General features: G+C 62.3%; 57 protein-coding genes, 1 tRNA gene and 1 other RNA gene (2 of these 59 cut by a window edge). 26 read left to right on the plus strand and 33 right to left on the minus strand.

The features are described from left to right. The 8 genes from carB to hrcA all read right to left on the minus strand — a co-directional run. A protein-coding gene (carB, locus tag A11A3_RS03405; RefSeq protein WP_008927865.1) for a carbamoyl-phosphate synthase large subunit crosses the window boundary here: on the minus strand, nt 1-396 show its 5' portion. Its footprint begins 2,823 nt before the window's first position; the window shows 396 of its 3,219 coding nt (coding positions 1-396); the start codon lies at nt 394-396; its stop codon lies off the left edge, out of view. 158 nt (nt 397-554) lie between these two features. Beyond that, entirely contained in the window at nt 555-1,679 is a 1,125-nt protein-coding gene (carA, locus tag A11A3_RS03410; protein WP_008927866.1) for a glutamine-hydrolyzing carbamoyl-phosphate synthase small subunit, read from the minus strand. A 297-nt stretch (nt 1,680-1,976) separates the two neighbouring features. Further along, nucleotides 1,977-2,804 carry a 4-hydroxy-tetrahydrodipicolinate reductase gene (gene dapB, locus A11A3_RS03415; RefSeq protein WP_008927867.1) on the minus strand — a complete coding sequence of 276 codons (828 nt, stop codon included), beginning with the start codon at nt 2,802-2,804 and terminating at the stop codon, nt 1,977-1,979. Between the two features lie 57 nt (nt 2,805-2,861). Then, nucleotides 2,862-4,025, minus strand: a complete 1,164-nt coding sequence (locus tag A11A3_RS03420; RefSeq protein ID WP_008927868.1) for a hypothetical protein — start codon at nt 4,023-4,025, stop codon at nt 2,862-2,864. Between the two features lie 187 nt (nt 4,026-4,212). Further along, complete coding sequence (dnaJ, locus tag A11A3_RS03425) at nt 4,213-5,340, minus strand: molecular chaperone DnaJ (protein ID WP_008927869.1); 1,128 nt, start codon at nt 5,338-5,340, stop codon at nt 4,213-4,215. Nucleotides 5,341-5,436: 96 nt separating this feature from the next. After that, a complete protein-coding gene (gene dnaK / locus A11A3_RS03430; RefSeq protein WP_008927870.1) occupies nt 5,437-7,359 on the minus strand; it encodes a molecular chaperone DnaK in 1,923 nt (640 codons plus the stop codon). A 133-nt stretch (nt 7,360-7,492) separates the two neighbouring features. Beyond that, the gene (grpE, locus tag A11A3_RS03435; protein ID WP_008927871.1) at nt 7,493-8,065 is read right to left on the minus strand and encodes a nucleotide exchange factor GrpE; all 573 of its coding nucleotides are present in this window, start codon (nt 8,063-8,065) and stop codon (nt 7,493-7,495) included. A gap of 246 nt (nt 8,066-8,311) precedes the next feature. Continuing rightward, complete coding sequence (gene hrcA, locus A11A3_RS03440; protein WP_008927872.1) at nt 8,312-9,361, minus strand: heat-inducible transcriptional repressor HrcA; 1,050 nt, start codon at nt 9,359-9,361, stop codon at nt 8,312-8,314. 150 nt (nt 9,362-9,511) lie between these two features. Between hrcA and A11A3_RS03445 the strand changes: the two genes are divergently transcribed. Next, nucleotides 9,512-10,042 (plus strand): RDD family protein, encoded by a 531-nt coding sequence (locus tag A11A3_RS03445; RefSeq protein WP_008927873.1) that lies wholly within the window; start codon nt 9,512-9,514, stop codon nt 10,040-10,042. 36 nt (nt 10,043-10,078) lie between these two features. Continuing rightward, on the plus strand, nt 10,079-11,746 hold the full coding sequence (gene recN / locus A11A3_RS03450) for a DNA repair protein RecN (protein ID WP_008927874.1): 1,668 nt from the start codon (nt 10,079-10,081) through the stop codon (nt 11,744-11,746). A 116-nt stretch (nt 11,747-11,862) separates the two neighbouring features. Here recN and fur read toward each other — a convergent pair whose 3' ends face one another. Continuing rightward, on the minus strand, nt 11,863-12,264 hold the full coding sequence (gene fur, locus A11A3_RS03455) for a ferric iron uptake transcriptional regulator (protein WP_008927875.1): 402 nt from the start codon (nt 12,262-12,264) through the stop codon (nt 11,863-11,865). Nucleotides 12,265-12,405: 141 nt separating this feature from the next. Here fur and A11A3_RS03460 point away from each other — a divergent pair, with 141 nt between their 5' ends. Further along, a complete protein-coding gene (locus A11A3_RS03460) occupies nt 12,406-12,816 on the plus strand; it encodes an outer membrane protein assembly factor BamE (RefSeq protein ID WP_008927876.1) in 411 nt (136 codons plus the stop codon). Nucleotides 12,817-12,837: 21 nt separating this feature from the next. On the opposite strand, the gene A11A3_RS03465 is transcribed toward A11A3_RS03460, so the two are convergent. Together A11A3_RS03465 and A11A3_RS03470 are read right to left on the minus strand one after the other, a co-directional pair. Continuing rightward, complete coding sequence (locus tag A11A3_RS03465) at nt 12,838-13,134, minus strand: RnfH family protein (RefSeq protein WP_008927877.1); 297 nt, start codon at nt 13,132-13,134, stop codon at nt 12,838-12,840. Next, complete coding sequence (locus A11A3_RS03470) at nt 13,127-14,653, minus strand: sodium-dependent transporter (RefSeq protein ID WP_008927878.1); 1,527 nt, start codon at nt 14,651-14,653, stop codon at nt 13,127-13,129. Before A11A3_RS03470 ends, A11A3_RS03465 begins: the two co-directional genes overlap by 8 nt. Nucleotides 14,654-14,791: 138 nt before the next feature. On the opposite strand from A11A3_RS03470, the gene smpB reads away from it, so the two are divergent. After that, on the plus strand, nt 14,792-15,271 hold the full coding sequence (smpB, locus tag A11A3_RS03475; RefSeq protein WP_008927879.1) for an SsrA-binding protein SmpB: 480 nt from the start codon (nt 14,792-14,794) through the stop codon (nt 15,269-15,271). A gap of 35 nt (nt 15,272-15,306) precedes the next feature. Here the strand turns inward: smpB and A11A3_RS03480 are convergent, their stop codons facing one another. After that, a complete protein-coding gene (locus A11A3_RS03480; RefSeq protein ID WP_040296694.1) occupies nt 15,307-15,597 on the minus strand; it encodes a hypothetical protein in 291 nt (96 codons plus the stop codon). Nucleotides 15,598-15,984: 387 nt separating this feature from the next. Between A11A3_RS03480 and ssrA the strand changes: the two genes are divergently transcribed. Further along, nucleotides 15,985-16,341, plus strand: a transfer-messenger RNA (tmRNA) gene (ssrA, locus tag A11A3_RS17405). Between the two features lie 285 nt (nt 16,342-16,626). Here the strand turns inward: ssrA and A11A3_RS03485 are convergent. Together A11A3_RS03485 and A11A3_RS03490 are read right to left on the minus strand one after the other, a co-directional pair. Beyond that, the gene (locus tag A11A3_RS03485) at nt 16,627-17,400 is read right to left on the minus strand and encodes an HNH endonuclease (RefSeq protein ID WP_008927881.1); all 774 of its coding nucleotides are present in this window, start codon (nt 17,398-17,400) and stop codon (nt 16,627-16,629) included. 44 nt (nt 17,401-17,444) lie between these two features. Next, on the minus strand, nt 17,445-17,735 hold the full coding sequence (locus A11A3_RS03490; RefSeq protein ID WP_008927882.1) for a hypothetical protein: 291 nt from the start codon (nt 17,733-17,735) through the stop codon (nt 17,445-17,447). A gap of 189 nt (nt 17,736-17,924) precedes the next feature. On the opposite strand from A11A3_RS03490, the gene A11A3_RS17410 reads away from it, so the two are divergent. The 4 genes from A11A3_RS17410 (at nt 17,925) to A11A3_RS03510 (ending at nt 20,914) form a co-directional block, all read left to right on the plus strand. Then, nucleotides 17,925-18,149: a helix-turn-helix domain-containing protein gene (locus A11A3_RS17410; RefSeq protein ID WP_040296677.1), complete on the plus strand. Its 225-nt coding sequence runs from the start codon at nt 17,925-17,927 to the stop codon at nt 18,147-18,149. Next, the gene (locus tag A11A3_RS03500) at nt 18,146-18,487 is read left to right on the plus strand and encodes a hypothetical protein (RefSeq protein WP_008927883.1); all 342 of its coding nucleotides are present in this window, start codon (nt 18,146-18,148) and stop codon (nt 18,485-18,487) included. The genes A11A3_RS17410 and A11A3_RS03500 overlap by 4 nt, the downstream gene beginning before the upstream one ends. A 79-nt stretch (nt 18,488-18,566) precedes the next feature. Then, nucleotides 18,567-18,923, plus strand: a complete 357-nt coding sequence (locus A11A3_RS03505) for a roadblock/LC7 domain-containing protein (RefSeq protein WP_008927884.1) — start codon at nt 18,567-18,569, stop codon at nt 18,921-18,923. A 179-nt stretch (nt 18,924-19,102) separates the two neighbouring features. Beyond that, nucleotides 19,103-20,914: a S8 family serine peptidase gene (locus A11A3_RS03510; protein WP_008927885.1), complete on the plus strand. Its 1,812-nt coding sequence runs from the start codon at nt 19,103-19,105 to the stop codon at nt 20,912-20,914. 43 nt (nt 20,915-20,957) lie between these two features. On the opposite strand, the gene A11A3_RS03515 is transcribed toward A11A3_RS03510, so the two are convergent. From A11A3_RS03515 to A11A3_RS03525, 4 genes are read right to left on the minus strand one after another with little or no spacing between them, the layout of a single operon-like run. Continuing rightward, nucleotides 20,958-22,463, minus strand: coding sequence for an FAD-binding domain-containing protein (locus A11A3_RS03515; protein ID WP_008927886.1), 1,506 nt, complete (start codon nt 22,461-22,463; stop codon nt 20,958-20,960). Continuing rightward, entirely contained in the window at nt 22,460-23,881 is a 1,422-nt protein-coding gene (locus A11A3_RS03520) for a DASH family cryptochrome (protein WP_162136909.1), read from the minus strand. Before A11A3_RS03520 ends, A11A3_RS03515 begins: the two co-directional genes overlap by 4 nt. Next, the gene (locus A11A3_RS17415) at nt 23,878-24,033 is read right to left on the minus strand and encodes a DUF2256 domain-containing protein (protein ID WP_008927888.1); all 156 of its coding nucleotides are present in this window, start codon (nt 24,031-24,033) and stop codon (nt 23,878-23,880) included. The genes A11A3_RS03520 and A11A3_RS17415 overlap by 4 nt, the downstream gene beginning before the upstream one ends. Continuing rightward, a complete protein-coding gene (locus A11A3_RS03525; RefSeq protein ID WP_008927889.1) occupies nt 24,030-25,556 on the minus strand; it encodes a cryptochrome/photolyase family protein in 1,527 nt (508 codons plus the stop codon). Before A11A3_RS03525 ends, A11A3_RS17415 begins: the two co-directional genes overlap by 4 nt. 148 nt (nt 25,557-25,704) lie before the next feature. Here A11A3_RS03525 and A11A3_RS17210 point away from each other — a divergent pair, with 148 nt between their 5' ends. From A11A3_RS17210 to A11A3_RS03545, 4 genes are read left to right on the plus strand one after another with little or no spacing between them, the layout of a single operon-like run. After that, on the plus strand, nt 25,705-26,049 hold the full coding sequence (locus A11A3_RS17210; RefSeq protein ID WP_008927890.1) for a hypothetical protein: 345 nt from the start codon (nt 25,705-25,707) through the stop codon (nt 26,047-26,049). A 53-nt stretch (nt 26,050-26,102) separates the two neighbouring features. Next, on the plus strand, nt 26,103-26,951 hold the full coding sequence (gene mtgA / locus A11A3_RS03535; RefSeq protein ID WP_051011741.1) for a monofunctional biosynthetic peptidoglycan transglycosylase: 849 nt from the start codon (nt 26,103-26,105) through the stop codon (nt 26,949-26,951). Then, the gene (locus A11A3_RS17215) at nt 26,948-28,252 is read left to right on the plus strand and encodes an META domain-containing protein (RefSeq protein WP_008927892.1); all 1,305 of its coding nucleotides are present in this window, start codon (nt 26,948-26,950) and stop codon (nt 28,250-28,252) included. Before mtgA ends, A11A3_RS17215 begins: the two co-directional genes overlap by 4 nt. Nucleotides 28,253-28,272: 20 nt before the next feature. Further along, nucleotides 28,273-28,962 carry a type 1 glutamine amidotransferase gene (locus tag A11A3_RS03545; RefSeq protein WP_008927893.1) on the plus strand — a complete coding sequence of 230 codons (690 nt, stop codon included), beginning with the start codon at nt 28,273-28,275 and terminating at the stop codon, nt 28,960-28,962. A 50-nt stretch (nt 28,963-29,012) separates the two neighbouring features. Here A11A3_RS03545 and A11A3_RS03550 read toward each other — a convergent pair whose 3' ends face one another. Then, on the minus strand, nt 29,013-30,707 hold the full coding sequence (locus tag A11A3_RS03550) for a 2-isopropylmalate synthase (protein ID WP_008927894.1): 1,695 nt from the start codon (nt 30,705-30,707) through the stop codon (nt 29,013-29,015). Between the two features lie 364 nt (nt 30,708-31,071). On the opposite strand from A11A3_RS03550, the gene A11A3_RS03555 reads away from it, so the two are divergent. The 4 genes from A11A3_RS03555 (at nt 31,072) to A11A3_RS03570 (ending at nt 34,436) form a co-directional block, all read left to right on the plus strand. Continuing rightward, a complete protein-coding gene (locus A11A3_RS03555; RefSeq protein WP_008927895.1) occupies nt 31,072-31,566 on the plus strand; it encodes an Lrp/AsnC family transcriptional regulator in 495 nt (164 codons plus the stop codon). Between the two features lie 13 nt (nt 31,567-31,579). Next, on the plus strand, nt 31,580-32,044 hold the full coding sequence (locus A11A3_RS03560) for a flavodoxin family protein (protein WP_008927896.1): 465 nt from the start codon (nt 31,580-31,582) through the stop codon (nt 32,042-32,044). Nucleotides 32,045-32,157: 113 nt separating this feature from the next. Then, nucleotides 32,158-33,291, plus strand: coding sequence for an alpha/beta fold hydrolase (locus A11A3_RS03565; protein ID WP_008927897.1), 1,134 nt, complete (start codon nt 32,158-32,160; stop codon nt 33,289-33,291). A gap of 119 nt (nt 33,292-33,410) precedes the next feature. Beyond that, nucleotides 33,411-34,436: a glycosyltransferase family 9 protein gene (locus A11A3_RS03570; RefSeq protein WP_237738822.1), complete on the plus strand. Its 1,026-nt coding sequence runs from the start codon at nt 33,411-33,413 to the stop codon at nt 34,434-34,436. A 370-nt stretch (nt 34,437-34,806) separates the two neighbouring features. Here A11A3_RS03570 and A11A3_RS03575 read toward each other — a convergent pair whose 3' ends face one another. The 3 genes from A11A3_RS03575 to A11A3_RS03585 all read right to left on the minus strand — a co-directional run bounded on the left by A11A3_RS03575 (nt 34,807) and on the right by A11A3_RS03585 (nt 37,426). Further along, nucleotides 34,807-36,684 carry a choice-of-anchor I family protein gene (locus A11A3_RS03575; RefSeq protein WP_008927899.1) on the minus strand — a complete coding sequence of 626 codons (1,878 nt, stop codon included), beginning with the start codon at nt 36,682-36,684 and terminating at the stop codon, nt 34,807-34,809. Nucleotides 36,685-36,770: 86 nt separating this feature from the next. Then, nucleotides 36,771-37,106, minus strand: a complete 336-nt coding sequence (locus A11A3_RS03580; RefSeq protein ID WP_008927900.1) for a putative signal transducing protein — start codon at nt 37,104-37,106, stop codon at nt 36,771-36,773. Next, a complete protein-coding gene (locus tag A11A3_RS03585) occupies nt 37,103-37,426 on the minus strand; it encodes a DUF4377 domain-containing protein (RefSeq protein ID WP_008927901.1) in 324 nt (107 codons plus the stop codon). Before A11A3_RS03585 ends, A11A3_RS03580 begins: the two co-directional genes overlap by 4 nt. A 134-nt stretch (nt 37,427-37,560) precedes the next feature. On the opposite strand from A11A3_RS03585, the gene trmL reads away from it, so the two are divergent. After that, entirely contained in the window at nt 37,561-38,037 is a 477-nt protein-coding gene (gene trmL / locus A11A3_RS03590) for a tRNA (uridine(34)/cytosine(34)/5-carboxymethylaminomethyluridine(34)-2'-O)-methyltransferase TrmL (RefSeq protein ID WP_008927902.1), read from the plus strand. On the opposite strand, the gene secB is transcribed toward trmL, so the two are convergent. From secB to A11A3_RS03605, 3 genes are read right to left on the minus strand one after another with little or no spacing between them, the layout of a single operon-like run. Continuing rightward, nucleotides 38,031-38,486, minus strand: a complete 456-nt coding sequence (secB, locus tag A11A3_RS03595; protein ID WP_008927903.1) for a protein-export chaperone SecB — start codon at nt 38,484-38,486, stop codon at nt 38,031-38,033. The two genes, trmL and secB, sit on opposite strands and share 7 nt — an antisense overlap. Before the next feature lie 17 nt (nt 38,487-38,503). After that, nucleotides 38,504-38,758: a glutaredoxin 3 gene (gene grxC, locus A11A3_RS03600; RefSeq protein WP_008927904.1), complete on the minus strand. Its 255-nt coding sequence runs from the start codon at nt 38,756-38,758 to the stop codon at nt 38,504-38,506. Then, nucleotides 38,758-39,180 (minus strand): rhodanese-like domain-containing protein, encoded by a 423-nt coding sequence (locus A11A3_RS03605; RefSeq protein WP_008927905.1) that lies wholly within the window; start codon nt 39,178-39,180, stop codon nt 38,758-38,760. The genes grxC and A11A3_RS03605 overlap by 1 nt, the downstream gene beginning before the upstream one ends. A 104-nt stretch (nt 39,181-39,284) precedes the next feature. On the opposite strand from A11A3_RS03605, the gene A11A3_RS03610 reads away from it, so the two are divergent. The 3 genes from A11A3_RS03610 to A11A3_RS03620 are packed head-to-tail and all read left to right on the plus strand — an operon-like array spanning nt 39,285 to nt 42,611. After that, nucleotides 39,285-40,436 carry a murein hydrolase activator EnvC family protein gene (locus A11A3_RS03610; protein ID WP_008927906.1) on the plus strand — a complete coding sequence of 384 codons (1,152 nt, stop codon included), beginning with the start codon at nt 39,285-39,287 and terminating at the stop codon, nt 40,434-40,436. Nucleotides 40,437-40,476: 40 nt separating this feature from the next. After that, nucleotides 40,477-41,844 (plus strand): S41 family peptidase, encoded by a 1,368-nt coding sequence (locus A11A3_RS03615; protein ID WP_008927907.1) that lies wholly within the window; start codon nt 40,477-40,479, stop codon nt 41,842-41,844. Then, nucleotides 41,841-42,611: a divergent polysaccharide deacetylase family protein gene (locus A11A3_RS03620; protein ID WP_008927908.1), complete on the plus strand. Its 771-nt coding sequence runs from the start codon at nt 41,841-41,843 to the stop codon at nt 42,609-42,611. The genes A11A3_RS03615 and A11A3_RS03620 overlap by 4 nt, the downstream gene beginning before the upstream one ends. On the opposite strand, the gene A11A3_RS03625 is transcribed toward A11A3_RS03620, so the two are convergent. The 6 genes from A11A3_RS03625 to hisB all read right to left on the minus strand — a co-directional run bounded on the left by A11A3_RS03625 (nt 42,596) and on the right by hisB (nt 48,148). Beyond that, a complete protein-coding gene (locus A11A3_RS03625; RefSeq protein ID WP_008927909.1) occupies nt 42,596-43,486 on the minus strand; it encodes a bile acid:sodium symporter family protein in 891 nt (296 codons plus the stop codon). The genes A11A3_RS03620 and A11A3_RS03625 overlap by 16 nt on opposite strands. A gap of 106 nt (nt 43,487-43,592) precedes the next feature. Further along, nucleotides 43,593-44,369: an imidazole glycerol phosphate synthase subunit HisF gene (gene hisF / locus A11A3_RS03630; RefSeq protein ID WP_008927910.1), complete on the minus strand. Its 777-nt coding sequence runs from the start codon at nt 44,367-44,369 to the stop codon at nt 43,593-43,595. A 43-nt stretch (nt 44,370-44,412) separates the two neighbouring features. Continuing rightward, a complete protein-coding gene (locus A11A3_RS03635; RefSeq protein ID WP_008927911.1) occupies nt 44,413-46,017 on the minus strand; it encodes an NHL repeat-containing protein in 1,605 nt (534 codons plus the stop codon). Nucleotides 46,018-46,106: 89 nt separating this feature from the next. After that, complete coding sequence (gene hisA, locus A11A3_RS03640; RefSeq protein WP_008927912.1) at nt 46,107-46,844, minus strand: 1-(5-phosphoribosyl)-5-[(5-phosphoribosylamino)methylideneamino]imidazole-4-carboxamide isomerase; 738 nt, start codon at nt 46,842-46,844, stop codon at nt 46,107-46,109. Nucleotides 46,845-46,883: 39 nt separating this feature from the next. Continuing rightward, nucleotides 46,884-47,525: an imidazole glycerol phosphate synthase subunit HisH gene (gene hisH / locus A11A3_RS03645; protein ID WP_008927913.1), complete on the minus strand. Its 642-nt coding sequence runs from the start codon at nt 47,523-47,525 to the stop codon at nt 46,884-46,886. A 17-nt stretch (nt 47,526-47,542) separates the two neighbouring features. Continuing rightward, entirely contained in the window at nt 47,543-48,148 is a 606-nt protein-coding gene (gene hisB, locus A11A3_RS03650; protein WP_008927914.1) for an imidazoleglycerol-phosphate dehydratase HisB, read from the minus strand. A 69-nt stretch (nt 48,149-48,217) separates the two neighbouring features. Here hisB and A11A3_RS03655 point away from each other — a divergent pair, with 69 nt between their 5' ends. Further along, nucleotides 48,218-48,544, plus strand: a complete 327-nt coding sequence (locus A11A3_RS03655; protein ID WP_008927915.1) for a GNAT family N-acetyltransferase — start codon at nt 48,218-48,220, stop codon at nt 48,542-48,544. Here A11A3_RS03655 and A11A3_RS03660 read toward each other — a convergent pair. Further along, nucleotides 48,520-50,433 (minus strand): sensor histidine kinase, encoded by a 1,914-nt coding sequence (locus A11A3_RS03660; protein WP_237738823.1) that lies wholly within the window; start codon nt 50,431-50,433, stop codon nt 48,520-48,522. The two genes, A11A3_RS03655 and A11A3_RS03660, sit on opposite strands and share 25 nt — an antisense overlap. Nucleotides 50,434-50,523: 90 nt before the next feature. On the opposite strand from A11A3_RS03660, the gene A11A3_RS03665 reads away from it, so the two are divergent. The 4 genes from A11A3_RS03665 to A11A3_RS03680 all read left to right on the plus strand — a co-directional run bounded on the left by A11A3_RS03665 (nt 50,524) and on the right by A11A3_RS03680 (nt 54,337). Continuing rightward, nucleotides 50,524-52,731: an AsmA family protein gene (locus A11A3_RS03665; protein WP_008927917.1), complete on the plus strand. Its 2,208-nt coding sequence runs from the start codon at nt 50,524-50,526 to the stop codon at nt 52,729-52,731. A gap of 72 nt (nt 52,732-52,803) precedes the next feature. Continuing rightward, on the plus strand, nt 52,804-53,880 hold the full coding sequence (mutY, locus tag A11A3_RS03670) for an A/G-specific adenine glycosylase (protein ID WP_008927918.1): 1,077 nt from the start codon (nt 52,804-52,806) through the stop codon (nt 53,878-53,880). 43 nt (nt 53,881-53,923) lie between these two features. Further along, nucleotides 53,924-54,208, plus strand: a complete 285-nt coding sequence (locus tag A11A3_RS03675) for an oxidative damage protection protein (protein ID WP_008927919.1) — start codon at nt 53,924-53,926, stop codon at nt 54,206-54,208. 53 nt (nt 54,209-54,261) lie between these two features. Next, nucleotides 54,262-54,337 (plus strand) — tRNA-Phe (locus tag A11A3_RS03680). 183 nt (nt 54,338-54,520) lie between these two features. Here A11A3_RS03680 and A11A3_RS03685 read toward each other — a convergent pair. Next, nucleotides 54,521-55,331, minus strand: partial view of a flavin-containing monooxygenase gene (locus A11A3_RS03685; protein WP_008927920.1) — the 3' portion only. Its footprint extends 713 nt past the window's final position; only the last 811 of its 1,524 coding nucleotides appear in the window; its start codon lies beyond the right edge, outside the window; its stop codon occupies nt 54,521-54,523.

Below are 55,331 nucleotides of genomic sequence, written 5' to 3' on the forward strand. Positions count from 1 at the left end.
GAAACGGGAGCGATCCTCGGCCTTGTCGATGGCATCTTCGGTGGCACCGATCATTTCCACACCGAATTTTTCCAGCACACCGTTGTGATCCAGATCCAGCGCGCAGTTCAGCGCGGTCTGGCCACCCATGGTGGGCAGCAGCGCATCCGGGCGCTCCTTCTCGATGATCTTGGCCACGGTTTCCCAGGTGATCGGCTCGATGTAGGTGGCATCGGCCATGGCCGGGTCGGTCATGATGGTGGCCGGGTTGGAGTTCACCAGGATCACCCGGAACCCCTCTTCGCGCAGGGCCTTGCAGGCCTGGGCACCGGAGTAGTCAAACTCACAGGCCTGGCCGATCACGATCGGGCCAGCACCAATGATGAGAATGCTTTTGATGTCGGTTCTTTTAGGCATGTCTGAGTAACCGTCCAGATTAGCGCTTCGTATCTATGAGTCGGACGTCAGAGGTCTGACGTCGGACGCTGAGTGGCAGCACAGCTGCCCATTTTCCTGTCTGTCTTTTGGCGTCAGACGCCCGACTTCCGACGTCCGACTGACCTGCTGTCAGACGCCTATTTGGCTTCCATCAGCTCGATGAAGTGATCAAACAGCGGCGCGCAGTCATGCGGCCCCGGGCTCGCTTCCGGGTGACCCTGGAAGCTGAACGCCGGCACATCAGTGCGATGGATCCCCTGCAGGGTGCCGTCGAACAGGGACACATGGGTGACCTTGAGGTTGTCCGGCAGGTTATCCATGTCCACCGCGAAACCGTGGTTCTGGCTGGTGATCATCACCGTGTCGTTTTCCAGGGTCTTCACCGGGTGGTTGGCGCCATGGTGGCCGGTGGCCATCTTCATGGTCTTCGCCCCGCTGGCCAGGGCCAGCAGCTGGTGCCCCAGGCAGATGCCGAACACCGGCTTGCCGGTGGCAACGATTTCCTGGATGGCCTCGATGGCATAGTCACAGGGCTCCGGGTCACCGGGGCCGTTGGACAGGAAGATGCCATCCGGATTCATGGCCAGCACGTCCGCCGCCGGGGTCTGGGCCGGCACCACGGTGAGCTTGCAACCGCGCTCGGCCAGCATGCGCAGGATGTTGCGCTTGACGCCGTAGTCGTAGGCCACCACATGGAAACGGGCCTCGGTCTGCTCGGTGTGCCCCTGCTCCAGGTCCCAGGTGGACTCGGTCCAGGTATAGGACTCGCTGACCGTGACTTCCCTGGCCAGGTCCATGCCTTTCAGGCCCGGGAAGCCCTTGGCCGCGGCCAGGGCTTTCGCCTCATCCAGGTCGTCCCCGGCCAGGATGCAACCATTCTGGGCACCCTTGTCACGCAGGATGCGGGTCAGGCGGCGGGTGTCGATATCGGCGATGGCGACAATATTGTTGTCACGCAGGTAATCCGGCAGGGACTGCTGGCTACGCCAGTTGCTGACCGTCATGGCCAGGTCCCGAATCACCAGGCCGGACGCCCAGATGCGGGCAGACTCTTCGTCTTCCGGCGTCACACCGGTATTGCCGATATGGGGATAGGTCAGGGTTACAATCTGTTTGGCGTAGGAGGGATCCGTGAGGATTTCCTGATAGCCGGTCATGGCGGTGTTGAACACCACTTCACCCACGGTCTGACCCGTGGCACCGATAGCAACACCCCGAAAGATGCTTCCGTCTTCAAGAGCGAGAATGGCGGGAACCGTCAACGCAACCTCCAGGCTGATAGGATACAAGGGAGATCTGCGGCGGGGCACCTGCAACCGGATACTGCTGGCCGGTCGCAAAAAAGCGAGATGGATTGCTCCACCTCGCTTTTTTGTGAAATTCATCGCTATGCGCCCCGCACACCCATCACGGGCTGCGCGTTATTTTAGGGCTTCGGGAAACAAATGTCACCCTCGTTGGTCGGGCGCGGCGATTAAACGGGAGCCCGCCTGCTGCCAACCACCACCAATCGCTTGCAGGCAAGCTCCTGCAACAGCCATTTTATCAGACTTGGGCGCTCAGCCCTTGCCCCAGCCCGCGCTGTCACCGGCCAGGCCGAGCACGTCCTGCATGTCGAACAGGCCCTTGTCATGGTCCGCCAGCCAGGCGGCGGCGTGCACCGCGCCGCGACCGAACGCCATGCGACTGGACGCCTTGTGGGTAATCTCCACCCGCTCGCCGTCTGCGGCGAACAACACAGTGTGATCGCCGACGATGTCGCCGCCGCGAATGGTCTCGAAACCGATGGTCTTGCGATCCCGGGCCCCGGTCTGGCCTTCCCGGCCATAGACCGCGCAGTCCTTGAGATCCCGGCCCAGGGTCTGGGCCACCACCTCACCCAGGCGCAGGGCGGTGCCGGAGGGCGCATCGATCTTGTGACGATGGTGGGCCTCGATCACCTCGATATCCGCATCCTCGCCCATCACCCGGGCCGCGGTTTCCAGCAGCTTGAAGCACAGGTTCACGCCAATGGAGTAGTTGGGCGCGAAACAGATGGCAATGTCACCGGCCGCCTCGCGCAGTGCCGCCTTCTGCTCGTCATTGAGCCCGGTGGTACCGATCACCAGTTTGGTGCCGGCGGCCCGGCAGATGTCCACATTGGCCACGGTGGCCTGGGGCACGGTGAAATCGATGAACACATCCGCATCGTTGACCACCTTGCCCAGGTCATCCACCAGAAAGACGCCCTGGCCGCCCTGACCCACAAGCTCGCCAGCATCAGCGCCGATCAGGCTGGAACCGGGCACATCCACTGCAGCGGCCAGCGTGGTCTGGGGGTTCGCCAGGGTCGCTTCGATCAGAATACGGCCCATGCGGCCGGCGGCGCCGATAATGCCTACTTTCATGAGAGGTCCTGCCAGAATTTGAGTGTGCGCAGCGGGGCAGGCGCCCCGCCAAAAACGCTAGTCTACCAGAAAGGGCTTGCCGGTCACGGCATACAGGTTGGCATCATGGCGGGCCATGAACTTGCGCCGCTTGCGATCAAAGCGGGCGAAGCTCATGCCGCTGGCACGCAGGGACTGGATTTCCTTGAGACGCTTGCGGGCATAAGCCCGGTCCAACCATTCCATGGAGTAAAGCGCCGGCTCGTTGCTGGCTTTTTGCAACTGGGCCTCGGCCCGTTTGGCGGCATCCGGCTGACCGGTATACAGCAGGCTGTTGGCATATTCGTAGCGGACAATGGCCATGTCATCCACCGCCTTGAGAGCCTTGCCGAAGGCCTGCTCCGCATCCCGGGTGTCGGTGGCGAAGGTCAGCTTGCCGGCCGCCTTGCCCACCCGGCGCACCACATTGGCCTCCAGGCTGGAGCTGAGCGCCAGGGCCAGCGGGTGATCCGGCTCCACCGCCAGCATTTCGGTGGCCGCATTGATCACCATGGGGGCGTAATTGCTGGTCAGAATCACTGGCACTGATTCGTCTTCCGCCAGACGGGCCACCGCGTAGCTGAAACCCAGCCGGTACATGCAGTAATCGGCCAGCATGGCCTTGTCGCTGGGCAGGATCAGCTCCTTGCCCGCCTGGCGCTGAATCTGGTTGATCACCTGTTGCAGCAACTGCTGCTTGGCGGTCTGACTGGGCGCCAGATAGACCGCGTAGGTAATCTGTGCCAGCACCGCCGGCACCCGGGCATAGCCGCCGTAATGGTTGCCCAGGTCGCGGGCATGACGCAGGTCGCCCCGGAAAAAGGCCTGCCAGACCTCCAGCACGTTTTCGCTGTGCTGTTGCCAGTCATGGTCCTGGTAGTGGAGGTCGCGGTAGAGATCGGGGAAGCGGGAGTAACGGGCCTTCAGATACTCCGGCGACGGAAACGGCAGGCGCAGCCCGCGCATTAACTGCGGCCAGCGCTGGCGCATCTCGTCGAAGGTATAGGTAAAGGGCACCTGATCAAAAGGCACGGCCACCCAGGGCGCGTCCACCACCGCCGGGTCCACGGCCAGTTCGTGGGTCTGCACAAAGGTATCGCGGGCGCGCTGGTAGGCCTGATCCACCGGCGCCGCCCGGGCTACGGACAGCACCACCGACAGCCACAGCACCACCAGCATCCCTGCCAGTCTGTAAACATTCATGGGGGCACTCTTGTTGTTGTTTTTTTGTGCAATATAACAGTCGCCCGACCAACTGCAATTGCATGGATATAATTTCATGCCATCGGCTGAGAGCGCCCCTGACGTTTCTTTCTGAAACTGTGATCGCTGCCCACAAAAAAGCCCGACGTGCGAAGCACACGCCGGGCTTTCCGTGCAGGCACGGACCTTACTTGCTGTCGAAGAAGCGTTTGACGCCCTCGAACCAGCTGGTCTTGCGCGGGTTATGACGCTCGCCACCCTTCTCCAGAGACTCCTGGAACTGGCGCAGCAGGTCTTTCTGCTCGGTGGACAGCTTCACCGGTGTTTCCACCACCACCTTGCACAACAGATCACCGGGGCCGCCACCGCGTACCGAGGTGACACCCTTGCCGCGCAGGCGGAACAGCTTGCCGGTCTGGGTTTCCGCCGGCACTTTCAGCTTCACCTTGCCGCTCAGGGTCGGCACATCCAGCTCGCCGCCCAGGGTGGCATCCACGAAGCTGATCGGCACTTCGCAATAAAGGTTGGTGCCATCACGCTTGAAGATGTCGTGCTCGCGCACCGCCACCTGCACATAGAGGTCACCGGCGGGGGCACCGTGCATGCCGGCCTCGCCTTCTCCGGCCAGGCGGATGCGGTCACCGGTATCCACACCGGCGGGAATTTTCACCGACAGGGTTTTGGTTTCCTGTACGCGGCCTTGCCCCCCGCAGCTGGTACACGGGTTCTTGATCACCCGACCTTCGCCATGACAGGTGGGGCAGGCCTGCTGCACGGTGAAGAAACCCTGCTGCATGCGCACCTGACCGGCACCGCCACAGGTGCTGCAGGTCACCGGCTGCTCGCCGGACTTGGCGCCGCTGCCGTCACAGGTATTGCACACCGCCCAGGTGGGCACGCGGATCTTTTCCTCGCAGCCACGGACGGCCTGCTCCAGGGTCAGCTCCAGGGTGTAGCGCAGGTCCGCGCCCCGGGCCGGGCCGCGACGGCCGCCGCCACCGCCGAAGATATCGCCGAAGATGTCACCAAAGATATCGCCAAAGCCGCCACCGCCGAAGCCACCGGCGCCCGCGCCGGCACCGCCCTGACCGTTAACGCCGGCATGGCCGAACTGGTCATAGGCCGCCCGTTTCTGCTCGTCGGACAGCACTTCGTAGGCTTCCTTGGCTTCCTTGAACTTGGCCAGTGCCTCTTCGTCATCCGGGTTACGGTCCGGATGGTACTTCATGGCCAGGCGTCGGTAGGCCTTTTTCAGGTCCTGCTGGCTGGCGTCTTTCGAGGCCCCCAGCACTTCGTAATAATCGCGTTTGGACATAGGTTGGTCCGTTGTTCGAGCTCAAACCAAGACGCCGGGCACAAGGCCCGGCGTCGCTCGTCTGACGTCCGACGTCTGACGTCCGACGCCGTTTCCTTACTTCTTCTTGTCGTCGTCCACTTCCTCGAACTCGGCGTCGACCACGTCGTCACCTTCCGCCTTCTGCTGGCTGCCCTCGGCGCCAGCTTCACCCTGCTGGGCCTGTTCGGCGTAGAGCTTCTGGGCCAGCGGCGCGGACACTTCGGACAGCGCCTTGATCTTGGCTTCGATGTCGTCCTTGTCGCTGCCCTTGGCGGCTTCTTCCAGCTCTTCCACCGCCTTGGTGATGGACGCCTTCTCGTCGTCGGTGGCCTTGTCGCCCGCTTCGTCGAGGGTCTTGCGCGTCGCGTGCACCAGGTGATCGGCCTGGTTGCGGGTCTGCACCAGCTCTTCGAACTTCTTGTCCTCGTCCGCGTGAGCTTCGGCATCCGCCACCATTTGATCGATCTCTTCATCGGACAGACCGGAAGAGGCCTTGATCTGGATGGACTGCTCTTTGCCAGTGGCCTTGTCTTTCGCGCTCACGTGCAGGATACCGTTGGCGTCGATGTCGAAGGTCACTTCGATCTGCGGCATGCCACGGGGTGCCGGCGGAATATCTTCCAGGTTGAACTGACCCAGAGACTTGTTCTGCGCGGCCTGCTTACGCTCACCCTGCAGCACGTGCACGGTTACCGCCGTCTGGTTGTCATCCGCGGTGGAGAACACCTGCGACGCATTGGTCGGGATGGTGGTGTTCTTCTCGATCAGCGGCGTCATCACGCCACCCATGGTTTCGATACCCAGAGTCAGCGGCGTCACGTCCAGCAGCAGTACGTCTTTCACGTCACCGCTGAGTACCGCACCCTGAATGGCCGCACCCATGGCAACCGCTTCGTCCGGGTTCACGTCCTTGCGCGGTTCCTTGCCGAAGAAGTCAGCCACCTGCTTCTGCACCATCGGCATGCGGGTCTGACCACCGACCAGAATCACGTCGGTAATGTCGGAGGCCTTCACACCGGCGTCGTTCAGGGCCGTCTTGCAGGGCTCCAGGGAACGGGTCACCAGATCGCTGACCAGGGACTCGAGCTTGGCCCGGGTCACTTTCACCACCAGGTGCTTGGGCCCGGTGCTGTCGGCGGTGATATAGGGCAGGTTCACCTCGGTCTGCTCGGCGGAGGACAGCTCGATCTTGGCTTTTTCGGCCGCTTCCTTCAGACGCTGCATGGCCAGCGGGTCGCCGCCCAGGTCGATGCCGGAGTCCTTCTTGAACTGGTCGGCCAGATAGTTGATCAGCGCCAGGTCGAAGTCTTCACCGCCCAGGAAGGTGTCACCGTTGGTGGCCAGCACTTCGAACTGGTGCTCGCCGTCCACTTCGGCAATCTCGATGATGGAGATATCGAAGGTACCACCACCCAGGTCGTAGACCGCAATGGTGCGATCGCCGCCCTTCTTGTCCATGCCGTAGGCCAGGGCCGCAGCCGTGGGCTCGTTGATGATGCGCTTGACGTCCAGGCCGGCGATGCGACCGGCATCCTTGGTGGCCTGGCGCTGGGAATCGTTGAAGTACGCGGGCACAGTGATGACCGCCTCGGTGACGGCTTCACCCAGGTAGTCTTCTGCGGTCTTCTTCATCTTTTTCAGCACCTGCGCGGAAATCTGCGGGGGCGCCATCTTTTCGCCCTTCACTTCCACCCAGGCATCGCCGTTGTCGGCCTTGGTGATCTTGTAGGGCACCATCTTGATGTCCTTCTGCACCACGTCGTCTTCAAAGCGACGGCCGATCAGACGCTTCACCGCATACAGGGTGTTTTCCGGGTTGGTCACGGCCTGACGTTTGGCCGCCTGACCCACCAGGGTTTCCTTGTCATCGGTGTAGGCGATGATGGACGGGGTGGTACGAGCACCCTCGGCGTTTTCGATAACCTTGGCTTTGTCACCTTCGAGTACGGCCACACAGCTGTTGGTCGTGCCCAGGTCGATACCGATAATCTTACCCATGTGTTTCAGTCTCCTTCACACCAGCCGAATCCCTGACGGCGATTCGGACAGTTGAATTGTTAATTCGTCTGGCTCCTATATGGCGGTCGCTCACGCCGTTTCAAGGGGCCCTGACGCTTTTTCCTGATCTGGATCAGGGTGCCTTGCTGACCACCACCCGAGCCGGGCGAATCAGGCGGCCATTGAGCTGATAGCCCTTCTCCAGCACCTCGATCACGGTGTTGGGATCCACATTGGGAACCGGCACCATGGTCATGGCTTCGTGCAGTTCCGGGTTGAAGGGCTCATCGCTGGGGCTGATCTGTTCCAGGTTGTACTTGGCGAACACGTCCAGCAGGGACTTGAGCGTCAGCTCGATCCCTTCGCGGGCCGCCTTGAGGGCGTCATCGTCGGCATCCAGTGCCGCCAGGCCCCGCTCCAGGTTGTCCGCCACGCTCAGCAGATCGCCGGCAAACTTCTCCAGGGCGAACTTGTGGGCGTGCTGCACATCGCGCTCGGCCCGGCGGCGTACATTCTGCACCTCGGCCTGGGCCCGGATGTCCGCTTCACCCAGTGCCTTTTTCACGGCAGCCAGCTCGGCTTCCAGTTCCGCCAGCTTTTCTTCGGCGGTGGGTGCCGCCTGCTCGGCCTCGGCCGCGGCCTGCTGCTCTTGCGCCGTCTCTACCTGCGGCTCGGCCGGATTCTGGTCTTTTTCCTGCTCACTCATTCGTCACTCCACATCCCGTCATCAGGGCTTTTCAGGAAAGCGGGCAAAGATATGGGAACTCACGGGCGGGATTCAAGGGGAGGGAAGGCAATTGATAATTGAGAATGGATAATTGATCGCTCGCGGGATGCCAGAGGGTGACCCAGAAACGCTGAAGGCCGCGCACAGACTCTCGGGAGGGAAGGCCGATGCTCAAAGGATCCGTGGCAGCTTGCCGGCAGGCGATTATCGCCAGCAGGCTGGCTCCTACAGTTGAGTCAACGCCGCCGAGAGGATGCGGGCAGTGATATCCACAGTGGGGATGACTTTTTCGTAGTCCATGCGGGTGGGGCCCACCACCGCCAGCACGCCCACCGGACCATTGTCCGCCCGGTAGGGGGCGGAAATCAGCGAATAGTCTTCGAACGGCCGGAAGCCGGACTCGCGGCCGATGAATATCTGCACGCCATCCGCCTTCATGGAGCGCTCCAGCAGGTGAAGAATGTCGCGCTTGCGGTTGAAGGCATCGAACAGGTCTCGCAGCTGGCCGATGTTATCGGCCTCGGCGCTGTGTAGCAGGTTGGACTCACCGGATACCACATAGTCCGGCGCCGCCTCCTCCCGGGTCAGGGCCTTGGCGGCCACATCCATGGTGGTCTGCATCAGCACATCCAGCTGCGCCCGATCCGCGTCCATGGTGCGCAGCAGGCCGTCGCAGATACTGTCCAGGTCAAAGCCGGCATAGGTCTGATTGATGTAGTTGGCCGCCTGGCGCAGCTCCACATCGGAATAATCGCGCTCGGTATGGATGATGCGGTTCTGCACCTCGGAGCGGTTGACCACCAGCACCACCAGCACACGCTTGCCCGACAGCGGCAGGAATTCCACCTGACGCAGGGTGGTGACCTCCCGGCGCGGCGCAGCCACCAGGCCGGCCATGCGGGTCAGTTCCGCCAGGGTGCGCGAAGCCTGGGCAATCAGCTCCTGGGAGGACTGCTCCGGCACCAGCAACTGGCGCAGCTCCTTCTTCAGCTGGCGGTTGTCCGGGCGCTCCATGACACTGGAGGCCAGCAGGGCATCCACATAGAGCCGGTAGCCCAGCTCCGTGGGAATGCGCCCGGCGGAGGTGTGCGGGCTGGCCAGCACCCCCAGCTCCTCCAGCTCCGCCATGATATTGCGGATGGTGGCCGGGCTGACGCTCAAGCCAGCCCCGGCGGACAGGGTTTTCGAACCCACCGGTTGACCGTCACGGATGTGACGCTCCACCAGCGCCATCAGCAGGCGCTGCTTGCGTTCATTGAGATCCAGCTTTGCCATAAACCTGTCGAATCAGACTGACACAGGGCCCCATTATATAAAGCAAGCCCCGCCGCTTTCATAGCGGCCGGGTGTTCCCTTGGCGCCCGGAATCGCCTACCATCCCGAAATACTGACCATAAGAACAGTCTTTATGACAGGGATGTAACCATGACGCAAACCCCGAATCACAGCCCCAACCCCTACCAGGCGCCCGGCGACGACAAGGCCCCGGCAGTGGTAGACGATGGCCCCGCGCTTGCCAGCCGCTGGCACCGCTTTTTCGGCGCCATCATCGATAGCCTGATCCAGGGCATCATCCTGTTTCCGGCCATGTATTTCAGTGGCGCCTGGCAGAGCATGATGAACAACAACGGCCAGCTGAACCTGGGCACCACCGCGATCTGGTTTGTAATTGGCGAAGTACTGTTTCTGGTACTGCAGGGCTGGCTGCTGATCAACCGCCAGCAGACCATCGGCAAATGGCTGCTCAACATGCGCATTGTCGGCACTCAACAACCGGAGGTACCGCTGGGCCGCATTTACGGACTGCGCTACCTGCTGTTTCACTTTCTGGCCCAGATCCCACTGATCAACCTGGTGATGCTGGTGGATGCCCTGATGATTTTCCGCCCGGACCGGCGCTGCCTGCACGACCTGGCCGCCGGCACCCGGGTCATCCAGACCACTGCACAAGCCTGACCCGAGACCTGACCTTGCCCGTTCCGGAGGAATATCATGCTGACACACCTGAGTGTTCGACATTTTGCCACCGTTGATCAGCTGGAGCTGGAGCCGGAAAACGGCCTGACCGTGATCAGCGGCGAAACCGGCGCGGGCAAATCCGTGATCATCGACGCCCTGGGCCTGACCCTGGGCGACCGGGCGGATTCCGACCTGGTCCGCCATGGTCAGGACCGGGCCGAGGTGCTGGCCACCTTTGACGTGGGCGCCAACCCGGCGGCCCGCCAGTGGCTGGCCGAGCGGGAGCTGGATGATGACAACCAGTGCCTGCTGCGCCGCACGGTACGCGCGGACGGCCGCTCCCGGGCCTATGTTAACGGCACCCCCACACCGCTGGCGGAGGTGCGCGAACTGGGCGAGCGGCTGATCAGCATCCACAGCCAACACGAACACCAGGCCCTGCTCAAGAAAGACGCCCACCGGCAACTGCTGGACAACTTTGCCGAGGCCCGCGAGCTGGCCCAGACCGTTCGCGAGCACTGGCGCGGCTGGCAGAAAGCCCGTCGCGCCCACGATGACGCCCTCAACCAGGCCCGTGAGCAGACCGAACGCGAAGAGCTGCTGCGTTTCCAGCTGGAGGAGCTGGACGCCCTGGCCCTGCAGGACGGCGAGCTGGAAAAACTGGAACAGGAGCAGCAGCGGCTGGGCAACGCGGAAAGCCTGATCCGCGTCTGCCAGCAATCACTCAATGCCCTGTACGAAGGCGACGACGGCACCTGCAACGACCACCTCAGCCAGGTCAGCCACTGGCTGGATGACGCCCGCAACCAGGACGAGGGGCTGGCCACCATCGCCGACACCGTGGAGTCCGCCCGCCTGCAGGTAGAGGCCGCCGCCGACGACCTGCGCCATTATCTGGAAAAACTGGACCTGGACCCGGAACGGCTCAGCCAGGTGGAAGAACGCCTCAGCCAGAGCTACACCCTGGCCCGCAAATACCGCATCCGCCCGGAAGAGCTGGTGGAACACCATCAGAGCCTGAGCCAGGAGGCGGACACCCTGAGCAACATGGACGCCCACCTGCAGGCCCTGGCCGAGCAGGAAAGTGCCGCCGAACAGCAATACCAGGACAGCGCCCGCCAGCTGAGCAAGGCCCGCCGCAGCGCCGCCCAGAGCCTCACCCAGCAGGTACAGAAACAACTCACCGCCCTGGGCATGAAAGCGGCCCAGCTGGAAACCCGTCTGGATGAATGCGCCCCCGGCGCCGACGGCCTGGAAGAGGTGGAATTCCTGTTCTCCGCCAACCCGGGCCAGCCCCTCAAGCCACTGGGCAAGGTCGCCTCCGGCGGTGAGCTGTCACGGGTAAGCCTGGCCATCCAGGTGATCTGCGCCCGCAACCTGACGGTACCGAGCCTGGTATTCGACGAAGTGGACGTGGGCGTGGGCGGCGGCGTGGCGGAAATCGTCGGCCGCCTGCTGAGGGAACTGGGCGACCATGCCCAGGTACTGTGCATCACCCACCAGCCGCAGGTGGCCAGCCAGGGGCACCAGCACTGGCAGGTGCACAAGATTCAGGGCGACGACACCACCCATACCCGCATTCACGGCCTGGACGAAAACGCCCGGGTGGAGGAACTGGCCCGCATGCTGGGCGGCGTGGAAATCACCGATTCCACCCGCAACCATGCCCGCGAAATGCTCAGCAAGGCACAGGTGGCCTGAAAGACAGCGACGCGTTAATGACGTTGGGCGGCTATCGCCAGCGGGCTGGCTGTCACCGGCAGGGCCAGGCCACACGCCCAAACGGCAGCGCGTGGAGCCTGTGGTGCCCCTGAGGGTTACTTCTTGGGTTTGACGTAGAGCACCAGGGAGTGGTCGACGATTTCGTAGCCGTGCTCCTCGGCAATGGCGTGCTGGCGTTTCTCGATGACCTCGTCCATGAACTCGATCACCTCGCCGCTCTCCATGCACACCATATGGTCGTGGTGCTCCTCGTCGGCCAGCTCGAACACCGCCGAGCCGCCCTCGAAGTTGTGGCGCAGCACCATGCCGGCCTGCTCGAACTGGGTCAGCACCCGGTAAACCGTGGCCAGCCCCACATCTTCACCGGCTTCCATCAGGGCCTTGTAGATATCCTCGGCGCTGTGGTGGCGCTCCTCGGAAGACTCCAGCTGCTGCAGAATCTTGACCCGCGGCAGGGTGACCTTGAGGCCCGCTTTTCTGAGATCCTGATTATCCAATGCGTATGCTCCATCTGCCATTGCGTGGCTATTATTGGGAAAACCTGACCAATAGCGTGGTTTTCTTGATATCCGCGGGAAACTTGTACCGCGACTGCAAGTCTGTATTATCGCCCGAACATTATGCGAAGTCGAAAGCCCATGCCAAGGTTACTGTTTCCCATCGCCCTGATTGCCCTGATAGCCACCGCCGGCTGCAGCTCCCTGCACTTTCCCGGCGTCTATCGCATCGACATTCCCCAGGGCAACTTTGTTACCGAAGACATGCTCAAGGAACTCAAGCCGGGCATGACCCCGGACCAGGTGCGCTTCGTGATGGGCCCGCCCACGCTGGTCGACCCCTTCACCCCGGACATGTGGTTCTACCTGATGACCTACCGCCCCGGCCAGGGCGACAAGGTGCACCAGAACATCCTTGTCTACTTCAACAATGGCACCTATGACCACTACGAAGGCCAGGTGATCGACGACTTCCGCAGCAAGACCTCCGGTCGCAAGGACCTGGAATTGCAGGAGAAAGCCCGCGAACGCAAGGACGACGCCGCAGGCTGATCAACCGCTGCGAACAATCTTTCAGGAACGGGCCTTTTCGGCCCGTTTTTTGCGATTGAGCTTGGGGTCCGCCTTGAGCGGGCGATAGATTTCCACCCGCTCACCGGCCTTGAGAACCCGCGCGGCCGGGTTGGCCTCCACCTTGCCGAAAATCCCCATACTGCTCTTGTCCAGCTCCAGGTCAGCGAACTGCGCCTCGATACCGGACAGCCGGGCGGCTTCCAGCATGGTGGTGCCCTCCGGCACATCCAGGCCGATCAGGCGCTGCTTATCCGGCAGCGCATAGGTCACCTCCACATGGATGCGCGCCTCACTCATGGGCGGCGCCCTCATCCGCCACCGGCACCCGGGCCTGATCGCCCGGAACCGTGGCCGACGGCGCGGCCTCTTGTGGCTGCTCCACCGGCGCCGGCGGCGCCTTGCTGGCGGGCTCGTCTTCAGGCCCGAACGTGCTCCACATGGACCAGCCGAACAGGAAGATCACCGCCGCCGGCGAGAAGATGCGCACCACCGCCCGCCACAGCATGTAGACCTTGAAGTTCTTCATGGCCAGCTCCTTGCGGGCCTGGGTTTCCTTCATGATCCAGCCGGCAAAGACGGCAATCAGCAGACCGCCCAGCGGCAGCATGATATTGGTGGAAATGAACTCGATATTGTCGAAGAAGGTGCCCATCAGGAAGGTGTCATCCTTCCAGATATTGAACGACAGCACCGTGCCGATACCCAGCACCCAGGCCAGCGCGCCAATCAGCAGCGACGCCCGCCAGCGCTTCCAGCCGCGCTCCACCAGCCAGGCCACCAGCGGCTCCCCCAGCGAAATGGACGAGCTCCAGGCGGCACAGGCCACCAGGATGAAGAACAGGCAGGAGAACAGCGCGCCGCCCGGCAGCTGACCGAAGGCCAGCGGCAGCGACTCGAACATCAGCCCCGGGCCGGCGGACGGCTCCAGGCCATTACTGAACACCAGCGGGAAAATCGCCATGCCCGCCGCCAGTGCCACCAACGTATCGATCACCGCGATCACCAGCACCGTGGAGCCAATGGACACGGGCTTGGCCTTGCCGGTCTTGCTGCCCTTGATCTGGTGCGGCATGTAGGCGCCGTAGGCCATGATCGCGCCCAGGCCCAGACTCAGGGTGAAAAAGGAATGCCCCAGGGCCACCACCACGGCTTCGCCGCTGAGCTTGGAGAAATCGAACGCGAACAGGAACCGCATGCCGTCGGCAAAGCCGCTGGTGGTGGCCGCATAGCCCACCAGCACGATCAGCAGCACGAACAGCACCGGCATGAGGATTTCCACCGCCTTTTCCAGGCCACGGTTCACGCCGCGCGCCACCACGCCCATGGTCATGGCCATGAACAGCGTATGGCACAACAACATCATCCAGGGGCTGGCCTTGAGATCGGCAAACACCGCCTGCACCTGCTCGGCGCTGGCGCCCTGGAACACGCCGCTGGCGCCTTCCCAGACGTAATACAGCGACCAGCCGGCAATCACGGTATAGAACGACAGCAACAGGAAGCCCGACAGCGCCCCCAGGTAACCGATCACGCCCCAGCGTTTGGTCACCTTGCTCTGCTGCGCCACCCGCTGCATGGAATGGATCGGGCTCAGGCCGCCTTTGCGGCCCAGCATGACCTCGGCCACCATGATGGGAATGCCGACCACGGCAATACACACCAGATACAGCAGCACAAAGGCCCCGCCACCGTACTCGCCGGTGATATAGGGAAACTTCCAGATATTGCCCAACCCCACGGCGGACCCGGTGGCGGCCAGAATAAACACCCAACGACTGGCCCACATCCCGTGGACGGGCTTGAACTCTTGCTTCATAAAACGAATACCCTCGGCGAAGTGGCGGTATTGTCTTTTTTTTGGCGCAGGGGCTCAAGTTACCGTAGGCGAGCACCCACTTACCTCCCGGAAAAGCGCTATCCAGCGCGCCGACCCTTGCTCTATAATCGCCGCCCTATGGGAAAAGCCAACAAAAAAGCCAAGACACCGTCGGCCACCATTGCGCAAAACCGCAAGGCCCGCCATGACTATCACCTGGAAGAACACTTCGAAGCCGGCCTGGTACTGGAAGGCTGGGAGGTGAAGTCACTGCGTGCCGGCAAGGGCCATCTCTCCGAAGCCTACATCATGCTCAAGGACGGCGAAGCCTTCCTGTTCGGCGCCCGCTTCGAGCCCCTCAACACCGCCAGCACCCACGTCAACCCGGACCCGGTGCGCACACGCAAGCTGCTGCTGCACCGCCGCGAGCTGGGCAGAATTTTCGGGGGTGTTCAGAAGGAAGGCTATACCTGTGTGCCGGTGAGCCTGTACTGGAAGAAAGGGTTCGCCAAGTGCGATATCGCCCTGGCCAAGGGGAAACAGAAATACGACAAGCGCGCCACCGAGAAGGAGCGCGACTGGAATCGCCAGAAACAGCGTCTCATGCGGCAGGGCTGACCCGAACCGGGTCGCCCCACCCCATCAAGACACTGTCACTGGCCGTTAAGTGCTTTCTTGCGGTCGGTTAGCATGCCACGGCTGTCCCGACGCAGCTGCCAGTAAAACTGCAACCAGCTACGCAGAACCGCGGGCAGGAAATACACCGCAAACAACACCACAGGCAGTCGAGCCTCCGGGGTCGCCACATCCACCAGGTAAATACCGGCGGCATAGGCAGCCACGGCGAACAGCAACTGCAACGCTCTGTAGAGCAGTGGCCGGCTCTTCAAAGGCGACAGCGCCTTTGCGGAAACTTGCCCTGCTGACCGAAAGATCGTGTTCATCACGTCAATCTCCTCAATGAACGACAATGCTCTTTGATCAGCGGCCTCTCATGAATCTCTTGTGGGCTCGCTGTAAAGCCATTGTGTGATACACAACATGGGCGACATCCAAAGTTGCGCGGAATCGCTTTTGGCCATCCAGCGCACCTGCTGCCCAACCTCACCGGTGAGCGCTCTCATTGAGAAACCCCCTCCGGTGACAGCCCCTATATTGGACCGGCTTTATGACAAACCAAGGGTTCAGAGTCCGATTGTCAGACAATAGAAGTTGATTCATGTAACAGCTTTTACCTTTTGTTACATAGCGCACAGCTTTTCGCCAAATGCAATCAACAGCCCTTGCCCATCGACTTACCCGCCCCCATTACCCTACAATAGGCGTTCACAGGGGCCGACCTGGATTCGACGCCGGTATTGAATTCTGTGGTGCATGTCGAGAAGGTCACGAGTCTCGTAAAACATTTGTGGCAAACTAAAGTAATCGCAAACGACGATTCTTACGCACTAGCAGCTTAAACCCTGCTTATCGCCAATCGACCCAGCCTGTGGGGAAGAGCGGCGAGCATCGCTACACAGGCTCGCAGCAAAGTCCGCCCCGGACGGCGCTGTTAAAACTCTCAGGGGCTCGGCTTTCACGTCCTGCCAGTTGGGCTGTGAAGGCTTAAATCAATAAACATGGCTAAGCATGTAGATCTGCAGATGGATTGCTGACGGACGCGGGTTCGATTCCCGCCGGCTCCACCAAACAAACAAAAAGGGGTACCCCGCGAGGGGTACCCCTTTTTGTTTGTCGGTTGTGCTGGCCGGATGAGACCCCAAGTCCGGGTTCGACCAGGCCTTTGCTCACAGCAAAGGCCGCAGGACGTCATCCCCGATGACGGTCCCGGGCCCCGCCCGGGATGGCTAACGGCCAAACGCCGTTAGCCACCTTCCCGCCGGCCCAGATAAAAAGCCAGGCCGAAGGCCTGAAGCCTTCGTTATCATTGACGCACGAAGCAGGACCAGACCCTATCTCCGCAGAAACACGATCTACCCCAGAAACAAGTTTTCTCGATGCCACGCTAAAAAAACCGCATCGGGAAGAAACTTCTCAGGCATTCTGATCATCCGCCCCTCATTCGCACAGAACATTTCCTGTATGTGCTTGTTGTCTGACTGCTCTTTCATAGCCGACGACACCATCACTTCACAATGATCAGTCAGGCTGATCATCCCCTGATCAAATGCCCTATCTGCTAGTGCGCTGAGGCAAAGACCATTCCTTGGATTCAGCCTGTTCTCTTTATCTTCCCGCCACGGCTTAATATGACTAGCGATTAGCAGCCTGGAATCCCCGATATCAGTAATACAGCAGCGGGATTGATATGCGGTGAACACCGCGTCTCGGAAGAGGCTCTGCCCTTTTCTACGTTTTGTCACCGCCAAGACATCATTACCGGAATAATCGACAGACAACGAGGCGGTGGGGTCCTCAATTTCATCGGCGCTCTGATCTCCCAAGAGCAGCTCCAAACGCTGTTCGATAATCGGCATCCACGTTTCCGTATTGGCCGAGAAGTCACCCCATACTTTTCTATCCAGAGCTGAAGCACCAGGCAGCCCTTTTCTCCCCGTGCTGGTGATGGCAGGATCAAGACTGGCAATGTTCGTTAATTTCATCGCAACAGAGCTTGGTGTTCTATCCAGGCGCTCAGCCACATCTTTGATGAGACAATTTGTCTGACTTAGCTGGCCAAAAGTGAGCCGGCAATACACTCCCAGCACCGTCATTAGCTCGTCTTCCGTCCACTGCTTACCCGCCATTACTTACCCTTTTCAATTCTGTACCCACTGTAGCAAACCCTATTTCAAGGAAGGGCGGCTGTCACCGGCTTTACCGTTTCCGCAATCGCTTCTAACTCATGCAAGCCCAAATCATCTCCATGCTCATCATGATCCTCAAAGTAAGCAGTCGGCCAGCCAAGATCTTCTGGCCTAAAATGCACCACATCTGGCCAAACCTGTAGGTCTGCGAAGCGCTCGAGAATCATTGCCTCAACCTCCTCTACACTCCTAGCGTCGGCCACATCGACGACAACGGATTCGCATTGTTTGTAATTACTCGCATCTCGATAGAGATAGTTCACCTCAAAAATCATTGCACAGCCCTCCCCCCTCACTTCTAACCAACCACAAACCGCCCCACAATCGGGCAAATTGCCTGGACCGTGGGCAGGAGGAAAAACCTGGAAGACTGCGCAAAGCCAACCTGCAGGACAGTAGTTCCGCAGCATCCAAGAATCCCGATCGGGAACAACCCCCCCCTATGAAACAGGAACTCTGACAGTATTCTTGTACGCTCTACGACGGATTTCGGTCAGCAAGTTCGCCTTGCACGAAAAGCCCGGGGGCTGACGCAGGCTGAGCTTGCCGCCATTGCCGGAGTGGGCACTCGCTTTGTTTCCGAGCTGGAACGAGGCAAGAAAAGTGCCCAGCTGGGGTTGGCGCTGGAACTGGCACGACTGGTGGGGGTTGACCTGACTGCCCGACCACGAAGAGGGCACGCCTCATGAGTCAGACGCTTGTGGTGTGGTATCAGCAACAGCGGGTTGGCCGGCTGATTGTGAATGGTGCGCGGCAGATGGCGTTTGTCTGCGACGGCGATGCGGTTGGCAGCAAGGACGATCCGCAAAATCTGCATCGCAACCATTGGGACGAGTTTTCGCATCAACTTGGCGTGTCCCCCCGGCTGGTAAAACGCACCATTGAGTCACAGGCAACCCGTCTCTGCGACGAAGCGGATAACTGGCTCAACCGTTTCCGTGAGCAGTATGGCGAACTGCCTGCGCTGGACTGCATCCATGCCATTGTTTGCAGGCAATCAATCAAGGCACTGCGCAGTTGGCTATAAGCAACGCTTATCTGCTGGCCGTTGCCCGTTGGCAGGTACATCCCTAAGCTGAATAAACCCTCACGGACGGACAACAACAATGAAGCTCGCCGCCCTCATGCCTCCCCTTGAAGCTCTCTACGCCAGCTCCGACGAGATTCTGCTGGTGATGCTGATCAGCAATGATGGTCTGCCCATTGTGCACGTGGGCGAAGGGCTCGATTACGACGAGCAGAGCACATTGTTCTTTGAGATGAAGCGGGCCTGCGACCGGGTGCTGGAAGGGCTGTCGCTGGGGCACAGTGAGGAGCTGTTCATCCGCTGCCGGGAAGGGTGCATCTGCATCTGGCCGGTAAAGGACATGGTGTTTGCCTGCCTGGCACGGCCATCAATCAATTCCCAGCAGATGCAGATGCGAGTCTGGAAGACACTGTCGCAACTGAACAGCCGGGATTAGCCCTGCACCGCTGGCCGCTCACGCATTATTGACAAGCAGTTCTCATTTTGCCGCAACGCCTTGAAATACGCGGCCTTCAAGGGATTGAACCGGGTCCACGGCAACAAAAAAACACACTGGCTCCGTGGATAGACACAGACCCTCCATCTAGTTTTCCGGATAACTTTCTGGAGGGACGCATGACAAGACTCACGATAACAACCACGCTGCTGGCCGCCCTGCTGGGCGGCAGCCTTTTCACCCAGGCCCAGGCGAGCGAGCAAGCCACGCAGACCGCCCCCGCCGCCGGCAATATCATCCCCGATCAGTACATCGTTACCCTGGCCCCCAATATTGTCAGCCAGCTGGGCGTGACGGACCTGACCACGGCGATCCGCACTCTACTGTCCGGGGTCGGCGGGGCGGATGTGATCTATACCTATGAGCATGCCCTGACGGGCATGACGGTGAAGCTCACCAGCTTGCAGGCTTCGCTGCTGAAGGTACTGCCCGGGGTGCTGGCGATCGAGCCGGATCGCACCGTCAGTGCCAGCGAGGTACAGAACAATGCCACCTGGGGGCTGGACCGGGTGGATCAGCCCGCCCTGCCACTGGACGGCAGCTACCACTACCCCAACAGTGCCGGGGCCGGCGTGACCATTTACGTGGTGGACACCGGCATCCGCGCCACCCATACGGAGTTCACCGGCCGGGTAGTCACGGGCCGCAACTTTGTCAGCAGCGGTGGCAACTTCCTGTTTGGTGGTGGCAGTGTCGACCCGACCAACATCAGTGACTGCAATGGCCACGGCACCCATGTGGCCGGCACCGCCGCCGGCAGCACCTGGGGTGTCGCCAAACAGGCCAGCATCGCCCCGGTACGGGTACTGGACTGTAACGGCAGCGGCAGCAATTCCACGGTGATTGCCGGTCTCGACTGGCTGGCAGCCAACCATCACAACCCGGCGGTGGCCAACATGTCCCTGGGCGGCGGCAACTCCACCGCCCTGGATGATGCGGTGCGCAATGTGGTGGCCTCCGGGGTGACCATGGTGGTGGCCGCAGGCAACGACAATGTGGATGCCTGTAACGGTTCCCCCAACCGGGTGGCTGAAGCCCTGACCGTGGGCGCCACCACCCGTGACGATCAGCGCTCCTCGTTTTCCAACTACGGCGCCTGTGTGGATCTGTTTGCCCCGGGCAGCGACATTACCTCCGCCTGGTATCAGTCAGACACCCAGACCGCCCGCCTCAACGGCACCTCCATGGCCTCGCCCCACGCCGCCGGGGCGGCGGCGCTCTACCTGAGTGCCCACCCCAGTGCCACGCCCGAGCAGGTGGACAATGCCCTGGTCGCTGGCAGCGCCACCGGCAGGATCGCCAATGCGGGCAGCCAGTCCCCCAACCGCCTGTTGCAGGTTACCCAGGACAGCGGCTCCACTGTGGACCGTGTGCCCACCGCCGCCTTCAGCAGCGACTGCCAGGGCACCGTCTGCACCCTGGATGCCAGCGGCTCCAGCGATGACAAGGGTGTGGCGAGCTGGCACTGGGATCTGGGCGACGGCCAGAGCGCCGATGGTGAGCAGATTAGCCACGACTACGGCAGCGGCGGCGATTTCACCGTGACCCTGACGGTCACCGACACCGCCAACCAGACCGGCAGCGTGCAGCATGATGTGCACCCGCAGACGCAGACCTCCACCTGCAGCGACTGCTCCCGCTACCAGGGCCAGTTGAATGCCGGCGGCTCCACCACGGTACCGGCCAACGGCTTCAACTTTGGCGGCGGTAGCCTGGACGCCTGGCTCAGTAGCCCGGCGGGGAGCAGCTTCAGCCTGAGCCTGCAAACGCAAAGCTGTTTCCTGTTCTTCTGCAGCTGGTCCACGGTGGCCAGTGCCAGCGGCCAGAACGGCACCACGGAACTGCATACCAGCGTCGCCGGTGGCCTCTACCGCTGGCAGGTGACGGCGCAGAGCGGCTCCGGCGCCTTTACCCTGCTGACCAACCCCTGACCCTGCCCGGGCGCCACCTGCCGGTGGCGCCCTTCTTTGCCATTCAGAACAGGGAAAGCTGGCTGTCGCTGGCTGACCCGGCGTTGCGGCGCGATTTGCGACGGCTGCCGTGCTTGCGATTGACCGCGCGACTTTGCTCGCGGAATCCGGCGGCCTGGCGGGCCTCGGACAACGCACGGCGGGCGGCACGCGCCGCCTCGTCGAAGTTGACCAGCGGCGCCGGGTAATCGCTGCCAATCAGCACACCGCTATCCCGCTGCTGCCGGGCGCCCATCAACCAGGGCTGATGAATCCAGGCACTGGAGACTGCCGCCAGCTCTGGCACCCAGCGACGGATAAAGCGCCCTTGCGGATCGAGCTTGCGGGCCTGCAGCGTGGGGTTGTACATGCGCAGGGCATTGATGCCGGTGACACCGGCCTGCATCTGGATCTGCGGGTAATGAATGCCCGGCTCATAGTCCACAAACAGGCGCGCCAGATGCAGTGCCGGTTCACGCCAGTGCAGCCAGAGGGGGTAGCAGGCGGTGGAGACCAGCATGGCGCGCATGCGGAAGTTGATCCAGCCATGGTGATGCAGGTAGCGCATGGCCGCATCCACCAGCGGCCAGCCGGTCTGCCCGGCTTTCCAGGCCGCCAGCCAGGCTGGATTGCCCGGGTCCTCACGCAGCTGACGCAACCCCGGGTGCAGGCTCTGATGCTCCATGTCCACCTGGTCTTCCAGCTTCTGGATAAAGTGGCAATGCCACCACAGACGGGACTCGAACGCGTCCAGCCCGGCGGCCAGTGGACCCCGGGGCTCGCTCTCCTGCCGCGCCCACAGCTGCTGCACCACCTGGCGCAGGCTCAGGCAGCCCCAGGCCAGGTAGGGGCTCAGCCGCGAGCCGGCATACTGGGCCCGCTGTGGGGCACTGATACCGCCACGATACCCCCGGGCACGCTGGTTGAGAAAACTCTGCCAGACCCGTTCGCCGTTATCAGTGCCACCGCGCTGACGGCCGGGACAGGGGTTCTGGTCCGCCCCCCGCGGGCGGGTCAGGTCCGGCCAGTCCGGGGCTGGCGCCAGCGGTGCTGCCGGGCCAGGCGGCGGCGTTAACGGTGCATCCATGAAAGCCTGCCAGTGGGCCGCCCAGTGATCCCGGTCAAGGCAGGGGCGCATGACGCCAAAGGGGGCATGCTCACGCCACGTCACACGCCGGGACTCGCACCAGGCCTTCACCTGACGATCCCGGGCATAGGTCCAGTGACCGCCGTATTCCTCATGGCTATGCAGGGCAAACGCGCCGAAGCGGCTGTGCAGACCATCCAGCACGGTCAGCGTCTCGCCCTCCACCACCCAAAGCGGCAGGCCGATGGCCGCCAGCTGGCGGCGCAGGTCACGCAGACTTTCGGCAATGAATTGCCATTGCCGGGCACTGCTGTCCGGCTGGTGCCAGTATTGCGGCTCGATGATATAGAGAGGCAACACCGGCCCGGCCCGGCAGGCCTCCCACAGGGGAAGGTGGTCACCGATGCGCAGGTCACGCTTGAACCAGACCACCTGGGCGGTCATGGCGTTACCCGGTCCGCCGCGGGCAACGCCAGCATGGCCGCCGGATAGTCGGCCAGCGGGTCCGGCTGGCCGGCGCTGAAATGCAGCGCCAGGCATTGCTCCGGTGTCAGTCTGCGCAGGGGCGGCAACCAGTGATGCAGGTGGGCGGCATGCGGATCATGGCGCCACCATTGCCGGGTGGGGCTGAAGCGGCGCCCGCCGCGGGCATCGTGGCCCTTGCCGGCGATGTAGGCCCAGTTGCCCCAGTTGGAGGCCACGTCGTGATCCACCAGATGATGTTCAAACCAGCGAGCCCCGCGTCGCCAGTCGAGCCCCATGTCATGGACAAAAAAGCTGGCCAGGTTCTGCCGGCCCCGGTTGGACAGATAACCGGTGGCCATCAGCTCCCGAAGGTTGGCATCGATAAATGGCAGCCCGGTGCGCGCCTGACACCAGCGTTGCCAGTACCCCTGGTGGCATGCCTCCTCCAGCGGCGGAAAATCCGGTGAAGGACTCAGCCCCTGATAGCGGAACACCGCCGTGCCATGCTCGCGCAGGGACCAGTGAAAGAACTCCCGCCACAGCAATTCAAAACGTAGCCAGTAACTGTGCTCACTGGCGCCGTGGCGCCGCTCGTACTCGAGAATGGCATGCCAGACCCGGCGCACCGACAGACAGCCCCAGGCCAGCGCCGCACTCAAGCGGCTGGAAAAACCGCTACCGATAAGCTGGTTGCGGGTGGCATTGTAGTGGGCGATATGGCGGTCGCTAAACAGATACTGTTCCAGCCAGCGCCGGGCCACCGGCTCACCACCGGGCAAAGAAAAATAATCACGGTGGTTGCGCAACCAGTGACGGCAGCGCTGTTGCAGGGGCGCCAGCGCGGACTCCGTGCCCGCGGGCAATGGCAGGGGCGCGGCGGCAGCGAGCGCCGGCGGCGGGCCCTCCGGCTGGGCGACCGGGGGGCCGCCATCGGCCTCCACCCGCCGACGAAAACGGCTGAAGCTGCCGCAAAGCGATGAGGCTCCCGGCCGGGTATCGCCGCACAGCAAGGTGCGACTCGCCACTTCATGCACCGGGATACCGGCCCGGCGCAGCGCGGCAAGGCCCGCCTGCTCTTCCGGGGCGTCTGCCTCGGCGGTGACCACCTGCAACGGCGCCTGTGCCTGCCAGTGTGCCAGCAGGCTGGCCGGCCCCCCGCAGGCAGTGACCAGCGTCAGCCCCAGCGCGTTTAACCCGTCGGCCAGGGCCTGCACGCTCTCCAGCAGAAAACAGGACTTGGCCGGGCCCAGCCGGTCGAATCCTTCCTCGCCGGCGGCCAGCCAGCGCTCGGGCAACACATAGAGCGTCAGCACCGGCGCCCCCAGCGCCGCCGCCCGACGCAGCAGGGGCTGGTCCTGGACGCGCAGGTCCTGGCGAAACCAGATCACGGTAATCACACCCGCCCCCTTGCCCGCCGGCAACGCTCGCTGCAGTAAATCACCTGCGGCCAGTCCCGGGCCCACTTGCGGCGCCAGCTGAACGGCCGCCCGCATACCGGGCAGGTCTTGGTCGGCAGGTTGGCCTTGTTGCCCTTGCCGCCACGACTCACAGAACCTCCGGGTCCGCCAGCAGCGACTCGGCCCGGGCCAGAATGGCCTCCACCCTGGCCGGGTCCATGCGGTCCAGGTTGCGGTAGATCATGCGCATGCGGTGGTTGCCGGCAAACTGCCGGCGGTGGCGATGAATGAAGTGCCAGTAGAGACTGTTGAACGGGCAGCTGTCTTCCTCGCTGGCGGTTTTGACGTTGTAACGGCAGTGCTTGCAGTAATCGGACATGCGCTGGATATAACTGCCGGATGCCGCATAGGGCTTGCTGCCCAGATAACCGCCATCGGCATGCATGACCATGCCGAGGGTGTTGGGCAATTCCACCCACTCGTAGGCGTCGGCATAAACCTCCAGGTACCAGCGGCAGATGGCCTCGGGCAGCACCCCCAGCAACAGGGCGAAATTACCGGTCACCATCAGCCGCTGGATGTGGTGGGCATAGGCATGCTCCAGGGTATTGCGCAGGCTCTCGCGCATGCAGTGCATGCCGGTATCACCGCTCCAGTAGTAGCCCGGCAACGCGCGCTGATTGCCAAGACGGTTTTCAGCGGCATAGTCGGGCATCAGCAGCCAGTAGATACCGCGCACGTATTCGCGCCAGCCGAGGATCTGGCGGATGAACCCTTCCACCGCATTGAGCGGCGCGGCGCCGTCATACCAGGCCTGCTCAGCGGCCCGGCAAACCTCCCAGGGGTCCAGCAGGCCGGCATTCAGGTAGGGCGACAGCAGGCTGTGAAAAAGGCCGTCTTCGCCGGTGACCATGGCATCCTGATAATCACCGAACCAGGGCAGACGATGCTCGATGAAATGGGCCAGGGCCGCCAGCGCCTGGCTGCGGGTGGTGCCCCAGTGGAACGCCGTTAGTGAGCCAATATGATCGGCAAAGGCCCGTTCCACCAGCGCCAGTACCTGGGCATCCAGATCGTCGTGCTGGAAGGTCAGCGGCGGCGGCAACGGAACCTCGCCCTTGTAGGCCTTGCGGTTGCTGGCATCGAAGTTCCATTGCCCGCCCACCGGCTGATCGCCGTCCATCAGCAGGCCGGTGCGCCGACGCATCTGCCGGTAGAAGAACTCCATGCGCAACTGCTTCTTGCCGCTGGCCCAGCGGGCAAAGTCCTCCAGGCGCCCGAGAAAACGGCTGTCTTCCAGGCAATGCACCGGGCACGCCAGACGGCTGGACCACTGCTGATCAATGCGCTGTTGCAGGCGGTATTCGCCGCACTGGGTCACCACCACCGCCTCGGCGCCGGTGCGTCCCAGGGCATCGGCCAGCACTGCTTCCAGGTCGTCGCAGTGGTGCTCGCCCCAGGCGTAGTAATGCACCTGCCAGCCGGCATCGCGCAGCTCGGCGGCAAAGTGGCGCATGGCGCTGAACAGGAAGGCGATTTTCTGTTTGTGGTGACCCACGTAGGTGGCCTCTTCCGCCACCTCGGCCATGACCAGCACATCCTGGTGCCGATCCAGCTCGGCCAGGGTCGGCAGTGCCCGGCTCAGCTGATCGCCAAGAATCAGGCCCAGTTGCATAAAAAGTCTCCAGATGCGTCAGCGACTCAGCATGCCCGGCCCCCGGTAGTGATAAAGTGAAGGCGTCAGGGTCTGATCCTGATCAGGCTCTCAGGAACCCGATACGGGTATCCCAGTCCAATCGCGGCATAGTCACAGGGAGACCACCATGCGCATTCTGATCACCGTGCTGCTGCTGTGCGCGCCATTTCTGCCGGCCCTGGCCGATGACGGCTATGATTACATCCAGGGCGATGACATCTACGACGATGACTACAACTACGGCCTGCATTACGACGGCCTGAGCAGCATTCCCAAGACCAACCTCAATACCGACACCAGGGGTGGCCAGCTGGAGCAGGAAGTGCGCAAGCTGCAGCAGAGTACCACTCAGCCCTCGGTAACCCGGGAGATCGACAAGCTCAAGAAAAAGGAGCTACCGACCCTGGACGATGACATGAAAAAACAGACGACCCCCATGCAGCAGCTGGATGAACTGGAAAGCCCGCACTGACAAGCGCGCGCCATTCGCTCACAATCAGAGCATCACCGGTTAGCCATAACGCCATGTCGATAAAACGGATATTGCTCTACATCGCTGGCGCCGCCCTGCTCGCCCTGATGCTGCAACAGCTGTGGTATCTGGGCCAGGTGCTGCGCCTTCAGCACCACAACCCGGACCAAAGCGCCTACATGGAGCGCGCCCAGGCCCAGGGCAAGGTACACCAGTACTGGCGCGACTATGATCAGATCAGCGACCACCTGAAACGGGCGGTGCTGATTTCCGAAGATGCCCACTTCACCCAACACTGGGGGTTTGACTGGGAGGGCATCCGCTACGCGCTGAACCGCAATCTGGAAGCCGGCAAGCCGGTGGCCGGCGGCTCCACCATCACCCAGCAACTGGCCAAGAACCTGTTCCTGTCCGGCAAGCGCTCCTATGTACGCAAGGCCCAGGAGGCTGCCATTGCCCTGATGCTGGAGTTGAGCCTGTCCAAACAGCGCATCCTCGAGCTGTACCTGAACATGGCCCAGTGGGGGCACCAGATCTACGGTGCCGAGGCCGCCTCCCGGCACTACTTCAAGGTCAGCGCCGCCCAGCTGTCGCCGGCCCAGGCGGCGCAACTGGCGGCCATGCTGCCACGCCCCAACTACTATGACTTCCGCGGCCCCACCGATTATGTGGAACAGCGCGCCAGCTGGATCGAGCGCCAGCTGGCGCTGGTGGAGATCCCCAACCCCACCGGGCCGCCACCGCCGCCCTACCAGCCTCCGGTCACCGCCGAGCAGGCCGAAAACAGCAGCGACGCCGAACAATCGGCCACCGAGACATCGCCGCCACCCGCCGATGGCCAGGCCGCCCTTGGTGAACACGACCATGGCGGCCCCGAACAGACACAAGGACTCACTGAATGAAGCGTTTTGCCCTGCCCCTTTTCGCTGCCCTGGCCCTGATTGGCTGCGGCGACGACTCCCCCGCCAACCCACCGGCCACCCAGGCCGCGCAGGATGGCCTGCCCGGCATCTGGGAACAGGGTCGGCAACTGCTGGTGCTGGAAAGCGATGGCGACCTGTTTCTGCCCGCTGACCCGCAACGCCAGGGGCTGAAATGGCAGCGGGACGGCAAACAACTGACCCTGCAATATCTGGATAACCAGGCCATGGCCGTGGGCAGCCAGACATTCACCGCCAGTCAGGAGGGTGACCACCTGACGCTGAGCCACGGCGACGATGACAACCCGCTGGCCGGTGAGTACCAGCGCAACCCCCGGGCCCTGGCCTCGCTGAGCGGTGACATCCGGCTACCGGAGCACAGCACCCTGCCGGAAGCGGCCATTCTGTCCGTGACCCTGCGCGACCAGGATGCCGATGACGACAGTGCACCGCTGGCCCGCCGACTGATCCGCCTGCAGGACGAAAAGACACCGGGCTTCCGGCTCTATTTTCGCCCGGATCGCATCGAGAAAGGCCATGCCTACGGACTGGAAGGGCATGTCCTGGCCGGCGATGCCCTCTATTTCCGCACCCCGGCGCCGTTGCCGGTCAACCTGGACCAGCCTGACCGGGCCATCACCCTGGCCCTGACACCGGCCATCACCGGAAACCATGGCCTGCGCGGCAATCTGGTGGTCTACCCCGGCGGCAGCACCTTTACCCCCTGCGGCACTGACCGCCACCTGCAACTGGATGGCCCCCGCAAGGCGGCCCTGCTGGACGCCTACCGGCAACAAAACCACAAGCCGCTGGCGCCCATGGTGGTGCGTCTGCAGGGCCCGGTGGAGCCGCGCCCCGGTGACACCCCGGGCAGCACCCGGGCCACCCTGATGGTGCAGCACTTTGATACGGACAGCGGTGACGCTGCCTGCGAGCAGCCCACCGCCAGCCTCACCAACACCTACTGGCGGCTGGTCTACCTGGGAGACACCGCCGTGCAAGGCGGTCAGCGCCAGGCCCACCTGGTGTTGCAGGACGATGGCAAACTGCACGGCAGCACCGGCTGCAACAAGCTGGCAGGACGCTACCAGCATCAGGGCGACACCCTGACCGTCGAAGGGCTGGCCAGCACCAAAATGGCCTGCAGCGATGCCCCCCACGAGAACAGTTTCAATCAGGCACTGGCCGCCAGTCAGCGCGCCGAGATCGACGGCCAGCTGCTGACCCTGTTTAATCAGCACGACCAACCGGTGGCCAGTTTCCTGGCCACCTATCTGTTCTAGCCCCGACAGGACGCTCAGCCATGCGCATCCACTACCTCACCCATGTGCCGTTCGAAAAACTGGGCGCCATGGAAGCCTGGTTCAAGCAGCACGGTGACCGTATCAGCGCCACCCGCTTTTACCATGGCGAGGCCCTGCCGGACCCGCAGGATCTGGATATGCTGGTGGTCATGGGTGGGCCCATGGGCGCGGACGATGAAGAGCGCTACCCGTGGATGGCCGACGAAAAGCGTTTTATCCGCGCCTGTATCGACGCCAACAAGAAGGTTCTGGGCGTGTGCCTGGGAGCACAACTGATTGCGCGGGTGCTGGGGGCACCGGTCACACGCAATGCCCACCGGGAGATTGGCTGGTTCCCGGTGCAACCCACCGGGGCCGGCCGCGACGATCCGCTGGGCCGCCTCTTTGGATCAGCACCGCCGGTGCTGCACTGGCATGGCGACACCTTTGCCATCCCCGAGGGCGCGGTGCATCTGCTACGCAGTGAAGGCTGTGCCAATCAGGCCTTTCGCTATGGCGAGCGAGTGCTGGGCCTGCAGTTTCACCTGGAACTGACCGCCGACCATGCCAGCACCCTCTGCCAGGAATGCCCGGACGATCTGGCCCCCGGTCCCTTTGTGGAAGCGCGCGACAGCATGCTGGCTGACACGCAACGCTTTGCCCGGGCCCGTGAGTTGCTTGACCAGGTGCTCAACCGGTTTCTTGACTGAACACAAAAAAGGCCCGCTAAGCGGGCCTTTTTATCCTGCAACGGTACGACTCAGGCATCCGCCGCCCGGGCCACCGTGGACGCGGCTTCCACCCGACCCACCGCGGACAGAATTGCCTGCAGGGCGGCGGCGGTGGTGTCCGAGGCCATGGCCACGGCGCTTTGTGTCACACCGCCAACCTGCACACGGATGCAGGCCATGGCGTTGGCTTCGGTGTTGTCGCCCAGTGAATATTCATCAAAGGACACCACCTTCACGTCACTGGCGATGCGGCGATTGAGTGCATCCACCAGCGCCGACATGGCGCCGTCACCCCGGCCGGACAACAGGGTCACTGGCTGGCTGCTGTCACCAATGCTGATCTGCGCCTGCACAGCACCCTTTTCCGGGCCGGCATTGCGATTCAGATCGTAGGAACGCAGGGTCCAGCCCATGGGCACGCTCAGGTAGTCGCTGTTGAAACGGCGATGAACCCGCTCGCTGGTGATCTCGCCACCGTCCTGTTCGGCATCCTGTTGCACCACGCCGGCCAGTTCCTGCTGCAACCAGCGCGGCAGGTCGATGCCGAAATCCCGCTCCAGTACATGAGCCACACCACCCTTGCCGGACTGGGAATTGATGCGCACCACTTCCTCGTAGCGACGGCCCACATCCGCCGGGTCGATGGGCAGGTAGGCCACGGTCCAGATATCGCCCTCCTGATAGCGCGCCAGGCACTTGCGGATGGCGTCCTGGTGGCTGCCGGAGAAGGCGCTGAACACCAGGTCACCGGCGTAGGGGTGGCGCGGGTGGGTCTGGATATCGGTGATCTCTTCCACCAGCGCGACGATCTCCTTCATGCGCGAGAAATCGATCTGCGGATCAATGCCCTGGCTGTACAGGTTCATGCCGGCGGTGACCAGATCCATGTTGCCGGTACGCTCGCCGTTGCCCAGCAGGGTGCCTTCCACCCGGTCGGCGCCGGCCATCACCGCCAGTTCCGCGGCGGCCACGCCACAACCGCGATCATCGTGGGTATGCACACTGATGATCACATGGTCGCGATGCTGGATACGATCGTTGACCGTTTCCACCTGGTCGGCGAACACATTGGGGGTACTGACTTCCACCGTGGCCGGCAGGTTGATGATCACCCGCTGGCCCTGATCCGGGCGCCAGACGGCGTTGACCGCATCAATCACCTCCACGGCGAAATCGGTTTCCGTGGCACTGAAGGTTTCCGGAGAATACTGGAAGGTCCAGTGGGTCTCCGGCTGCTTCGCCGCATACTCCTTCACCCAGCCAGCGGCCTTCACGGCAATCGCCTTGCAACCTTCCCGGTCCACGTTGAAGACCTGCTCGCGGAAGGTGGGCGAGGTGGCGTTATAAATATGCACCACCGCATTTTTGGCGCCCTTGAGCGACTCGAAGGTGCGCGCGATCAATTCTTCCCGGGCCTGGGTCAGCACCTGGATATGCACGTCGTCGGGCACCAGGTCTTCCTCGATCAGTGCTCGACAGAAATCAAAATCGATCTGGCTGGCGGACGGAAAGCCCACCTCGATTTCCTTGAAGCCCAGCTCCACCAGCATCTGGAAAAAGCGACGTTTCTGCGCCACGGACATGGGCTTGATCAGCGCCTGGTTACCATCACGCAGGTCCACGGCCGCCCATAGCGGCGCCTTCTCGATACGCTGGCTCGGCCAGCGGCGGTCGGGCTTGTCGATGACAGGGACGGGGCGATATTTACGATGATCAAAGCTCATGACGGGTCCTTATACAGGCTGCTGAAAACATCTTTGTTGGCGACGTAACCAGGGGGCTTTCCAACACCCGGTAAAAAGCAAAGAGGGGCATCACTGCCCCTGCGTTATGAATTACCAACCTGTTCCCGCAGGGTTCGTGAAAGCAGGCCAACAACTCCGGTGTGCAGATCTCGGGTCTCGATCCGGGCGCCGGTAGGCACCGGTGGCAGCGAAGAGTGGCGTTCCACTTTTGGCGGTCCGCATCATCGCCCCACGAGAGATACTGTACGCAAAAGCCCCGGCAATAGGCTTGCTTTTTTGCGTCGTTTTACGCTTTCCTAGCAATAATATTGCGCCAAAAAGACAAAATAAGAGGAAAGTCACCATGAAAAAGGCAGACCTGATAAATCTTGACCGCACGGACCTGCGCATCCTGGCCGCCCTGCAGGCCGACGGCGGGCTCAGCAACCAGCAACTGGCCGAGCAGGTGGGTCTGTCGCCCTCGCCCTGCTCGCGACGGGTACAGAAGCTGGAAGTGGCGGGCATCATCATCAAACGGGAAACGGTGCTGGATGCCCGCAAGCTGGGCCTGGACCTGACCGTGATGATACAGATCAGCATGGACCGGCATACGCCGGAGCGTTTTGCCAATTTCGAGGAGCAGGTGGCCAGCTACCCGGAGGTGCAACAGTGTTATCTGGTCACCGGCCAGGAAGCGGACTACCTGCTCAAGGTGGTGGTGCCGGATATCGACGCCTATCAGCACTTCCTGCTCAACCGCATTACCCGCATCGAGGGGGTCAGCGGCGTGCATTCCAGTTTTGTCATGCGCCGGGTGGTGGATACCGCCGCTCTGCCGTTGAATTATGTCGAGGCCTAGGCAGACTGAAGCCATGAGCAAACACCTGTTGATCGTCGCCCACGCCCCGTCTGCCAATACCCTGCGCCTGCGCGAGGCCGCCGCCCGCGGCGCCGGCCACGCGGATATCGAGAATGTCAGCGTCACCGTGAAGGCGCCGCTGGACGCCGGGCCGGACGATATTCGCGCCTGTGATGCCATTCTGATGGGCACCACCGAGAACCTGGGCTACATGAGCGGGGCCCTGAAGGATTTCTTCGACCGTAGCTACTACCCGGTGCTGGAAGAGAAACAGGGCCTGCCCTGTGCGCTCTATATCCGCGCCGGCCATGATGGCACCGGCACCCTGCGCGCGGTGCAGACCATCGTCACCGGGCTACGCTGGAACTGGGTGCAGGAGCCACTGGTGCTGCGCGGTGACTGGCAGGAGGCCTTCGAGAGCCAGGTCGAAGAGCTGGGCATGTACCTGGCGGCGGGGCTCGACAGCGGTATTTTCTGAGAGCGATGCCCCTGTCGGTATCCTTGCCGCCAACCGCCCTGGTCTGCGCAGCAACTGCCAGCGGAGCGCAAATCGCTACAATAGCCGGCCAAATCACAATCGCCGGTGATCCCATGATCCCTGATTCCCTGCAACAGGCCTCTCGCCCCTGGCGCCACCGTCTGCGCAATGGCCGGGCGCGCCTGTTTGAAGCCGACAACCTGAACCTGGCAGGCCAGACCCCGTTCGACCTGCTGTACGATGACGGTCTGGTCAAGCTGCGCTATTACCCGCCGCTTGCGGAACAGGCGATCCCGCTGTCCAGTGGCGAGGTGCTGCCGGTGAGCAAGACCCGCCAGCGCAAGCCACTGGTGCTGGTGCCGCCGCTGGCGGTAAACATGCTGATCTATGACCTGTTCCCCCAACGCAGCCTGGTGCGCTACCTGCGTGCCCGCGGTTTCGAGCTGTACATGATCGACTGGGGCCGCCCGGGCCGCCACCACAACCACTTGGGGCTGAGCAGCTATTTTGCCGATTACCTGCCCAAGTTGTTGGTGCAGGTGCGCCAGCACAGTGGCGAGCAAAAGCTGAGCCTGCACGGCTGGAGTTTTGGCGGCCTGTTCAGCCTCTGCTGCGCCGCCCTGGGCGACGACCCGGACATCGACAACCTGGTCCTGGTGGGCGCGCCCTGCGACTACCATCGCAATGGAGCCCTGGGCGCCCAGTACCGCCGCCTGAGCCGTCAAGGCCGCTGGATTCGTTCTCGCACCGGCCTGCGTATTCACGATGTGCCGGCGCGCCTGTTGCGTTCACCGGGCTGGGCCAACAGCCTGGCCTTCAAACTCACCAACCCGGTGGGCAGCCTGCAGGGCTACTGGAACCTGGTGAAAAACCTGCACAACCGCGAGTTCGTGGCGGCCCATGCCACCAATGGGGCCTTCCTGGATGACATGGTCGCCTACCCGGGGCGGGTGATGCAGGACATCATCCGCTACCTGTGGATCGACAACGTGGTCGCCCATGGCCAACTGCCCATGGAAAACAGTGACGGTAACCTGGCCCGGGTGAAAGCCAATGTCCTCAACATCACCGGCGCCAATGATCCCATTGTCACCGATGAGTGCAGCCAGGCCATGGCCCCGCTGATCAGCAGCAAGGACAAGACCTTCATCACCATCGACGGCGGCCATATGGGCATTCTCGGCAGCGCCGCTGCCCAACAGCAGAGCTGGGGGCGCATCTGCGACTGGCTGATCGAGAGGGACTGAATTGCCCTCTCCTTCACCCAAGCGTCAAAAAAATGCGTTAGGCTTACGCCCATTGATACTGAAAAGCGCGAACGCCGGTGACAATGCCTCGTCTGCTGATACTGTTTCCCTGCCGACACATGGGCAATCTCCTGATTGCCCTGCCCCATCTGAAAGCCATGCTGGATCAGCACAGGGATGCGCTGCTGGTCTTTGATGACAGCTACCGCGCCATCGTCGAGGCAAGCCTGCCCGGTGAGACGCGTCTGCTCGGTTATCCCGGCGCCGCCCTGGGCAGCGGTCAACCTCTTCTCAAGCGAGCCCGCCACTACCTGCGCTTCGTGTTCGCCATGCGCCGCTTTCGGCCCACGTTGTGTATTGATGTGGAAGGCGAGCAGAAATCCGCGACCCTGGCGCGACTCAGTGGCGCAAGACAACGGCGCGGCCCGGCACGCCCGCACAGCCGCTGGTTCTACACGGAAAATCTTTCCCGCGAGAACCATGGCCATCGCTGGCAGGGCTATGCCTCGCTCAGCGATCCGGCCGCCCCACCACCGGCCCGTTATCTGCCGGCCCAAACGGATGAGCCGGCCCGCACACAGCTTGCCACGATTATCGAAGAAGGCGGCCTGACCGCCGCCGCCCCATGGCTGGTCATTCATGTGGGCGCCACCAAGTACTACAAGATGTGGCACCCGCAACAGTTTGCCCTGCTCTGCCAGCGGGCCCGGCAAGCCGGCCTGGAACCGATACTGATTGGTGCCGGTCGCAAGGACCGCCAGCAGGTGGAGCAGGTGCAGGCCAGCCTGAAAACACCGGCGCTGGATCTGTGTGACCGACTCACCCTGAAGCAGCTGATTGCCCTGTTCCATGGCAGCCGGGCTTACGTGGGCAACGACAGCGGCCCCATGCATCTGGCCGCCGCCTGCGGCCTGCCCACGGTTGGCCTGTTCGGGCCCACCGACGAACGCCTCTGGCAGCCCATGGCCGACCAGGCGCGCATTTTGCGCTGGCAGGACTGCGACCCCGACTGTCAGCGCAGCCACTGCGCCCTGGAACATTATCCCTGCCTGCAGCGCATCAGCGTGGAGCAGGTAATGACGACCCTGGCCGAGCTGGGCGCCGTGCCGGCCGGCGGCCACCGCCTTGCTGACACCTCGGCCTGAAATTTTCCGGGCCGGTGAAGGTGCGCGGGAAACGGCGACACCGGCCAGATAAAAAAGCGACTGCGGATTAGCGTGAATAATGTGTCTGCTCGGGGGACCTCAATTTTTAAACAGCCGCCGCCTTTGCGCAGGAGCGTCACTCGCGGCGCGATTACAGACTTGCGTTCAGATTCCCACAAGGCGCTCAGGAAAACAGGAGTAATCGGGTTTACCTGAGAGGCCGCAATGTTTCTGGTATTTCCTGCTTTTTGACGTTGGTTTATCGCGCCATGAGCGACGCCCGGCAGCCAGATTTTTTCCTCATTCGCGCTGAACCATAAAAAAAGGCGGCCCGCAGGCCGCCTTCATGCTCACCGGAGTGCGCTGTCAGCTAATCAAACAGCGGCTCCACTTCATACACCGCCGTGGTGCCACTGACTTCAAAACCGACAATCAGCAGGTTCTTGCCGTTGGCGGATTCGCTGGCCGGGACGAACACCAACCCTTCCGGCCCCAGATCACCCACACTGCTGAGAATGGTAGACGGGTCCTCGGTGCTCCAGTTGTCGCGCGTGTTCAGGTAGTCCACCTGCTGCGGGGCCACCGGGTCGGTAATGTCGTAGACCAGCACACCGCCCATACGCTCCAGCCCCAGGAACAGGAAGGTCTTGTCACCTATCTTGCCCACGGTCAGGCCTTCCGGCTCCGGGCCCTTGGCATCGCTGCGGCTGTCGAAGGCATCCCCTTCGTCGTGACCGCTGTTGAAGTAATCCTTGCAGGGAATGTCGCGGCCGCTACCCAGCATGCAGCTGTCGCTGGCCAGATAGGATTCGATGGCATGACCACTGTCGAATACCAGATTGCCGTCAGCATCGCGGATGGAGAAGGAACGACCGCCGTAGGCATAGAGGGTGTCATACATCAGGCGATCACCGGTGGCACTCTCGTTGCCGCTGGCATCGAACAATACCGGGTCGCCGTTGCTGTCGGTACGGTAGCCCAGGGTCCAGGTAATATTGAGTCGGCCCAGCTCCTCGTCTTCGCGGCAATTGCCCGGATCACCGGCGCTGGCACCACAGTAGCCGAAGGTGGCCGGGTCGAGCAGGGCGCCGGCGGCCAGATCACGCAGTTGCGGCGGCAGGTCATCACCACAGCGGCGATCAAAGCCGTCCTTGTGCACCAGGTGCTTGACGCGGAATTCCTCCACGAACCCCTTGCTGCTGTCACCGGCACAACCGACCCCTTCCGTGCCCCAGTAGGCGTCGTCATCTTCTCCCCAGGCGCGGGCATCACCCTCGTTGGCCATCACCAGATAAGTGCTGCCATTGGCGCTGAAGGAGTGAATGGCATCGGGCTGGTAAAGGCTTTTGACCCCGGCCCAGGTTGTGATGTTGATAACATCATCCTTGTCACTCACATCCATGGCGTTGTCCGCCTGGGCCAGATCCTTGCTGCCCAGGGCAACGATGTCGGTGACCGTGGCGCTGGCGATATCCACCTTGGCCAGGGCATTGTTTTCCTGCAGGGTCACCCAGGCGGTGGTACCGGCGTCATCCACGGCAATGTATTCCGGCTCCAGGTCTTCGGACACCGAGGCCCCCGGACCATAGATGCGCACACCCTGGCTACGCAGGGTATCAGCCTGACTGTCGAACGCATGGAAGTCGGCGGTGGTGACGACAATATTGCCGGTGTCGCTGATATCGATGATGCTCACCGAACCTTCCGGATCGATCTGGTAATCGTCGCTGGGCTCACCTTCGTTGGCGCTCAGAACGGTCTTGCCATCGGCAGTGAAGGCCACCATGTCCGGCTGGGCACCTACCTGTACGTAGCCCAGACGCGCCAGCGTATCGGCACGGTAAATGGCCACATAACCGGGGTCGGTTTTCGGGTCGGCTTCCACGGCAATGGCCACCAGGCCACCGCGCACGGCGACACTGTTCACTTCGGCACCGGCGGCAATATCCGCCACGGACAGCGCCTGCACAAAGCTCGGGTGGGCCGGATCACTCATATCCAGCACATCCAGTTCACCTTTTTCGGCGTTGACCACAAAAGCCCGCTGGCTGGCCGCATCGTAGGCCGGAATTTCCGCCGCGGATTCATCAAATTCGCCGGTCTGGTAACGACCCAGGAAATTCAGTCTGATGCTGTCCGGCGTGGCCACGCCGGTATCGCTCGCGGTGTTGTCATTGCTGTCACCGCCACAGCCGGCCAGGCTGCCGGCCAGGATCAGGGATGCCCCCAGGGCTAACCACTGCTTCATCATGTGTCTCCAGAATTTTTATTGCAGTGGCCCGTGTATAACGGCCGGCAATGACTCTATGGAGACACGGCAATGATACTTGCATGTCATCGCCAGACAAGAAAGGCAAAAACCAACAGTGCGCCGCATACCAGCCCGAGCAAAAAGCCTTTGGCAAAAGAGGCCAACGTGGCGGAAGCAACCGGGGTGGAGGAAGAGGCAGGCAGCGCCGGCTGGCGACGATCAAACTCGCGGATTATCTCATGGGCACGGGTTTCATCGCTCTCGGCGACCCACACCGAAGCCAGCCCCATGGCCGGCAGCTCACCGACGCCGCCCTGCAGCAGGTCACCGTGAACCTGCGCCATGATGCCGACCTGATCGAGCAGGTCGGCGACCATGTGGGCCTCCAGACCATTACTGGCCCGGAACACACACTTCATTCGGGGTCTTTATCCTGCACCGAGTCCTTTTCCTCGACGCTGACCAGCTGGTAGTCGCGGCTGTCCGGGTCCTTGTTCTCGTTACCCGTCACCGGTTTCACACGCAGGGTATATTCATTGCCGGGCTCGAAGGTAAATCCCTCGATATGGCCGTAGAAGACTTCCCAGTTGGCCTGCGGGTCGGTACGTATTCTCAGGCAGGCCATGGTACCGGCACCGATACAGGCCGACGGATACGGGGCCACATAAAGAACCTGGCCCTCCGGTTTTTCGCTACAGGCGGCCAGGGTGACCACCAGAATGGACAGCGCCCAGAACATCCTTCTCACAACTCGACTCCCTGCTGTTGTTGTTTTTCAGCCGTTGCCCAAACCCTAGCGCAAAGCGAAGGCCGGGTCTGCCCCTAACGTCCCACAAGGGCTACAATTGGCACACCCTTGCCAACTCAAACACCATGTTGCATATCGCACTTTTTGAACCGGAAATTCCCCCCAACACCGGCAACATCATTCGCCTGGCGGCCAACACCGGCGCCGCCCTGCACCTGATTGAGCCGCTGGGCTTTTCACTGGATGAAAAGAAGCTGCGCCGCGCCGGGCTGGATTACCGCGAGCTGGCCGCGCTGGAGACGCATACGGATTTCGCCGCCTTTCGCCGGGCCATGGGCGAGCGGCGCCTGCTGGCCATGACCACCAAAGGCAGCCGACCCCACAGTGATGTGCAATTCAGGGATGAAGATGTATTGCTGTTCGGCCCGGAAACCCGTGGCCTGCCTGCAACCATTCTGGAGAGTCTGCCGGCATCACAGCGACTGCGGCTGCCCATGGTGGCGGACAGTCGCAGCCTCAATCTCAGTAATGCCGTGGCAGTGACACTGTATGAGGCCTGGCGCCAGCTCGGATACCCCGGCGCCAGCCCGGGCGCTTACTGAACGGTGGCGTTGCTCTGCTGTTGTTTTTGCTGCTGATAGAGCGCATCAAAGTTGATCGGCTGCAGCAGCAATTGCGGGAAGGAACCCTTGGCAACCAGATCGGAAACCACTTCGCGTACGTAGGGGAACAGCAGGTTCGGGCAGTAGGCGCCCAGCAGCTGGTCACGCTCGTCACCTTCGATACCGACCACGGTGAAGATGCCGGCCTGCTTCACTTCCGCCAGGTAAAAGGTCTTTTCTTCCTTTTCGTCCTTGGCGGTCACCGTGACGGTGATTTCCACTTCGTATTCATTGCTCTCGCCCAGACGGCGGGCGGTGTTGTTGAGCTGCACATTGACCTGGGGCTTCCACTCCTGCAGGAACACATCCGGTGCGCCCGGGCATTCAAAGGAGGCGTCCTTCAGGTAAATGCGCTGCAGTTGGAATACGCGTTGCTGCTCATCAGCCATGTTTTTCTCCGTGATTATTATTGCGCCAGCAGGCGATCAAGCTCGCCACTGCGTTCCAGCGCATAAAGTTCGTCACAGCCCCCCACGGGCTGGTCATCAATAAAAATCTGCGGCACGGTGCGGCCGCCGCCACGCTGCATCATCTCGGCGCGTTTTTGCGGCTCGCGATCCACATCGGTGTCCTCGAAGGCCACCGACTTGCTCTTGAGAAGCTGTTTGGCGCGCACACAGAAAGGGCACCACGCCGTACTGTACATCTCGATCTTTGCCATCAGCCCTTCACCAGCGGCAGGGATTCATTGCGCCAGGCATTGAGCCCGCCCTGCATACGGTACAGGTTGGTGAAGCCCTTGGCACGCAGTTGCCGACCGGCCTGGGAGGCGGTGCCGCCGCCCATGTCACAGACCAGAATCAGGCTCTTGTCCTTGTGCTTCTCCAGCTCGCCCAGGCGATCCATCAGCTCACCGGAGGGCAGGTTGAGGCTGCCGGCAATATGCCCGGCCCGAAAGTCATCAGCGGCGCGCAGGTCCACCAGCACACCCTGGTCCTTGTTGACCAGGCTGGTGGCCAGCTGCGGGCTCAGGGTCTTGCCGCCCCGGCGGGACTCCAGCACGAAAAAGCCTGCCCACAGCAAAAAGAAGGCAGACACCAGCAGGTAGTGGTTGGCGGCGAATTCAATCAAGCGATCCAGCATAGGGAGCCTCGAAGTGTCAAAAGGGCCACACCGCCGGCAAAATGCCAACGGAAAATCGGCGCCAAGTATACACATCCCGGGCCGGTTAAGGTAAAACCCCCGGCATGAAACGCCTTTTACTGCCCCTGTTGCTGCTGCCCCTGCTGGCCCCCGCCGCGGAAAGGGCCACCCCTGCCCAGCTGGAAAAGCTCAAGCGCCAGATCAGTGAGCTGAGCCAGGCCCAGAGCCAGGATCTGCGCGAGCGAGACAAGGTCCAGGCGGAGCTGCGCGACACCGAGCTGCGCATCGGCCGACTGACCCGCCAGCAACGCGAACTCAACGGCAAGGCCGAGGCCGCCCGGGCCAGACTCGACACCCTGCGCGCACGCCAGGCGGAACTGGCCCGGGACAAGCAGACCCAGCTTGAGTGGCTGGCAAAGACCGTGCGGGCCAGTTACGAAGCGGGCCGCGAGGAGCGCATCAAGCTGCTGCTCAACCAGCAACAACCGGACCAGATCGCCCGCCTGTTGCGCTATCAGGAGTATTACCAGAAAGCCCGCAGCCAGCAGCTGCACAAACTCGATGGCGAGCTTACCGACCTCAAGGCCATCGCCGTGAAGGTGGACCAGGCCCGCAGCGAGCTGCTCGACCGTCGCACGGCAGTACAGAAACACGCCCGCGAACTGCAAGCCGCCCAGAACCAGCGCCAGACCATGCTGGCCTCGCTGAACCAGTCGCTGGACAGCCGGGGCAGCAAGCTCGACCAGCTGAAAAGCAACCAGCAACACCTGGAAAAACTGCTGGAAGACATGCAGAGCAGCCTGCGTGACATCCCCGCCAATTTGGGGGGCAAGCCGTTTGGCAAACTGGCCGGCAAACTGCCCTGGCCCCTGGAAGGCCGCGTCACCACCGGCTATCACAGTCGCCGCGAAGGCGCCCTGCGCTGGGAAGGGGTGATACTGCGCGCCGACAGTGGCACGCCGGTGCGTGCCATCCATTCCGGCCGGGTGGTGTTCGCTGACTGGCTGCGCGGTTACGGGCTGCTCACCATCGTTGACCATGGCGATGGCTACCTGACCCTTTACGGCTACAACCAGAGCCTGATGCGCTCGGTGGGTGAGTGGGTTTCCGCCGGGGATGTGCTGGCCCTGGCGGGCAATTCCGGCGGCAACCAGACCAGCGGTCTCTACTTCGAGATACGCCACCGGGGCAAGGCCTCCAACCCCACCCACTGGTGCAGCCGCCGTGTTACACTGCCGCCACTTGCCAAAAACTAGTGGGCGCCTTTTTCCGCCCACGGCCTGCCGGGGATAATGCATGCCAATAGCAAAAACCACCGCCTACTGCGCCGCCCTGCTGCTGACCTTCCTGATGGCCAGCCCCTCCATCGCGGCCCCTGCACCTGCGGACAACAACACCGACAACCGGACCCAACCGGCCCTGGATGAACAGGCCAAAAAGCAGGGCGTGCCGGTAGACGAACTGCGCGCCTTCGCCGAAGTGCTGGAGCGCATCCGTGGTGCCTATATCGAGAAAGTGGACGACCGCGAGCTGCTGGAATCGGCCATCCGCGGCATGCTCTATGAGTTGGACCCGCACTCCAACTATCTGACCCCGGACCAGTTCGATGATCTGCAGACCGTCACCACCGGCGAGTTCGGCGGCCTGGGCATCGAAGTGACCATGGAAAACGGCTTCGTCAAAGTGGTCACCCCGGTGGATGATTCCCCGGCCAGCAAGGCCGGTATCCAGTCCGGTGACCTGATCCTGAAAATCGATGACACCTTCGTCAAAGGCCTGAGCCTCAACGAGGCGGTGGAATTGATGCGCGGCAAGATCGGCTCCAAGGTGGAGCTGATGGTGCTCAGCGACGGCGACGACAACCCCCACCAGGTGACGCTCACCCGTGATCGCATCCAGATGCACAGCGTCAGAGCCAGAATGCTGGAGCCGGGCCTGGGCTACCTGCGTATTTCCCAGTTCCAGAACAACACCGGCGAAGACACCCGCAAGGCCATCGAAAAGCTGGAGAAAGACGCCCCCCTCAAGGGCCTGGTACTGGACCTGCGCAACAACCCCGGCGGGGTACTCAACGGTGCCGTGGAAGTCAGCGACCTGTTCCTCAACCAGGGCCTGATCGTCTACACCCAGGGCCGCGAGGAAAGCAGCCGCAACGACTTCAAGGCCACCCCCGGTGACATGCTCAAGGGCGCGCCGCTGGTGGTGCTGGTCAATGGCGGTACCGCCTCGGCCTCGGAAATCGTTTCCGGCGCCCTGCAGGACCAGAGCCGCGCCATCATTGTCGGCAGCCGCACCTTCGGCAAGGGCTCGGTACAGACGGTGCTGCCGCTGAGTGGCGATCGCGCCCTCAAACTCACCACCGCCCGCTACTACACGCCCAAGGGGCGCTCCATCCAGGCGGAGGGCATCACCCCCGACATCCCGGTGGAAGTGGCCAAGGTAGAGTTGCGCCATGACATGCAGCTGCGCGAAGCGGACCTGCCCCGCCACCTGGACAACGAAAACGGCGACCAGCCGGCCAAGAACCCGGCCAACAAACTGGCGCTGGAGGATTACCCGCTGTCCCAGGCGCTGGCCATTCTCAAGGGCATTGTGCTCAGCCGGCATATCTCCGCCGACAACGGTGCCAACAACAGCCCGGACGACGCCAGCGCCAGCCAATGATGCGCCTGACATTGATCACCCTGGCCCTGTTTTGCTGCACCAGTGCCGGGGCTCAGCCCCGTATCGCCATCATCATCGATGACCTGGGCTACAGCCTGCACCATGGCGAAGCCATCACCGCCCTGCCAGCGGCCATCACCTGCGCGGTGATTCCCAGCGCGCCGCACGGCCCCATGCTGGCCCGGCGCGCCAGTGACAACGGCAAGGAAGTGATCGTGCACATGCCCATGGCGGCCCAGCACCATGTGCCCCTGGACCCGGGCGGCCTGACCGGGCAGATGGATCAGGCAACACTGCAAAAGACCGTGGAGCAGGCACTCAAGGCGATCCCCGAGGCACGGGGCATGAACAACCACATGGGCAGTGAGCTGACTCAACAGGAAAAGCCCATGCGCTGGTTGATGCAGGAGCTGGGTGTCCACCGGCTGTTTTTCGTGGACAGCCGCACCACCAGCCACAGTGTGGCCCAGCGGGTGGCAGAGCAAAGCGGGCTGGCCAGTGCCAGTCGGGATATCTTTCTGGATAACCAGCGCGACCTGCCGGACATCAACCGGCAGTTCAACAAGCTGTTGCGGCTGGCCCGCCATCGCGGCCACGCCATCGCCATCGGCCACCCCTACCCGGAAACCATCCACTACCTGCAACAGGTTTTGCCGCTGATGCAGCAGGCCGGCATCGAGGTGGTGCCGGTATCCAGGCTACTGGTCGCGCCGGTTGAGACGACCGACAGGGCCAGCCACACCGCAACGCTTCACGCGGATTCCTGACGGACCTCCCGCCCGATTCCGGTGAGGCGGGCATAGCCCAGCATCAAGAATCCAAAAGCAAACATCAGCACCCCGTAAACCGCGGACGGCACCGACATGGCCTCCGAGTGCAACAGGGTCAGGGTCACCATCAGGCCCAGGGCGCCATTCTTGATGCCCAGCTCCACCGCCACGGTAAAGGCCTGGCGCCGGTCCAGCCCTACCAGGCGGCCACCCAGCATGCCCAGCACCAGTCCCGCCAGGTTCAGCAGCACCGCGGCCACGCCGGCCTGACGCAGCAGTGTCAGGGCCTTCTGCTCACCCAGATTGATCAGTAGCCAGGTCACCACCACCGCCAGCACCAGCAGGCCGAAGATACCCACCAGCTTCTCGCCACGGGCCGCCAGTGCCGGCTTCCAGTGCCGCACGGCCATGCCCAGCAGCACCGGCAGCAGAATCACCACCAGCAGGGTCACCACCGTGTGAGTCACCGGCAGATCAATGCTGCGGGCATGGTCACGGAAATGACCCAGGGCCCAGCGGGTAAAGGCCGGCAGGGTAAAAACGGTGATCAGACTGGCAAGTACCGTGAGCACGATGGACAGGGCCACGTCACCACGGCCCAGATAGGCAAACAGGTTGGAAGTGGTGCCGCCGGGACAGGCGGCAATCACGATCAGTCCCACGGACAGGGCCGGGGAAAGATGCAGCGCCAGAGCCAGGCCAACCCCCACCAGCGGCAGCAGCAGTACCTGGGCCAGCAGGCCGAAGGTGGTGGCCCGTGGCGCCACCAGCACCTCGCGGAAATCGCCGGGGGTCAGCGTCAGCCCCATGCCGGCCATGATCACGAACAGCGCCAGCGGCAGGCCGTATTCGATCAGGGAACCCTGGTCCATTGTAGCACTCCCGTCCTTCTTATTCTGTTGGAACGAGAGTAAAACAGGGTTTCGCAAAACGCCAGGCAGCGGGACCAGGCGGCCGGCATGTCGGCCGAACGGCCTGTCAGGGCAGGCGCATTTCCACGCCGGAAGCCTGCATGTATTCCTTGGCTTCGCGCACGCTGTATTCGCCGAAGTGGAAGATGGAGGCCGCCAGCACCGCATCCGCTCCCCCCTGCAGCACCCCGTCGACCAGGTGTTGCAGGTTGCCGACACCACCGGAGGCGATCACCGGCACCGGCACCGCATCGGCAATCGCCCGGGTCAGGGCAATATCGAACCCGTTCTTGGTGCCATCACGGTCCATACTGGTGAGCAGAATTTCACCGGCACCGTAATCGGTCATCTTGCGGGCCCAGGCAATGGCATCCAGCCCGGTGGGCTTGCGCCCGCCGTGGGTGAAGATTTCCCAGCGGTTGGACTCGCTCTCGGCGCTGACCTTCTTGGCATCAATGGCCACCACAATGCATTGGGAACCGAACCGCTCGGCCGCTTCGCGGACAAACTCCGGGTTGTGCACAGCGGCGGAGTTGATCGCCACCTTGTCGGCGCCGGCGTTGAGCAGATTACGGATATCGTCCAGAGTGCGCACGCCGCCGCCCACGGTCAGGGGGATGAACACCTGACTGGCCATCTGCTCCACCGTATGCAGGGTAGTGTCGCGGCCTTCATGGCTGGCGGTAATGTCGAGAAAGGTGATTTCATCGGCGCCGGCGTCGTTATAACGCTTGGCGATTTCCACCGGATCCCCGGCATCGCGAATGTCCACGAACTGCACGCCCTTGACCACACGGCCGGCGTCCACGTCCAGACAGGGGATAATGCGTTTGGCTAGGCCCATTGGGTTTCTCCATCAAGGCGCGAATGATACCGCGAAGCGCCGATCAGCTCATCCCCCGACTGACGATAAAGACGATGCCGGCCAGCGACATCAGGGTGATCAGGGCATAGATCAAAATCAGAGGCCAAAAGCGATGACGCCAGACCTCCACCAGGACTTGATAACCGGTCAGCTGGCGCGCCTCACTCAGTTGCGGTGCCACCCATTGGCGCATCTGTTCGCGGTCATAGAGACCGACCACGGCCGTTCCCAGGGGCATGACCACACCATCAATGATCAGCATGGAGGGTGAATAAGCCACCTGCGGCCCGCTACCGACAACCACCTGCCCACCCGGAGTCTTGAGTAGAACCAGCGGGCCATGCACACCCACCCCACTGCGCGAAATATAATGGAGCACCCAGAAAGCCGTGACCGACAACAACGTCAACACAGCGCCGAGAACGGCCAGCATCGCCAGCAACTTCCAGGGTAGTGATCCGACCATCCAGAGAGCCACCGCACTAACAACAAAATAAAAAGCCGGGCCGGCCAGATACAAATACCGGTAACGCACCAGTAGCCCGTGCCGAAGCCAAGCCTCCCCTCGCGGGGCCCACGATTGACTACTGCGCTGTTCACTCAGGTCATCGCCGGTCAAGCCACGGGGAAGCCGATCTCGGTCATACCACCAGGCAAACGCCAACCCGGCCAGCAATGCCACAACAAACACCACCAGCAGAACATTCCGCCACAGACTCCAATACGCCAGTTCTTGCTGGGCCTCGGCCATGCCAGGCAACAACACCTGATCAAGAGGCTCGCCCTGCGCCCCCAGTCGCCAGAGAGTCCGGCTGGCATGGTCTGCCACCAAGGCACCACTGCCCAGCGGAGCGATCATCAGGATGTCATCCAACCTCGTAGCAATGCGCCCCAAAACCTGACCATGCGCATCAAAACGGTAAAGGCGCTGGTTGCCCAGCCGGTTATCACCGACCAGAACCCAATACTCCGCCCCCACTCGGGCGAGATCCGTGGGCCAGCGGTACTCGCCACCCATCTCAACGTTGAACGCCGTTTGCAGTGACTCCGGCCTGTCCAGATCGAGACGGACAACACGATGATGATTGGTATCAGCAACCAACAAGGTGCGTTTATCAGCCGCCATGCCATTGGGGTAGCGCAGATCCTTGAAGGTTTTGAGCAAATGGCCGCCAGCATCGAACAGGGACAGACGATGATTGGAGCTATCCGTAACCGCCAGCTGCCGCCCATTCACATCCCAGTACAACCGCCCGGGCCCTTGCGGGTTCAGCGACGTCACAAAGGGCCGGCAGTGGCCGACATCCTGCGCACATTGCCACAGCCCTTTTGTGTCACGGTAGATAAAGATATCTCGGGAGTCGGGATCAATGGCAAAGCCAACCCGGGAAGCCGCGTCAGGCAGCGGTAGTGCTGCGGACACCTTGCCTTGCGCATCCACGCGATAAAGCGCACCGTCGTAGCGAACCAGAACCGACTGTGCCGATTGCACCGCCATGTGTAGCGGCTCGGCAACGGCGTTAACCTGTTCTCTGGTCCAGAGCCAGGCCAGCAACAGTGAACCGAACAGCGCGATCACCAGTACCGCCACCAACGGGTGGACAGCACCCGACTTCTTCTCCCCCATTAAACTTCCCTTCCCTGGAAAGCCGGCCAGCTGCTGGCCGGTAGAATATGATTATTGTTGGCTGACCGCCTTGCGACTGTCTGACCGTATCAAGCCTTCAGCTGATCGGCCAGCGCCTGGCCTTCGGCGAAGTCCAGGGTGTTCTCGTAGATGGCGCGGCCGGTGATGGCGCCGCTGATGCCCTGGTCGGCCACCGCGCACAGGTTGCGCACGTCATCCAGGTTGGTGATGCCGCCGGAGGCGATCACCGGAATCGACATGGACTGGGCGAGGCGCACGGTGGCATCCACATTGACCCCCTGCAGCATGCCGTCACGGCTGATGTCGGTGTAGACAATGGCAGACACCCCATCGTTCTCGAACCGTTTGGCCAGCTCGATCACGTCCACGTCGGTGACATTGGCCCAGCCATCGGTGGCCACTTTGCCATCCTTGGCGTCCAGGCCAACGATGATATGGCCGGGAAACTGCTCGCACATGGCCTTGACGAACTCGGGCTCGTTGACCGCCTTGGTACCGATGATCACCCATTGTACGCCGGCATCCAGATAGGCCTGGATGATTTCCGGGCTGCGAATGCCGCCGCCAATCTGGATCGGCAGGTCCGGATGCGCCCGGGCGATGGCCTTGACGATATCGCCATTGACCGGCTCACCGGCGAAGGCGCCGTTCAGATCCACCAGGTGCAGACGGCGAGCGCCGCGCTCCACCCAGTGGCTGGCCACGGCCACCGGGTCCTCGGAGAACACCGTGTCGTCTTCCATGCGCCCCTGTTTGAGGCGCACGCATTTACCGTCTTTCAGATCAATGGCGGGAATCAGTTGCATGAGAATCTCTTCGCGTGTTGCGTGTCAGCGTGGCGGCAATCAGGGCTGCCAGCGCAGGAAGTTTTCCAGCAGGGTGAGACCGGCATCCGCACTTTTTTCCGGGTGGAATTGCACGGCGAACACATTGTCCTTTACCGCTGCGGCAGCAAATGCCAGACCATACTGGCAACGGCCGGCCACCTGCTCGTCGGGCAGGCCGGTGACACAGTAGCTGTGAACAAAATAAAAGCGGCTTTCATCGGCAATGCCCGCCCACATGGGGTGGGCCTGCATTTGCTGCACCTGATTCCAGCCCATGTGCGGCACTTTCAGTCGGGCGCCGGTTTCACTCACCGGCTCACCGAAAAAGGTCACCTGGCCATCGAAGACACCCAGGCAATCGATGCCCCGGTTCTCTTCACTGCGGGCCATCAATGCCTGCATGCCCACACAGATGCCCAGTAGCGGCTTGCCGCTGGCGACCACATCCACAATGGCGCGGTCCAGCCCGGTGTCCTTGAGCACGGCGATACAATCGCGGATGGCACCGACCCCGGGAAACACCACCCGGTCGGCAGCACGCACCTGGTCCGGGTCGCTGGTGATCACGATGGTCTGGCCGCTGGCGACCTTTTCCAGCGCCTTGGAGGCGGAGTGCAGGTTGCCCATGCCGTAGTCGATAACGGCTACTACTTCACTCATGACTCGATACCGCCCGCTTATTCGCTTTCGCTCAGGGTGCCCTTGGTGGACGGTGCGATGCCGCCCATGCGCGGGTCGGGCTCCACCGCCATGCGCAGGGCACGGCCGAAGGCCTTGAATACGGTCTCGGCCTGATGGTGGGCATTCTTGCCGCGCAGGTTGTCGATGTGCAGGGTGATCATGGCGTGGTTGACCATGCCCTGAAAGAACTCGTAGAACAGGTCCACGTCAAAGCCGCCAATGCTGCCGCGGGTGAAACCCACGAACATTTCCAGGCCCGGCCGACCGGACAGGTCTACCACCACCCGGGACAGGGCTTCGTCCAGCGGCACATAGGCATGGCCATAACGGCGCACGCCCTTCTTGTCGCCCAGCGCCTTCTTGAGCGCCTGGCCCAGGGTAATGCCGATATCTTCCACGGTGTGGTGGGCATCGATGTGCAGGTCACCCTTGGCATGGATTTCCAGATCAATCAGGCCGTGCCGGGCGATCTGGTCCAGCATGTGCTCAAGGAACGGCAAACCCGTGTCCAGGGTATTGCTGCCGGTGCCATCCAGATTGACGCTGACGCGGATCTGGGTTTCCAGGGTGTTGCGCTCTACGGTAGCGCGTCTTTCGCTCATCTATACCTCCGGGGTAATCAGGCGGGTATTATACGTACCCCGCCACCTGCTAACCAGCGGAGCCAGAGAATGCCGATCAGTGCCCAGCCCAACCCCCTCGAGACCGACCAGTGCCCCCGGTTCGACAAGGTACTCAGGGACGACCCACAATACCGCCAGGCCTTGCTTGACGCTGCCGCCAGCGGCGAAGGCCGCCTGTTTGCCGCCCACTTCAACGGCCAGCCAGTGGCCGTGGCCCTGCTGGCAGACAGCGAGCCCGGATTACAGTGGCTGGTGGTTCACCCGGCCGCCCGGGGTCGGGGAGTGGGCAGGGATTTCCTGCGGCTGATCGAACAGCAGCTGGGCGAGGCGCTGGCCCTGCCCGATCACTGTCAGGCCAGCGGCAAGCGGATGTAGAGGGTGAAGCCCTGGCCCAGGCCGGGGCTTTCCGCCCACAGCTGGCCGTCCATCTGCTCCATCATCACCCGGGCCATGGCCAGGGACAGGCCGAAACCGTCTTCATGGTGGCGCGAGCCCATCACGAAGAAGGGCTCGAAAATCCGCTCCAGCTGCTCCGGACTGGCGCCGCGGCCATGATCATGGATACCGATGTCCGCATGGGCGGCATTGACGTCCACCTGGCTGGTCACTTCCACCTCGCCCTTGTCGGCGCTGAAGCGCAGGGCGTTATCCAATGCGATGGACAGCACTTCGCGCAGCTCCGGCTCGTTGGCGCGCACCTGCAGATTGGGCGACACCCGATTGCGCAGGGTCAGGTTGCGTGACTCGATGGTAGCCGCCTGTTCGCGCAACAGTGCATCCACAATCCACATGGGCTGACAACTGCTGACCAGCGGCGCCTGCTCCCGGTCAGACAGATCAAAGTAGCGCAAAGAGGTGCTGACGATGCCGATCAGCCGGCGCTGACCCTTGCGCACCATGGCCCACACATCCACATCCTTGCTGTCGCCGTCACTGCCCAGGGAATCCGCCGCGCCGATCCAGTTGATCGGCGTGTTGAGCTCGTGGCTGATGTACTGCAGGAAGGTGGACTTGTCCCGGTTCATCTGTTCGATGTCCGCCAGATGCATTTCCAGGTTGTGCTGGGCATCCTGCGCCAGTTGCTTGCGCTCATGCTCAAGAAAACGGATGCGATCCCCCAATGCCAGAGACAGCATTACCACCACCCACAGGGCGCCGATATGGGGCAGATAGGGCGTAATGGTGGTAAACGGCAGGGTACCGAGGTTGCCCAGTGCAAAGATGAAGATCAGTAACAGAAACACCGACCAGGCCAGCACATACAGGCGCGCCACCCGAAACCCCTGGCGCCACACCGTCCAGCCCAGCCAGCTGAACAACACCACGGTAAACAGGGTCATCAGGGTGGACAGGTGATAGGACCAGGGTGGCGGCAGGAACCAGGACAGCACGAAACTGCCACCAAGCAGCATCAGGAAGTGCTTGAGCAGACGATCATAGCGCGGAAAGCGTTCCGCCAGCTGCAGAAAGCGCCGCGAATACATGGCCAGGGACGACGAGCAGACATAGGTGCCCAGCCAGAAATATTCATTGATCTTGGGCGTATCAGGCCACAGATACTGCAGGCCGAAACCGTTGACGTTGAGATTGAAGTAGATGATGCCGGTGAGAAAACCGACAAAGTAGAGATACACCCGGTCTCGCAGCGACACGAAAAGCAGGGCGTTGTAGATCAGCATGATGATCAGTGAGCCATAGAACAGCCCCAGCAGCATCTGCTCCACGTAGGTGTACTCCACCAACCCCTTGGCGTCATACAGCATGGGCATCAGATTGAGTGCGCCCTTGCCCTGCACCTTGAGAAAATACGCTTGTGGACCTTTCAATTTGGTATTGAGGTCGAATACGAAGGCGCGATGATTCATGGGGCGCTGACCGAAGGGGCGGGTATCGCCGACCTTGTAGGTCAGAAAGCCGCCCTTGCCGTCCGGGGCGTAGAGCGTCAACTTGTCCAGAATCGGGTAACGTTCCACCAGAAACCAGCTGTCTCCGGCCACCTGCCGGGCATCCAGGGAAAAGCGCAACCAGATGGTGCTGTCGGTGAAACCGAAATTGAGCTCGTCACTGTCGCTGGCATTGAACCGGCTGGCGAACTGGTTGCGGACCTGATCCAGCGTCCACTTGCTTTCCGGGTCCACCAGCACATCCATGTGCTCACCGATACGAATGGCGTCATCACCGCTTTTCAGCAGCACCGGCATGGCCCACAACGGTGACACAGCCAGCAGCAAGACAACCATTAACAATTGACGGAACTTTAACAAACCAGACTCCCCCAAAGGGTATGCTGTTACGTACATCTTTCCCCGGCTGCTATAATCCCGGTCCATCGGCCAACGCGCAAGGAGAGCCACATGGGACGCCTGATAAAAATTGTTTTGATCACGCTGGCTGCCATCATCCTGCTATTAATTGCAGCGATTTTTGTGATCACCCAGGTGATCGATCCCAACGAATTCAAGCCGGAAATTGAAAAGCAGGCCAGAGAGCAGGCCAACCTGACGCTGGATATTCAGGGCGACCTGGCCTGGCAGTTCTGGCCCTCGCTGGGCGTCAGCCTGGGCAAGACAGAAGCCCGCATCGGTGATGACAAGGACCTGTTTGCCGCCCTCGATCATGCCAGCGTCAGTGTGGCGGTATGGCCGCTGCTGTTTGGCCAGGTACAGATGGACGGCGTTACCCTCGCCGGCCTGCAGGTCAACCTGGAAGAAGACGCCAACGGCGGCAACTGGGAGAACATCGGCAGCCAGAGCGGCGCCGAAAGCACGCCGGAGGAAAGCGCCGATACCGCCAGCAGCGACAGCGGCAGCCTGGACATCCCGCTGACCATTCCCAGCGTGGAAGTCACCGACGGCAAGGTGCGCTACCGCAACAGCACCGACGGCACCGATATCGTGGTGGAGCACTTCAACCTGGGCGCCCAGGACGTAAACCTGGACAAGCCTTTCCCGCTGCAGATGTCCCTGCGCTACCAGGATCAGAGCGACATGCGCGTTGACCTGAACCTGGACACCGTACTGGCCGCAGACCTGGATCAGAACCACTTCACTCTCAACCCGATGACGCTGGATGCCAGCATTGCCGGCGCCACCACCAACCCGGTGGACGTGCACCTGGAGCAGAATCTGGACGTCAATCTGGACAAGGACCGGGTGGACATCCGCGACCTGCTGATCAAGGCCGCCGGCACCGAAACCCGGGGCAAACTGGCCATCACCGGCCTGAGCGACCAGATGCAGTTCGCCGGCGAGCTGCATACCGCGCCCTTTGACGCCAACAAGGCCCTCAAGGCCATTGGCGAAGCCCCCATCGAAACCACCGATTCCGCCGCCCTGAGCAAAGTCGCCATGGATGCCACCCTGGGCGGACCAGCGGGCAGCCTGATGGTCAACCCGCTGAAAGTGACGCTGGACAGCAGCACCCTGAGCGGCAAGGCCGGGCTGGCCAGCCTGGACAGCGGCAAGATTGTCTTTGACCTGAATCTGGACCAGATCACCCTGGATGGTTACATGCCCCCCGACAGTGGCGACAAGCCGACCACGGCCGCCGCCGGTGGCGGCAAGACCGGTGGCACCGCCAGCCTGTCCAGCGACCCGCTGATTCCGGTGGACAGCCTGCGGCCGCTGTTACTGGACGGCAAACTGGCCATCGGCAAGGTCAACTATGACACCCTGTCGGCCAGCGACCTGAAATTCGCCGTCACCGCCAAGGACGGCGTACTGCGCCTGACCCGGGCCACCGGTAATACCCTGGACGGCAGCTTCGACGCCACCGCCAGCCTGGACGTGTCCGGCAAGACCCCGAAAATGCAGGCCCACAAGAGTGTCAGCAAGATCCAGATCCAGCCGCTGGCCCAGTGGGCCCTGGATGACGATCTGGCCAAGGGCATCTTCAGCCTGAACGCGGATGTCAGCGCCAGCGGCAACAGCGAAAAGGCGCTGGTGGACTCGGCCAAGGGCAATATCAGCCTGGAGCTGAGCGATGGCACCGTACGCGGGCTCAATCTCTATAACACCCTGGTCGGCGGCATCAACGACATGCTTGGCAAGTTCCAGGGCCTCAGCGCCCTGATCCCCGGCCAGGAGTCCGGCAAACTGCCCAACGCCCTGTCCAAGGACACCAAGATCGTCGACCTGACCAGCAAGGCCCACCTGGAAAAACAGGTGGCCTACCTGGACAGCCTGGATGCGGTGCTGGACAAGGGCAAACTCAGCGGCAATGGCTGGCTGAACATACTCAATCAGGATTTCGACCTGAAAGTGGGCATGCAGTCACCGGAGCTGGGCAAGTCCAAATACCTGCAGGGCACCACCTGGCCGCTGCGTTGTGAGGGCAACCTGGCCGGTAGCCCGGCCAAATGGTGTGGCCCGGACAAGAGCGGTTTCGAGGACATCGCCAAGCAGGCCGCCGCCAAGGCTACCCAGGACAAGATCAAGGACAAACTGGGCATTGATGCCGAAGGCGACAGCACCGAAGAAGTGCTGAAAAACGCCGCCCAGAAAAAGGCCAAGGATGAAGTGAACAAGCAGCTTCAGGACGGCCTGAAAAAACTGTTCAACTGATCCACCGGGCGGGGTCGACATCGACCCCGCCCTGGCTTGCCCCGCCTGCGCTTTCCGGGTACAACAGCCGGCATGCCCACATCACCGCTCTCCCCGGATACCTTCAGCCAGCGCATCCTCGACTGGTATGACCAGCATGGTCGCCAGTCTCTGCCCTGGCAGCACCCGCGCACCCCCTACCGGGTGTGGATCTCCGAAATCATGTTGCAGCAGACCCAGGTCAGCACCGTGATTCCCTATTTCGAGCGCTTCATGGCGCGCTTCCCCGACGCGCATAGCCTGGCCCGCGCCGAGCAGGATGAGGTGCTGCACCTGTGGACCGGTCTGGGCTATTACGCCCGCGCCCGCAACCTGCACAAATGCGCCCGGCAGCTGGCCGAGCAGCATGACGGCGAGTTTCCCCACACCGTGGAAGAGGTCGCCGCCCTGCCCGGCATCGGCCGCTCCACCGCCGGCGCCATCCTCGCCCAGAGCCGTGGCGTGCGCGCGCCAATACTGGACGGCAACGTCAAACGGGTCCTGGCGCGCCTGCACGCCGTGCCCGGCTGGCCGGGCAAGAAGCCGGTGGAAAACCGTCTGTGGGAACTGGCCGAGCACTACACGCCCCGTACGCGGCTGGCGGACTATACCCAGGCCATGATGGACCTGGGCGCCACCCTCTGCAGCCGCGGCAAACCCAACTGTCAGGCCTGTCCGGTCAACAGTGCCTGCCAGGCCCGTGAACAGGGCAACCCACAGGATTACCCGGGCAAGAAACCGAAAAAGGTGCTGCCGGTGCGCACCACTGTCATGCTGATTCTGCGTGACGAAACTGGCCGCGTCTGGCTCGAGCCACGCCCCTCTTCCGGCCTGTGGGGCGGCCTGTGGTGCTTCCCGCAGATCGATGACCACCAGCAGTTGGAGGCGACACTGACAGAGCGGGCCCTGCGTCCACAGGGGCAGGCACAACCCCGCGACGGCTTCCGCCATACCTTCAGTCACTTCCATCTGGATATCACGCCCCTTGAAGTGACAGTCCGCCTGGCCGGGGTCGCCGACAATGAGGGCCGCTGGGTGGAACCGGCCGCCCCCGGCGAACTGGGCCTGGCCGCCCCGGTCAAGAAGCTACTTGCCACCCTCGACGCGCCCCGCCAGACGAGCATGTTATAGTGCCGGCCATCACCCCCACACTCGCAACAACGCAGGAGCGGTCATGACCCATACGGTGTTCTGTCGCAAGTACCAGAAAGACATGGAAGGCCTGACGCGCCCGCCCTTCCCCGGCCCCAAAGGCCAGGACATCTATGACAATGTATCCCGACAGGCCTGGCAGGAATGGCTGCACCAACAGACCATGCTGATCAACGAAAAGCACCTGAACGTGATGGACCCGCAGGCCAAGGCCTTTCTGGACGAACAGCGCGATCGTTTTTTGAACAACGAAAACTACGAACAGGCGGAAGGCTATGTGCCACCTGCTCAGGATGCGAACAATTAGCCCCGCATCGCTTGACGGGCCCTGCCCAAGCCGCTTTAATACGCGCCCTGATTGCCCGGATAGCTCAGTCGGTAGAGCAGGGGATTGAAAATCCCCGTGTCGGTGGTTCGATTCCGCCTCCGGGCACCATACAAAAAGCCTCGCTCACAAGAGCGGGGCTTTTTTATGGGCGCCGGGCGGCCAGATGAGACCCTCCGCCGGGTTCGACAAAATGCGCTGCATTTTGCAACGAGCGCTCCAGCGCGAAGCCCCGGGGTCATAACAGCCACAAAAAAGGGCGCCGCAGCGCCCTTTTTCGTATCCAACCCCCAATCAGGCGGTAGCTTTCTCGCCCACCGTCACCCGGGCCGGCTGCCAGACATAATCCTTCTCGTTCAGGCGCCAGGTGCGCGCCATGAACTGAAAGGTGGCATGGGGCCAGAGGGCAGTATTACGGCCATCCGCCTGCTGATACCAGCTCATGCAGCCGCCGTTCTGCCACACGGTGTCCTTGAGCTCTTCCTGCAGCTTGTCGTTGTAGCGATCCATCACGTCCTGCTTCACGTCCAGCCAGGCATCGCCACGCTTGTCCAGCTTGCCGATGGCATCCAGGATGTAGCGCACCTGGCTCTCGATCATGAAGATGATGGAGTTGTGGCCCAGGCCGGTATTTGGACCCACCAGCTGGAACATGTTCGGATAGCCGCTGACCGTGGTGCCCAGATAGGCCTCGGAAGCGTCTTTCCAGTCGTCCTGCAGGCGATGGCCCGCCAGGCCGGTGATCTCGAAGTCCTTCATGTAGATGCGCGGATCGACGATAAAACCGGTACCCAGCACCAGGCAATCCACCGGCTCTTCACGGCCATCGCTGAACACGATGCTGTGCTCGCGGATTTCCTTCACGCCTTCGGTGACCAGCGATACATTGTCGCGGTTGAAGGTGGGGTAATAGTTGTTGGAAATCAGGATGCGCTTGCAGCCCAGGGTGTACTGCGGCACCAACTTGCGCGCGGTCTGCTTGTCCTTGACCTGACTGTGAATGAACGCCTTCAGGGCCGGCTCCGCCAGTTTCGCCAGACGCGGGTTGAAGATGGGCAGCACCCGGGCCTCGTTGCTCAGGTACAAACGCAGGCGGTGCAGCTTG

The sequence above is a fragment of the Alcanivorax hongdengensis A-11-3 genome (assembly GCF_000300995.1).
GTDB classification, from domain to species: Bacteria; Pseudomonadota; Gammaproteobacteria; order Pseudomonadales; family Alcanivoracaceae; genus Alcanivorax; species Alcanivorax hongdengensis.

What these genes read in the sequence shown, in the direction of transcription:
- A11A3_RS03470 (WP_008927878.1), bottom strand. Translation starts at nt 14,653, where the DNA reads ATGAAGCAAGAGTTCAAGCCCGTCCACGGGATGTGGGCCAGTCGTTGG.
- mutY (WP_008927918.1), top strand. Translation starts at nt 52,804, where the DNA reads ATGCCCACATCACCGCTCTCCCCGGATACCTTCAGCCAGCGCATCCTC.
- hisB (WP_008927914.1), bottom strand. Translation starts at nt 48,148, where the DNA reads ATGAGCGAAAGACGCGCTACCGTAGAGCGCAACACCCTGGAAACCCAG.
- A11A3_RS17210 (WP_008927890.1), top strand. Translation starts at nt 25,705, where the DNA reads ATGCGCATTCTGATCACCGTGCTGCTGCTGTGCGCGCCATTTCTGCCG.
- A11A3_RS03605 (WP_008927905.1), bottom strand. Translation starts at nt 39,180, where the DNA reads ATGCTGGATCGCTTGATTGAATTCGCCGCCAACCACTACCTGCTGGTG.
- A11A3_RS03625 (WP_008927909.1), bottom strand. Translation starts at nt 43,486, where the DNA reads ATGGACCAGGGTTCCCTGATCGAATACGGCCTGCCGCTGGCGCTGTTC.
- A11A3_RS03465 (WP_008927877.1), bottom strand. Translation starts at nt 13,134, where the DNA reads ATGAGTGAGGCGCGCATCCATGTGGAGGTGACCTATGCGCTGCCGGAT.
- A11A3_RS03675 (WP_008927919.1), top strand. Translation starts at nt 53,924, where the DNA reads ATGACCCATACGGTGTTCTGTCGCAAGTACCAGAAAGACATGGAAGGC.
- A11A3_RS03555 (WP_008927895.1), top strand. Translation starts at nt 31,072, where the DNA reads ATGAAAAAGGCAGACCTGATAAATCTTGACCGCACGGACCTGCGCATC.
- grpE (WP_008927871.1), bottom strand. Translation starts at nt 8,065, where the DNA reads ATGAGTGAGCAGGAAAAAGACCAGAATCCGGCCGAGCCGCAGGTAGAG.
- A11A3_RS03665 (WP_008927917.1), top strand. Translation starts at nt 50,524, where the DNA reads ATGGGACGCCTGATAAAAATTGTTTTGATCACGCTGGCTGCCATCATC.
- hisH (WP_008927913.1), bottom strand. Translation starts at nt 47,525, where the DNA reads ATGAGTGAAGTAGTAGCCGTTATCGACTACGGCATGGGCAACCTGCAC.
- A11A3_RS03485 (WP_008927881.1), bottom strand. Translation starts at nt 17,400, where the DNA reads ATGGCGGGTAAGCAGTGGACGGAAGACGAGCTAATGACGGTGCTGGGA.
- A11A3_RS17215 (WP_008927892.1), top strand. Translation starts at nt 26,948, where the DNA reads ATGAAGCGTTTTGCCCTGCCCCTTTTCGCTGCCCTGGCCCTGATTGGC.
- A11A3_RS03565 (WP_008927897.1), top strand. Translation starts at nt 32,158, where the DNA reads ATGATCCCTGATTCCCTGCAACAGGCCTCTCGCCCCTGGCGCCACCGT.
- A11A3_RS03445 (WP_008927873.1), top strand. Translation starts at nt 9,512, where the DNA reads ATGACGCAAACCCCGAATCACAGCCCCAACCCCTACCAGGCGCCCGGC.
- hisA (WP_008927912.1), bottom strand. Translation starts at nt 46,844, where the DNA reads ATGCAACTGATTCCCGCCATTGATCTGAAAGACGGTAAATGCGTGCGC.
- A11A3_RS03655 (WP_008927915.1), top strand. Translation starts at nt 48,218, where the DNA reads ATGCCGATCAGTGCCCAGCCCAACCCCCTCGAGACCGACCAGTGCCCC.
- A11A3_RS03480 (WP_040296694.1), bottom strand. Translation starts at nt 15,597, where the DNA reads ATGAACACGATCTTTCGGTCAGCAGGGCAAGTTTCCGCAAAGGCGCTG.
- dapB (WP_008927867.1), bottom strand. Translation starts at nt 2,804, where the DNA reads ATGAAAGTAGGCATTATCGGCGCCGCCGGCCGCATGGGCCGTATTCTG.
- hrcA (WP_008927872.1), bottom strand. Translation starts at nt 9,361, where the DNA reads ATGGCAAAGCTGGATCTCAATGAACGCAAGCAGCGCCTGCTGATGGCG.
- A11A3_RS03615 (WP_008927907.1), top strand. Translation starts at nt 40,477, where the DNA reads ATGCCAATAGCAAAAACCACCGCCTACTGCGCCGCCCTGCTGCTGACC.
- A11A3_RS03580 (WP_008927900.1), bottom strand. Translation starts at nt 37,106, where the DNA reads ATGAAGTGTGTGTTCCGGGCCAGTAATGGTCTGGAGGCCCACATGGTC.
- A11A3_RS03515 (WP_008927886.1), bottom strand. Translation starts at nt 22,463, where the DNA reads ATGACCGCCCAGGTGGTCTGGTTCAAGCGTGACCTGCGCATCGGTGAC.
- A11A3_RS03610 (WP_008927906.1), top strand. Translation starts at nt 39,285, where the DNA reads ATGAAACGCCTTTTACTGCCCCTGTTGCTGCTGCCCCTGCTGGCCCCC.
- secB (WP_008927903.1), bottom strand. Translation starts at nt 38,486, where the DNA reads ATGGCTGATGAGCAGCAACGCGTATTCCAACTGCAGCGCATTTACCTG.
- A11A3_RS03635 (WP_008927911.1), bottom strand. Translation starts at nt 46,017, where the DNA reads ATGGGGGAGAAGAAGTCGGGTGCTGTCCACCCGTTGGTGGCGGTACTG.
- dnaK (WP_008927870.1), bottom strand. Translation starts at nt 7,359, where the DNA reads ATGGGTAAGATTATCGGTATCGACCTGGGCACGACCAACAGCTGTGTG.
- A11A3_RS03560 (WP_008927896.1), top strand. Translation starts at nt 31,580, where the DNA reads ATGAGCAAACACCTGTTGATCGTCGCCCACGCCCCGTCTGCCAATACC.
- trmL (WP_008927902.1), top strand. Translation starts at nt 37,561, where the DNA reads ATGTTGCATATCGCACTTTTTGAACCGGAAATTCCCCCCAACACCGGC.
- A11A3_RS03420 (WP_008927868.1), bottom strand. Translation starts at nt 4,025, where the DNA reads ATGAATGTTTACAGACTGGCAGGGATGCTGGTGGTGCTGTGGCTGTCG.
- A11A3_RS03575 (WP_008927899.1), bottom strand. Translation starts at nt 36,684, where the DNA reads ATGAAGCAGTGGTTAGCCCTGGGGGCATCCCTGATCCTGGCCGGCAGC.
- smpB (WP_008927879.1), top strand. Translation starts at nt 14,792, where the DNA reads ATGGGAAAAGCCAACAAAAAAGCCAAGACACCGTCGGCCACCATTGCG.
- grxC (WP_008927904.1), bottom strand. Translation starts at nt 38,758, where the DNA reads ATGGCAAAGATCGAGATGTACAGTACGGCGTGGTGCCCTTTCTGTGTG.
- mtgA (WP_051011741.1), top strand. Translation starts at nt 26,103, where the DNA reads ATGTCGATAAAACGGATATTGCTCTACATCGCTGGCGCCGCCCTGCTC.
- recN (WP_008927874.1), top strand. Translation starts at nt 10,079, where the DNA reads ATGCTGACACACCTGAGTGTTCGACATTTTGCCACCGTTGATCAGCTG.
- A11A3_RS03500 (WP_008927883.1), top strand. Translation starts at nt 18,146, where the DNA reads ATGAGTCAGACGCTTGTGGTGTGGTATCAGCAACAGCGGGTTGGCCGG.
- hisF (WP_008927910.1), bottom strand. Translation starts at nt 44,369, where the DNA reads ATGGGCCTAGCCAAACGCATTATCCCCTGTCTGGACGTGGACGCCGGC.
- A11A3_RS03460 (WP_008927876.1), top strand. Translation starts at nt 12,406, where the DNA reads ATGCCAAGGTTACTGTTTCCCATCGCCCTGATTGCCCTGATAGCCACC.
- A11A3_RS03620 (WP_008927908.1), top strand. Translation starts at nt 41,841, where the DNA reads ATGATGCGCCTGACATTGATCACCCTGGCCCTGTTTTGCTGCACCAGT.
- dnaJ (WP_008927869.1), bottom strand. Translation starts at nt 5,340, where the DNA reads ATGTCCAAACGCGATTATTACGAAGTGCTGGGGGCCTCGAAAGACGCC.
- A11A3_RS03525 (WP_008927889.1), bottom strand. Translation starts at nt 25,556, where the DNA reads ATGCAACTGGGCCTGATTCTTGGCGATCAGCTGAGCCGGGCACTGCCG.
- A11A3_RS03545 (WP_008927893.1), top strand. Translation starts at nt 28,273, where the DNA reads ATGCGCATCCACTACCTCACCCATGTGCCGTTCGAAAAACTGGGCGCC.
- A11A3_RS03490 (WP_008927882.1), bottom strand. Translation starts at nt 17,735, where the DNA reads ATGATTTTTGAGGTGAACTATCTCTATCGAGATGCGAGTAATTACAAA.
- A11A3_RS03505 (WP_008927884.1), top strand. Translation starts at nt 18,567, where the DNA reads ATGAAGCTCGCCGCCCTCATGCCTCCCCTTGAAGCTCTCTACGCCAGC.
- A11A3_RS03570 (WP_237738822.1), top strand. Translation starts at nt 33,411, where the DNA reads ATGGGCAATCTCCTGATTGCCCTGCCCCATCTGAAAGCCATGCTGGAT.
- A11A3_RS03510 (WP_008927885.1), top strand. Translation starts at nt 19,103, where the DNA reads ATGACAAGACTCACGATAACAACCACGCTGCTGGCCGCCCTGCTGGGC.
- A11A3_RS03550 (WP_008927894.1), bottom strand. Translation starts at nt 30,707, where the DNA reads ATGAGCTTTGATCATCGTAAATATCGCCCCGTCCCTGTCATCGACAAG.
- A11A3_RS03585 (WP_008927901.1), bottom strand. Translation starts at nt 37,426, where the DNA reads ATGTTCTGGGCGCTGTCCATTCTGGTGGTCACCCTGGCCGCCTGTAGC.